Below are 57671 nucleotides of genomic sequence, written 5' to 3'. Positions count from 1 at the left end.
GGGTACTTCAATGGCCATGCCAGCTCAAGTAGGAATTAATACACCAACTCCTAAATCTACCCTTCATATAAATGGAGAGATGACACTCACCTCTGCTCTGAATGTAGGAGGAAATGCAACCACAGCAGGAAATCCTGGGAATAGCGGAATGATTTTACAATCTCAGGGAGCGGGATTACCACCCGTTTGGAATTCTGCTGCCACTATTTTTTCCCCTGCTACCTATTCCGTAACGCAAACTACCAATATGTATTTACCGCTAGGTCTTAATATGCCCTGGTTACAGGTTCCCAACTTATCCCAGGCGGTAACGATTCCTAAAGGGAAAAAAGGGCTTATCATTATCACCGGGCAGCAATGTTTTCAGCAAACCAAAAACGTACAATTTTTGACTGGGATATCGGTAGGCCTTTTTGATGGTGCTAATATGAATCCTATCATATCTTTTACCGGAGAGCTGGTATCAAAAATTCAAAGTGGATTAGTCAGCGAGTTTACACTGATTCCTGTATCCTATTCCGAATTTATTGATGCGACCACAGCAGATGTAACGAGAGTATACAACATAAAAGCAAGAGTAAATTATAGTCCAGGTAATGCAACTGATGATGTTCAGGTAACTAATAATCCTTTTTCTAGAGGAGATTATTCCCAAATGAGAATATCATTAATTATTTTCTGATGAATTTGTTAAAATTATAGAAAGGAGAATTACAATACTGTATTTTAACTGTAAATGTTTGAAATCATGAAGAATATTCTATCAATATGTATGTTAGTATCCATTTATATTGCCACTAAGGGGCAGATTGGAATTCATACACCAACACCTAAATCGTCCCTTCATATAAACGGTGATATGACACTCACTTCTACATTGAAGATAGGAGGGAATTCGGCAATGGCAGGAAACAGCGGAAACAGTGGAAATATACTGCAATCTCAAGGCGCAGGATTATCGCCTGTCTGGAAGGCTACAGAGGCTGTTATTACTCCAGTTACCTATTCGGTAACACAGACCGGTACCCAATTTTTGCCCTTGGGTTTTAATATGCCTTGGTTGGATATTCCGGGGTTGTCTCGGACGGTAACGATTCCTCAAGGAAAAAAAGCGCTTATCATTATCACCGGGCAGCAATGTTTTCGGCAAACTAAAAATATCCGAAAACTAACCGGAATATCTGTAGGACTTTTTAATGGGACTCCAAACCCTTTAGACCCCATTATATCATATACCGGACAACTTGTATCACAGATTGCTACCGGAACCCCACAAGAGTTTACTTTATTGCCCATTACATATTCTGAGATTATTGATGCTACTGCGGTAGAAGTAACAAGAGTGTACAATATAAAGGCCAGGGTAAATTATGCCTCCAGCGGAGCTGATGACACGCAGGATATTCAGGCAGTTAATGATCCTATGGGAGTGGGCGATTATTCCCAAATGAGAATATCACTAATGATTTTTTAACAGATTGTAAAAACCAATATCAGAAAAATATTAAAAATATTAAATTTTTTAAATCAGCGGTTTTCCAGACTACTTAAAGGTAAAGAAGGTAGCTGCTTTTTTAGTAACAGCCCTGAGCTTGGGCTAAGGAAGCTGAAACTATCTTCAGGAAACTACTTTTAGTATTGATATATCCACTGTAAAATTAAATTGCCCTAAAAAAGACAACCGCATATTATGAATGACCTATAACCTCCCTCTCTCTGCTTCAAACCCGCATCAGTCAGATATTCTTATTCTAAACTGAGATTAACAAAATACACAGGTTAATATCAATTCTATTACGATTGAATTACAGAAAAGATGGGTTTCCGGACGGCAGAGGTGTATAGTATGTTGCACTGAACGATGGTAAACCGATAAGTATATTTTAGTTGTATGTGAGTATGGGGTCTTACAATCCTTTACATCTCATAAAAATTTTGATTTTAATATAAATGAATTTTAAAGATATCCATATAGGACAAATGGTGAAAGCTCTGGTTGCAGAACGTGGGATAGATATGCCACGTATCTGCAACTTTTTTAAGTATTCCGAAGATAATATTGAGCAAATGTATAAAGAGAAAAGCATGGATTCTGAAGTATTGCTGAAATGGAGCAAGCTGCTGCAATATGATTTTTTCAGGATCTATTCCCAACATCTGATATTGTATGCACCACCTGCTCTTCTCGATAAAAAGGCAGATTCAAAAAAAACATCATTGCCACTATTTCGTAAAAATATATACACTAAGGAGATTATCAATTATATATTGAATCAGATATTGACGGGAAATATGTCCCGAAATGAAGTGATGAAACGTTACAGGATACCTAAAACCACATTATACAAATGGATAAGCAAGCAAGAAAACAACGGAAAGTAACACCTGATTATAAGAGTATCTATTCTGATATTCTAAAGAATGAATTCCCTGAAAAGATTGAAGAGTGTCAATCGCTATTGAATAAGAAACATCTAAGTGTATTGGATGTCCAAAAGCTTAATCAAAAAGTGTTTGGTGTTTCTGACCAGAATTCGAAAGCAGAAAACGGGAAATATCACTCATACAAGAAATCAGATATTCTACACATGCTGGATTATCAACGAAAACATAATCTTAATAACAGTCAATTGGCTAGACATTTTAAACTGAGTAATAATTCCGTTTCAAAATGGAAGAGAATGTTTTTGATATAAGTATATCATATCCAATTTATGTTTTAATGTAAGGATTTTAGTACAATATAAAAAAATAAAAGGTAGCCGTTATTGGCTACCTTTCTATTTGACTGAGTGTTGCTTATCTTGTTAACAATACTTTTTTTGAATAGGATCTTCCTTGCTTTGTCTTGAGGGTCAAGATATAAACTCCACCCGGCAGGGTTGCGGGCAGATCAAAAGTTTTGGAAGAGAATTTTGAATGGTATACTTCCTTACTGGAGGTATTGGTGATGGCAATATCAGCATCTAACAACAGAACGTTCCCGCCAAGGGTGATTTGCCCTGTGGTGGGGTTAGGGGAAATAATGAGTTGCTCATCTTCCGGAGTGATTTTTAATTTGGTGGCAGGGGCTAAACTAGATGATGGAGAACAGCCCTGAGATTTACTGTAAGAGCAGTATAATTCCAGGACTTGTTCTTCAGTAAGAGCATCTCTATATAGAAGGTATTCGTCAATTTGTGCGCCTTTAATTGAAATACTTCTATATAGAGTGAATGGAGGGTAATCTGAGTAATAAGTAGAAGAGCATGGGGAAACCTTATGCCCATTTTTATATAAACATGTAGTAATTTCTTTTGTACTGTTTGTAGCATTCCGGGTTATTACATAATGGTTTAATTGATTGGCTGAATTAGGGATAACAATAGAGGGAGGATTATTAGATTCAACGAATGGTCTAACTTTAATACTGTCTTTTGTCAGCCTAAATTCTATATAATTAGACATTAGATCGAAATATTGATCTGGACTATTATCATCACCTAGAACCCAGAATGCTATGGAATTTCTGTCTTGGAATATACTACCACTGGCATCTTTAACGGTTAAACCTTCGCCAACAGACGAATAAAAAGAATTACCACATGCCATGTTATTGCGATAGGTTATATTTGAAGGATTATTTGGTATAAAGTCATTCGCTTCACTTGTTGGTGTATTTTTTAAGCTTCCATTAAATGGAATATGAACTAAGGGACTGAATGGAGGAGGGCTGCAGGTTGTATAATCACTTGGAATATGGTAAGTGTAATAAATTCTAAACTCATCACCAACGTCAAGCAGACCATTGCTCAAATAAATACGAACACGGTCAAAAGGTTTTTTAGGGGTAAACTCAATGGTTCCCTTTTTGGGGTCTTGCCCAATCTTCAGCATGTCGCTGCCAATTTCTTGATAATCATTATTGGATACCGTACCAATAAATGTTTCAACATGCACTTTTTTTATCTTGTCAATAGATAGGTTGGCATTCGCTGTACCGATTCCAACGATGATTTTTGCAAAATAATTGTTAATAGGTGCAGGGAAGATTAATGTTTGTTTGATGGTTGCCAAAACGCCGATGGGAATTTTTAGAACAGCATAATCATTTTCGTTGTTTCCCACTGCATTTTGTGGATTTTGTATAGAACAGAGTAAGCATACGCCAGTAGTCTGATTCGTTTGGCTGCTTGCGTAGACCTTGTCCTGTGCATAAGGCAAGATGCCTGTAAGGAACAGTAATGTGAACAATAATGCCTTGTGCATTATACCTTGTTGTAAAAATGTTTTTTTCATAATGATGAATATTTTGGTTGGTGTTTTTGATGTGAAAAGAGCATGTCCTGTTGTAGGAACATGCTCAGTAGGGGCAGTTTATCTTGTCAACAATACTTTTTTTGAATAGGACTTTCCTTCCTTGGTCTTGAGGGTCAAGATATAAACACCTCCCGGCAGGGTTGCGGGCAGATCAAAAGTTTTGGAAGAGAATTTTGAATGGTATACTTCTTTCCCGGAGGTATTGGTGATGGTAATATCAGCATCTATCATCAGAACATTTCCGTCGAGGGTGATTTGCCCTGTAGTTGGGTTCGGAGAGATGATAAGTTGCTCATTTTCAGAAGTGATTTTTAATTCGACGGCAGGGGCTAAACCGGATGATGGAGAACAGCCCTGAGATTTACTGTAAGAGCAGTATAATTCCCATATCTGTGTTTCATTAAGAACTTTATCATACTCAATGTATTCGTCAATCCCTCCCCCTCTAATATCAAAAGATCTCTTAATAGGATATAAAGGTGAACTACTAACATTATTATAAGATAAAGAACAAGGTGATACTTTTTTTCCGTTTCTGTATAAACATGTTGTAATTTTTTTCTGCTGATCGGTCGCTTCAGTGGTTATGAGGTAATGATTTAATTGATTGGTTGAATTAGGGACAACGATATTAGTAGGGTCTTGTGCAAATGGTTGAATGTCAATGCTATATTTAGTCAGCTTACACATTGCAAAATCATTCGTTATATTAATACTTTGTTGTGGTATATTTTCATCACCGATAGCCCAAAATGCTACAGTATTGAAATCCGTATAATGACTATAAATAAGGGGAGTTGAGAGATTGGTTTGGGGGTTTGAGTAAAGGGAATTGCCACATGCCAAATTATTACGAAATACTATGTTGCCATTTTCTAATAGATCAGGCTGGCCTATTTTATTTTTAATGTTACCATTGAATGGGATGTAAATTACAGGGTTAAATGGAGGTGTGTCGCAGGTAGTATAATCGCTTGGAATATGGTAGGCATAGTAAACTCTTAGTCGGTCATCCAGATTAAGGGTGCCGTTGTTCTTTAAGCTGATTTTGATTCTGTCAAAGGCTTTTTTGGGAGTAAGCTCAACGGTTCCTCTTTTTGGATTGGAACTGATTTTCAGAATGTCACCTGTGATTCCCATTTTGTCATTGTTGGAAATATTTCCTAAAAATGTTTCAATGGAGACCCCTTTCAGTAATTCTGTGGATAGGTTATCCATGCCCGCCCCAATGCCTATAACAATTTTAGCATAATATTGAGAGACAGAAGCGGGAAAGATTAACGTTTGATTTACTGTTGTATTAAGGTCTAATCCAATTTTAAAAGCTGAGTAATTATCCTCATTGTTACCCACCGCATTTTGTGGGTTCTCTATAGCACATAATAGACATAGCCCACTGATTTGGTTGGTTTGGCTGCTTGAGTAGACCTTGTCCTGTGCATAAGACAAGATGCCTGTAAGGAACAGTAATGTGAACAATAATGCCTTGTGCATTATACCTTGTTGTAAAAATGTTTTTTTCATAATGATGAATATTTTGGTTGGTGTTTTTGAGGTGAAAAGAGCATGTCCTGTTGTAGGAACATGCTCATTAGGATCAGTTTATCTTGTCAACAATACTTTTTTTGAATAGGATCTTCCTTGCTTTGTCTTGAGGGTCAAGATATAGACTCCACCCGGCAGGGTTGCGGGCAGGTCAAAAGTTTTGGAAGAGTATTTTGAATGGTATACTTCTTTCCCGGAGGTATTGGTGATGGCAATATCAGCATCTATCATCAGAACGTTTCCGTCGAGGGTGATTTGCCCTGTAGTTGGGTTCGGAGAGATGATAAGTTGCTCATTTTCAGAAGTGATTTTTGATTCGGTGGCAGGGGCTAAACCGGATGATGGAGAACAGCCCTGAGATTTACTGTAAGAGCAGTATAATTCCAGGACTTGGTCTTCAGTAAGAGCCTCTTTATATAGAAGGTATTCGTCAATTTGTGTATCCAGCATTGAAATATTTCTTTCTGTATTGTATGGAGGAAATTCTGAAGTGTAAGTGGTAGAGCTTGAGGAAATTTTATGCCCGTTTTTATATAGACAAGTTGTAATTTCCTTTGTACTCCTTGTAACATTTCTTGTGATTACATAATGGCTTAATTGGTTTGCTGAATTAGGTACAATGGTGATGGGAGCAGTGTCAAATTTGCCAACGACTGGTCTAAATTTAATATTGTCTTTTGTAAGGGAAAAATATACAACAAAAGCAGATACATTAAGACGTGGGTCAGAAGAGTTCGCATCACTTTGAGCCCAGAATGCAATGGTAGTACTGTCTGGATCTGCAATGAGGCCACCGTTATTAAACTCTGTGATGCCAAACGAATAAAGAGAATTGCCACACGCCATATTATTGCGATAGGTTATAGGTAAATCAGGAATAGAGGGTAAGTCACTATAAACTCCATAGCCAAGTGATAATGGTGACATTTTTGTATTGCCATCGAATGGGATATAAATGAGAGGTTTGAAAGGAGGGGGATTGCAGGTAGTATAATCGCTTGGAATATGGTAGGCATAGTAAATTCTTAATCGGTCATCCAGATTAAGGGTGCCGTTGTTCTTTAAGCTGATTTTGATTCTGTCAAAGGCTTTTTTGGGAGTAAACTCAACGGTTCCTCTTTTGGGATTGGAACTGATTTTCAGAATGTCACCCGTGATTCCCATTTTGTCGTTGTTGGAAATATTTCCTAAAAATGTTTCAATGGAGACCCCTTTCAATAATTCCGTGGATAGGTTGTCCATGCCAGCTCCAATGCCTATAACAATTTTAGCATAATATTGAGTGACAGAAGCGGGAAAGATTAACGTTTGATTTACTGTTGCATTAGCGTCTAATCCAATTCTAAAAGCCGAATAGTTGTCCTCATTACTACCCACCGCATTTTCTGGGTTCTGTACACCACATATTAGACATAGTCCATTGACTTGGTTGGTTTGGCTGCTTGCGTAGACCTTGTCCTGTGCATAAGACAAGATGCCTGTAAGGAACAGTAATGTGAACAATAATGCCTTGTGCATTATACCTTGTTGTAAAAATGTTTTTTTCATAATGATGAATATTTTGGTTGGTGTTTTATTGATGTAAAGGTGTAAGGGTAAGAAATTGGTCATTATTTCAAACAGAAGTAAATGTTTAGATTGATTTTCATAGAGTGATATTTAGTTTTTATAAATTTACATATAAAATGATTGTGTTGTTAAAATTATTTGATAATAGTTTTATGTTGTAATTAATAATAATTTTATTAGATGAATTTTAAGTATTACTTAATGTGGGGGGTGGTGTAGGTTCCTTAATGGTTGCTATTGGTTTTTAAAAAAAAGAAACCAGTGACATAGGGCCATCGGTTTCTGTTAAGTGAAGATTTATTACCTCTTAAAATTAAATTCAAAAATTACGTTGCCACTGATTTCAAGTATCATAAACGTATTGAAACGATTATAAAACCGTGGAACTTCAGGAAATTTGGTTCAGGAAATGAATTGGATCTTGAAAAGCCAGATTTGGATGTAAGCTTTATCAAAAAGTTAAAGATTGGTCCGGTTAGTACTGGTTTTATATTAAACTTGTTTAAGCTTTTTGGCAAGACATTAAAAGTATAAAATAAGCCTGTTTAAACTCATTTTAAGCTTAGCCACAAAAGAAACAAAAGCTATTTGTAAAGATGTTGGATAAGATAAATGTTCACATAGACCTTTAAAAATCACTCCTAAAGTTTTTTTTAAATGTGACTTTTTGGGGGTAATGAAAAAGTTTAAACAGCTTTATTGATAACTTTTTAAAAAAAACATAAAGCAAAAAGGTTAAATTCTTTTACAATCTTTTTTGCTTTATGTTTTTAATGTAAGGAATTTTAATGATGTCCTTGTTTAAAGGGTGAAAGTTGAAGATTGACGGCACCCATTACCCAAGATAGTCGTTAGGATAGGTTGTTATGTCATACTTTTTATTAATCTCCTGTAAAAAAGCAATTCGTTCAGGGGTAATTTCGGGAATGGGAGGGAATTCACCATCCTTTACCGGGATGCCTACTTCCTTAAACATCTGTTCGAGACCTGCTGGTACCACAGTGCATAGAAGACGGGCAAACTTATCCGAAGTATTCTGAAAGCAATGGATTTCCCCACCCAAAGGGATGTTTACGAAACCTCCTTCCTGAAGCAGGACTTTCCCTTGCTCTGTTTTAAATTCCAGTGCTCCTTCCACAATGTAGAACATTTCCTGAGTGTCAGGATGAGCATGGGGAGCAGGTCCACCGCCTGGGGGAACAGACATTTCAATGACGGCATAGGCTCCGTTGGTTTCCTCTCCTGAAATAAGGATGCGGTAATTACCGCCAGCTATGCCCAGTAGTTGCCCTTGATGGTTATCAACTATTTTTATAGGGGATATTTTCATTACTAATCAATTATTATCGTTGAAACTCTGCTCTTTTGTTACCGCTGTACATGCCTCCGTCATAGTAGGATGAGTGGGTATCAGTGACAAACAATACAAGTTCGGCACTCTGTTGTGTGTAAAAGCTTATTTCTTCATTCTTTATGAACAGGCTTTCACCTTTTGTTAAGGAAATCTCTTCATTTACAATGAGGTCTCCCTGAAAGACATACAGCAGACAATGAATGTGCTCTTCAAACTTTCTGGGCAGGGTAAGGGTGTGGGATGGAGTGAGCTGCATATCATAGATCCAGGTATCACTGCTTAGTGTTAATTGGGTTTGTGCCCCGTCGGGAGAAGCAAGCAATCTCCATTCGTTGACACTGCTAACGGTGTCGAGTTCTTCGAAAATAACCTCCGGTTTTGAATCCTTTTCCTTTGGACGAATAAATATTTGCAGCCCTTCCAATTCTTCCAGCATTGCTTCTTCATGGTGAAAAAGCTTTCCTGCTTTCATCAGCATTAGTCTGTTGGGGGTAATGAATTCAGAAAATCCCTCTGAATCTGTATGCTTTACCTTTCCGCTTCTAAAATAAGAAAGAATATCATCATTGATATGGGGGTGCATTTTTATGACGGCACCGGGATGGATGTGTGCCTGATCAATTCGGCCTATTGAGTAATAGCCGGTATCTGAATCCGTCAGCTCAAGACCCGGATACAAGATGGAGATATGGCTGTTGCCTAGTTTTACTGAGTTATCTATTTTTTTTAACATGGTCTCTGTATTTTCTTTTAAACAAATTTACCAATTTTAGAAATAACTTCTTCAAATACAATACCGACAACTTTTTGCCCTTCATCACTCGCCCAGCTGTCAATCATATCTGCCACCAATTGGTTGATGGTTGTTGTTCTTACCCCTCCTTTTTCCCAGGTTTGCTGTGCTATATCGTCTGCGATTTGAGTTGGGGAGCCTCCGGCATCAATGACTACCTGAACATCAAAGCCTTCCTCAACCATCGATCTTGAAGGATACACGATGCATACATCATGGGTCAATCCTGCCATGATTACATTCTTGCGACCATTGGCTGCCTTCAGAACCGCATCTCTGAAATTTTCATCATTCCATGCATTCGTAATCCCGGCACGTTTTATCCTGCTTGAATATTCTTCAGGCAAAAGTTCTCTGATTTCAGGAATCAATAATCCTTGTGCGTATTCTTCCTGGCTGCTGGTAAGAACAACAGGAATATCAAGAACTTTGGCAATTTTTGCCAGAGCAACGGTACGGCTTATAATCATTTCCTTGGATCTATTGGCACACCAGTCCAAAGTACCGGTTTGATGGTCAATAAGTAATAATATACTATCTTCTTTTCTAAAATGTTTCATCTTAATGTTCAATTTAAATATAATTCTTTCCAATAGTTGGAAACTTGAAAGCTAAGATAGTTCATTACCAATCTCAATAGAAGGGCAAAAAAGCTGGATGTTTGGTCAGAAGGTAATATATTGTATTGCTATGATAATTGTTTCAGTTGTTCCCTATACTGATTAGGGCTCATTGTTGAATATCTTTTGAAATATTTTCCGAAGGTACTCTGGTCAGGGAAATTAAGCATCTCAGCAATTTGAGCCAGAGTAAGAGTTTCGTTTTGGAGTAAGAGCTTAGATTCCAATACTACCTGCTGGTGGATCCAAAAGCTGGCGGGACGTCCTGTTTCTGAACGTACCACATTGGTAAGATACTTGGGGTGTACCTTTAAATAAGATGCATAGAAATTTACTTCTCTTGTTTTGACGGCATTTTCTGTCACAGCCTTTCTGAATCTTAAACTTAGGGTACTGATAATATTAGCTGCCTTTCCCTGCTTCTCATACAGGTCGGCTAAAAGATTTAGAAAAGTATATACAACTCCCTGGATGATTTCCGTCTGAAAGGAAGATTGGGGTGGAGTATAATCATCAATGATTTTCAACAATTCCTTACAGTGACCGGATTCTTTCTTTGTGAGAGGGTTTACAAATGTTCCGCTTTCAGACAGATTGGAGAAGACAGAGGTAATCTGGCTTTCAATATATTTATGTTGAAGAAAGTCTTCAGAAATAAGAACACTTTTTGCTTTAAAATTCTCGCCGGGAGATCTCCAATTCTTTATGGCAGTAGGATCTGCAAAAAGAATGGCTGGAGCATTGATTTCATATTCCGTCAGGTTGCTTTGTAAAATAACAGTTCCACTTTCAATATAGCCCAGACAATAATAATTGGACCGGTAAGGTTCCATAAGATCAGGAGTAATAATGAAATCCGGAACAAAAATGTACCCCTTTTGGAGTTCAAGATTTTTGAAATCATTGTTCAAATACTGAAGAGTGAGTTCTTTTACGGTGTTCATCATGATTTGTAATACTTTTAATTCTTTTCTGTAGGCTTTCCTCACATAAAAATATGAAAATCTTTTATACCTATTTAAAAATAACCAAGGACTATTTTGTTTTTTAGAAGGAGTATATAAAGAACCTGTTTAAACTCTTTCTTTAAAAAAGTTTAAACAGCTTTAATATATAAATGGAATCCATCTTTTGGTTTTTTTTTGATATTGGATATATTCATCCCCAAAACAATTTACCAATCCCCTTTCTTCATTGCTTATCCTTTTATTAAAGGCCATAAAAAAAAGTATGGTTCCAAAACACAATGATATCCAGTTATTCAAAGTTAACCCTATTCCAGCAAGGCCAATAATAATTCCTGTATAAGATGGATGCCTGATAAATTTATAGACTCCTGTTGTTATCAACTGATGATCTTTCCTGATAGAAAGATCCATTGTGAAAAATTTTCCAAGATTTCTGATGGCTGAAACCCTGAGGATAAATCCACAAACAAACAAAAATAATCCCAAATATCGGAAGCTAATATTGCTACTGATTGGGCAATCGATTAATTCTGCAATTATGACAGAACCGATTAGTGAGATACAAAAAATCATCCAAAGGTTTGAAACACCTATTTTATCGCTCATTTTCTTATCTCCATCTGATGAAAGTCTGGTTCTGATATTATAATATTCCATTACAAACCAGAAAATTACTCCGAAATAAATGATAACGTCGAAAGTTTTCATAATTATTTTATTTTAAATGTTTTTTCCAAAAAAATTAATGATGTTATAGACTGGCAGATAAAGAGGATCAGGTTTAAAAACAACTGAGAGAATATTTTTATGATTAAGAAAGCCATCTGTAGCAGACCATAACTTTAGCATCTTACAATTTATACAGCAACGACTTATCTATTTCGTTGACAGAGGAGCATCCGCACATATGCATTATTGTAATCAGCTCTTTTTGCAGGGTTGACAGCACATCCAGCATTTCCTCTTTTCCGTTAACTGCGAGACCATAAATTGCTGCTCGTCCGATTAGAACACTTTTTGCACCAAGTGCTAAGGCTTTAAAAATATCGCCCCCTGTCCGAATACCTTCATCCATATAGACTTCAATAGTATTTTTCACTGATTCCGGAATCAGCGCTAATGCATCAAGCGAAGCTATTGCGTTATCTAACTGACGCCCTCCGTGATTGGATACAATAATACCTCTAACTCCTGTTTCTAGGGCTTTCTCTGCATCTGCAGGATGTAGAATACCTTTTAAGATAACTGGAAGTTTAGTAAAAGATATTATATCTCTTATATCCTCCCATCCGGAAGCAGAGCCCATGTATTGTGGATAATATTCATCTAAATTTTGATAAGGAAGTGCAGGATCAGTGGGTAATAAAGGCAGTTCAGCGGCTGGTGGAAACTCTGTAGAAGGGGCATCCGAATCTGATACTTTGCATATGGAACAGCCTAAAGGAGCATCGATGGTTATTACTATTGCAGAACATCCAGCTGATTCAGCTTTATTAATCCATTTCTTCATTAATTGTTTATCTCTGGACATTAATATTTGATACCAACAATTCGACAAATCACTGCTTATCTCTGAGAAGTCTAAGGTAGAAAATGATGAAATCACATATGATATGTTGAAAGCCTTAGCTGCCGCCACAGTATCACATTCTCCATTTTGGGAATATATTTTATGCCATGCGCTTGGAGCGATCATGATTGGTGAAGAAATAACACTTCCTAGAACTTCCACTGAGGTATCTACTTTTTGCACATTGTTTAATACCTTGGGCAACAAACTATACTTGTTAAATGCATTTAAATTTGCATTAAAAGTTTCGCCATTTCCGGCACTTTTTTGTATATAGTTAAATGTTCCGGCAGGCAAACTAGCCATAGCAGTTTCTTCAAAATCTGAGATTTTCGTTAATTTTTTCATGATTTAGTTGCGTTAAGGTTCATTATCTTGTAAGAATGACCCTGCGGGAATAGACTTTGTGATCCTTGGTTTGTAGGGTAAGGATATAAACACCTCCCGGCAGGGAAGCAGGCAGATCAAAAGTCTTGGAGGGGAATTTTGTACGGTATACTTCTTTTCCTGAAGTGTTGGAGACCGAAATATCAGCATCTAACAACAGGATGTTTCCGCCAAGGGTGATTTGTCCTGTGGTAGGGTTGGGGGAAATAATGAGTTGCTTGTTTTGCGGAGTGGTTCTGGCTCTGGTAATAGGGACCGAACCTGAGACTGATTGGCAATCTGGAGACTTACCATAAGAGCAATATAAATCAAGGACTTCATTTTCATTCAAGGCTTTATGAGGATATTCAAGGTATTCGTCAATTTGTGCACCCGTGATCCAGAACCCTCTCTTATGATGGAATGGGGGAGTAGGTGTTAAATAAGAATCGGAAGAGCAGGGAGAGATTTTATGTCCGTTTTTGTACAAACATGTTATGATTTTTTTTGAATCCTCAATGAGTTCTGTGGTCATTACATAATGATTTAACTGATTGATGGAGTTAGACGGAATGATATAGGTAGCAGTAGAATTATAAGGAGCTGTTTTAATAATAATTTGACCCTTCAATAGATGAAATTTTGAAAAATTAGGTCCTGCAATAATACTGGAGGATGGTTCGTCATTGATTCTGCCCCAGAATGCAATTGTACTGTAGTATTCCGGTATATCTGAATAATGGGTGAGTGTTAATTCTTCCGTGGATGAATACAGAGCATTGCCACATACCATATCACTCCGGTACGCTATTGCCGAAGATGGAGAAACGGTAGGAGTGCCTCCTCCCATTATATTTTCAATATTCCCATTGAATGGTGTGTAAAATGATGGGTAAAACGGAGGGATGCCACAGGTTGTATAATCGCTTGGAATATGGTAGGTGTAGTAAATTCTTAGCCGGTCATCCAGATTAAGGGTGCCGTTGTTCTTTAAGCTGATTTTGATTCTGTCAAATGGTTTTTGGGAAGTAAATTCAACGGTTCCTCTTTTGGGATTGGAACCGATTTTCAGGATATCACCTGTGATTCCCATTTTATCATTGTTGGAAAGATTACCTAAAAATGTTTCAATGGTGACCCCTTTCAATAATTCCGTGGATAGGTTGTTCATGCCCGCTCCAATGCCTATAACAATTTTAGCATAATATTGACTGACTGGAGCGGGAAAAATTAATGCTTGATTCACTGTTGCATTGACGTCCAATCCAATTCTAAAAGCCGAATAGTTGTCCTCATTGTTACCCACCGCATTTTCTGGGTTCTGTACACCGCATATTAAACATAGCCCACTGATTTGGTTGGTTTGGCTACTTACATAGGTTTTGTCTTGTCCCTTAAGTGGTAAAATGGCAAGAAACGGAAGCGTTATCAATAATATCTTTCTTATTGTTCTTCGGAGTGAAGGTGAGTTTTTCATGATGAGGGATATTTCGATTGATGATTTTGGGACTTGAAAGTGTAAAAGTACCTTGTAGAAAATAGTCTCTATGATTTTAAATAAGAACTGTCTCCAAGCAGGTATTATATATGGATGTTTTTTGCTTTTTCATTCATATGAATTTACAAATAAATATATTATGTTGTTGTTTTTATTTAATAATTGTGTAATTTTTTAATTTTGAATAAAGAATATTTGTAGTTTATGTTTAGTGTTGAAGATTATATTTCCCTTTTAAAGTTCTTGACATGAATCATTTTTATCAGCCTCTTTAGGCTTTCTAAATGTGGCTTTTCGGATTTTGCTTTGGAGCCTACGAATAATGATTACGCTTGCGTAGATACTCAATAGGAATTAATTAAGTAATTGAGAAAACTTATCTATCTATAATAAAGTCGTCTGTCTCGGATCATCCAGTTTTACTAATACTAACTTAACGGATACCCATCATGTTGAACAGATAAAAGTTCTTAATAGAGAATATAAAAAGCATGTTGCTGGGTTTTATTTATAAAGCTATTACAGATTTGGCAGGATTGATAACAGTGCTTTTTTAGACTGGGTAATATTAATTGCTTTGATGTAATCAATAGTTTCTTTTTTATGGGTGATAGGGGATCAGGTTTGATTTAGATTAAGTAGTCTATATTGATAATCCTTACAAAAGCATTTTGTATAGTGTGGTATAGTCCATCTAAGAGCAATTCTGGTTCTTGTAGGATGATTGTTATTCGTAAAATTGAGTATAAAATAGCTTTCAGATTGTTAAATTTTTATCATGAAGGGTTTTTGTAGTATGCTATATCTTTAATAAATGATATTGCTTGTGTTAATTTGTAACTAAAATAATTTTTATATCTTCGGATTTTGATGAAATGTATCTATCAATACTTCACTATTAATATTAATTAAAGAAATATTTAAATCCTTAACACTTATGAAAAAGAAAACAAAATTTATTATTCCCTTATTGCTGGCAATGAATGGGGTTACCTGGGGCCAGTCTCCAGGGGGAGTTTCAGCCAATTTGCAAATATGGGTAAAAGCTGATGCTGGTACTGGAACTACGACTAACAATGCACAAGTTGTTTTATGGAATAATCAAAAGGCAGGTGGTGTAAACGGAATAGCCAATCAGGGAATGGCAGGGTACTATGCCGATCCTGGAATTGGAGCAAGACCTATTTATAAAACAGCTTCTTCTATTCCAAGCTTCAATTTTAACCCTGCTATAGAAATTGTAAGTACAGATATGTATCGGTCTGGATATAAATTTCCTTTAGGTTTTCCAAATAATACTACTAACGCAATAACTTCTTATATTCATCTGTCAAGAACAGCGGCAACGAACTATAGAACTGTTTTTGTGATGAATGGAACTACAAAGAGTTCGAATACATCAACTACTGCGGGAATATGGCAGTCTCCTTTTTACGGAACCTATGGAAACAGACCCAGCTTCTATAACGAAAAAGAATCTGGAGATGTGTTTTTTGGCAGTAATACTATAAATACGGTAGGAACCAATATTCCCAGTATACAATCTTACTATAATAGCATTTCTGGTGGGAATATGAAATATTTCTTTGATAATAATGGGTTATCATATGGAGGGCCTTCAAATAATGTCTCTTCTACTGCAAACTATCCAGGAATGGTTCTCTTAATGGATAATGACGGAGGAAATGGAAGTACTTCTTTGGCTGGTGACAGAATAGGAGAGTTTATCCTTTATTCAGATACCCAAACACCTACCGAGAGACAAAGAGTGAGTTCTTATTTAGCGATTAAATATGGCATTTCGCTACAGCAACCTCAGAATTATTTAACTTCAGATGGCTCTATTTCCTGGAATTCTTCCACAAATACAACTTTTAATAACAATATCTTTGGCTTGGCATTAGATAATGCTTCTGCTCTGAATCAAAAAGTATCAGGCAGCATAAATCCCAATACAATTCTTACTGTTGCAAATGATAATGATTTTAGCTCTGCAAATGCAACAGGTACAAGAACTGCTTTTGCTCAAGACAAAACATTTTTGGTATTGGGTGACAACAATGTCACCGCCACGGGTTTGACGGCGATGACGAACCCTTCTACTTTCAATAGAATACAAAGAATCTGGCGTGTACAGCGAACCAATGATACAGGGAGAACATATCTTCAGGTAAATTTATCTTCTTATCCTGGTATTCCGGCAGGTACAGCATTGAACAGGATATATATGGTAGTGGCAGATGATGCTGCTCTTAACACAAAAGTCCAGTATATACCTGCAATAAGTTTTTCAGGAGGGGTAGCCGTTTTTGATTACAAATTTCCAAGCGATAAATATATTTCTTTTGGTACGGGGACTACATTTTGTACAAGGGAGCCTAATACAACTCCTGCTACTGCATTTACCAAAATTGGAATAACAGGATACAGTGCAAAACAAAATAACTGGCCTGAAAATATTCCAAATGGCTTCATTGTACTGGAATCTGGGTCTGAGGGAATGGTCATTACCAGAACGACTCCGGCAAATATTTCTACCCCTGTAGAAGGAATGATAATTTATGATACTTCTTCCAACTGTTATAGTTTGTATAACGGAAGCACGTGGAAATGTATGGTAAGAGCCTGTAATAATTAAGATAAAGATTAAAACAAAAATCCAATGAAAAATAAAGATATAAAAAACAGTATTGGTTTACTTGCTATTATTTGTTCAACTCTTCTAAATGCGCAAATAGGAATAGAAACGACTACAATAAGAGGCAGTGGCATCATGGATTTTCCAATAGGGTCAGATAAAGGTATTATAATACCTATTATTAATTCAAATAGAAATCCTAACCCTTCACCAGGAACAATTATGATGTATCAAAATATAATAGTAGGTTTTACTAATTCGGGAAGCGTAAATTTTACAGATGTGGGGAATACGAGTTCCGTATCATTTAATGCTTCCACACCCCCGCCGGTAGGAGTGAATGATGTCATCATAGGATCTGGTTCGTCACCTGCTTCAGGAGGTGCTTTGGTATTGGAATCTCCAAACAAAGCTTTAATCCTCCCTTCTGTTTCTAATGTCGTAAACATGCCTAATCCTTATCCTGGAACTATTTGTTACGATCAAAATAGTAAGAGTTTTGCTTTGTTTGATGGACAGGTTTGGAGTTTTTGGAAATAATAATAGCATATGGAAATATAGACTCATATTAATATTAACCATATTTAAGTATATTAAGACCTTAATTTTTAGGGTTGATATAAAAAGTAAGGTATCCCTAAAAAGGATGCCTTACTACTTTTAGAAACCAATTATGCTATCTTGTCAGGATAATTTTGCGGGAGTGTATTTTTTTATCCTTGGTCTGTAGATTGAGGATATAAATACCTGCAGGCAGCGTTGTTTGAAGATCAAAAGTTTTTGAAGTAGACTTTGAGCGGTATATTTCTTTGCCTGATGTGTTGGCAATGGTTATATTAGAATCGGTCAAAATGGTATTTCCATCAAGATGAATCTGTCCGTTACTAGGGTTGGGAGAGACGGTGACGGTTTCAGTTTCCGTAGGAACAATTTTAGCTGTAGGAGTAGTGCTCCCCTGGTTACAATCATCAAATTTCCCATAGGAGCAAGTTAATCTCTCAATTTCATCCTTGGAGAGGATCCTATCGCAAATGGGAAGTTCATCAATATTAGTATTATATGTTGAGAGATGTATTTTGCTATATTAATCATATAGTTTTTAGATTTACTGTAGCCTTAAAAATTTCCATTCTTATAGACACATACCTTATTGTAGCCATTTGTTTCTGCAATATAAGTTATTGAAAAATGATTTTGGGTATGACAAAATAGTGCAGGTATAGCTTCTGTATCGTTATATGTTATTCCAATTTGGAGTCTTTTTACTCGCATTTTAATGCTTGATCTAAAAGCATCTATTCCGAAAAATGGGTTTGTATCATAATTTGTACTATCCACACTAGTCAAACATGTGGACCATCGGTAAGGATAGTTTTGCTTATTGGATCGGTTGTAAAGTCTACAGCTTTTCCAGATACCCCATTGGGGATTGGATAGACATATTAGGACGAGTTTTTAAATCCCAGTCTGAAATTGCTTTTTTTATGTTCTCGTTAAACGAATAATAATAAAGAGGATCAAGAGATAGGTTACCATAATTGGGTATTTGTAGTACCTCTCATGAAAAGTTTGCAATTAATAAGATTTTCGAATTTTGGTTTGAAAACTACGGATAATGATCAATTCCTTGCAAATACTAAATAGGAATTAATTAAACAATTGGGAAAAACAATATATCGTATATTTAATTTTGTATCTCAATGATGCGAGATATATTTTCAAGAGAAAAACGCTGTGTGAGGGTTATTCACTTAAAAATTATAAACATCATGAAACAATTTTATAGAAACATTTTATTATCAATCGAAAAAGAGGAGAAAGAAGTGTCGCGGAGTAAAAAAAGTATCATAGATGAAGCCTACCATATGGTGTCATATCTGGATCGAACATTAATCGATTTAAAAGAAAAGATGGTATCAAATGGTTTTGAAAGCATTATGGAAGAGATCGGCTTCTTCAAGAATGTTAAACCCCATATTATGGGAAAACTTATCTATTATAATAAGGTTGTCCGTATAGAATCCTCCAGTCCCACAAATACAGACCTAACAGACGCTTATTATACAGAACAGATCAAAGTTCTTAGTAAGGAATATAAAAAACATGTTACCGGATCCGATTTTTACAGCTATTACAGATCAGGCCGGACTGATAAAGATGAATACTTTTTTAGACTGGGTAATATCAATTACTTTGATGCAATCGATAGTTTCTTTTTTGAGGTTGACCGGGACTTTTCTACTTTTTATGACTATAAGGTCGCACGGATTATATCGTATGAATTGCTCCAGTCGTATCTGTCTTCCAAATTCACAAAACCTAGTTTTTCTGAAAATACATTTGTTGATATTAATGAAGATGCGGAGTTTTCATGGGCAGATTCTAAAAATGCACTTATCGAACTCATTTATGCGCTGCACATTTCCCGCAGTGTTTCTAATGGTAAAATTGGATTAAGAAGAATAAGCGAGATGTTTGAAGATATTTTTGAAGTGAGCTTGGGAGATATTCATCATGCCTTTTATCAGATGAAGTTTCGGGGTGGGCAGAGGGCTAGATATCTGCACCATTTAAAAAGTTCATTAGAGCAATATATGGATAATGAACTGTGATAAACTGCAAATTTCCAATTGATAAGGGTGATCTACATGATTGCCCTTATTTTTTATCCATATCGTTGGTCAGCACTAGTCATATCTGACAGATTGGTATCCTGTAAATCATGTTAAATCTATAGAATTATCAGTAAAAAAATATTCATATGACTATGATATGGGTAGCTCCCCTGTGGGAATCTGCTGGAAAATCAGTGTCAATTTTGCTTCATAGACCAAAGAAAAATAGCTATGAATATAGACAGATCAGAATTCTTGGCCTGGATGGATCGTATCATGAAACGTTTAGACATCCTCGCCGGAGACTTAGAAAACAGGGAGAAGAAGCGACTGAGCATTGACGGAGAGGAACTGCTTGATAATCAGGATGTGTTGCAGATGTTAAAGATCACCTACCGTTGTCTGCAACGTTACCGTACCATCGGAAAGATCAAATACTTTACAATCAGCGGAAAGATCTTTTACAAGAGTTCTGATGTCCATCAATTTATCCGCGAATGCTATAACGGCGGAAAGCTTAGGCAATAAGAGGTCTGAATAGGAACCGGCGAAAGAACTGCCTTAGTTACATTTTACCTTCAAACCGAATTTAAAATTTTTATATGGATCAACAAATTGAAAAAACGAGAGGAGAGGGGACCGATAAACTGGAACCGCAATCCGACATTCTGCTTGTTCTGGATAAGAAAAAGAATAAAATAGAAGGAGTAAAAGGAGTTGATGAGGAAGGAAATCTACAGACTGTAGAGCCAAAAAAATCAAACCTGATGGACTTTATGCGTGTGGACAAAGGTGATGCGATCAGTAATTTTTTTTCAAATTTCTGGCGAAGGCTGAATGATCCTATGTCATTTAGGTTCTTCAAGGCACCAGAAATCAATATGAATGAAATTGCTAAGAAATTACAGGCTGCGATCGACAATCCTACACCTGAAGGAAATAAACTTCTGGATGCGCTGGAAGTGAAGTATGACAATAAACTAAAACAAGAGGAAAAAATGGAAGCAAAACAAGAAACAAACAATGGAGAAAATGCTGTTAAGCAGGAGTACAAGTACGATGTTAACAAGATTGACTGGAAAGTAGCACGTGAATTTGGTCTTAATCAGGAGTTACTGGAAAAAACAGGACAGCTGGATAAACTTCTCAAAGGCTATAAGACTGACCGTGTATTTACATTAGCAGCCAATATTGATGGAGCACCATTAAAAGGAGACGCCCGACTTGCCCTGAGACAGGTTGATGACAAGGTGCAGATCATGATGAATTTCGTAAGGTATAAACCTGATCTGGAATCGCCTTTCTTTGGGCACAAATTCACTGATGAAGATAAGCAAAATCTGCTCAAAACCGGCAATATGGGACGCGTAGTTGAAATAACTAATTATGAAGGTGGAGAACCAACCTCCGCTCTGCGGGACAGCAGATAGTCGGGGATCTTAGCAGGGGATTGATGCAGGGAGTTTCGGGATATTTTTCCAAGAAATTGCGGACAATGAAAGTAACGCTGAAAGCTGGTCATCAGGTTTTGCTGGTGGCGAAAAAGTAATTATAAAAAAACGACAAAATGAAATCAATCAAGAAAATACTTGTGATCGTCCTGTTTGCGGGACTATTCTTTAAGACATTTGGACAGCAGTCCTTAGAGACGGGAAGGGTGGAACCCTATCGTCTTGAAGTTACTTATAATAAAACAACGCATCTTATTTTTCCTATGGTTATCAGATATACAGATCTTGGCTCAGAATATCTCTCAGCTGATAAGGCAGAAGATGCTCAGAATGTGCTAAGGGTAAAGCCGCAGTAAGGGACTTCACGGAAGAAACCAACTTCAGCGTCATAACAGAAGATGGCAAATTTTATTCTTTCAATGTGCTTTACAATGCTGATCCGCTGACATTAAGTTACGATTTAAAAAAAATGCAGCAGGAAGGTGAACGAAATAGTGTGAATAATGTTCAATTTGAAGAGCTGGGATTTAATCCACCATCACTTACAGAGGCTGTAATCAAAACGGTCTACCACGAAAATAGGAGATATGTCCGGCACATTGCTTCTAAAGCTTATGGCATTCAGTATCTATTAAAAGGTCTTTATGTTCATAATGGCAAATTCTACTTCCATACTGAAGTAAAAAATAAATCAAATGTTCCTTTTGTCATAGATTTCTGCACGTTCAAGATTGTCGATATCGACAGAACGAGAGCAGGATAATTCGTGTCAGTAGAAGTATGCTGATGACCATGTCCCATATAGATACTATTCCCACTTATCACAAGTATTTTAAGCAGTTGCAGGATTTTGGGTATATAAAATATAAACCCTCGTATCATCCTGGTTATCGCAGTATTGTGGAACTACAGGATATCTATTTCAGATGATAACAAAAATAGAGTGTCAATATAACTTGTTGACACTCTATTTGTTTTAATAGTTTAGCTCATTGTTAGCTTTGCTTTATTTAACATTGCATCGAATGCCATACATCTAAGTAAAAATGAATCGTTATCTGATTCCTTTCCAAAATTCTTCAGTTGTTCAAGCTCCTGCTGTAGCTGGGTAAGAATCGATTTAGTATCAATATTTTCCAAACTGGAATTATTGCTTAATTTGCCCTTCAATATTTCCATTTCCCGACTAATAGTTGCCTGTTCAGTAATAGCATATTCTTCTGTCTGTTTAACAGAATAATGCCCTAGCATCTCTTTGACAACATGGATGGATACCCCATTGTTCAAGGTTACAGTACTGGCGAATGTACGACGGGCCTTATGTGTACTTAATGTATCATTGATTTCGCATAGCGTAGCAATTTCTTTTAGGTATTCGTTCATTTTTTGGTTGGAACGTGCCGGTAATACTGTGCCTTTTTGGATGCAGATAGGATCATTGGAGTATTTTGCTATGATTTCCATGGCTTTGGGTAGGAGCGGAATATCAGTGTTTGATTTGGATTTTTGTCGGTTTGACATTATCCACATACATCCATCGTCTCCTTCTTTAATATAATCCCATGTCAATTGGTAGGCGTCAATATATGAGAGTCCTGTATAACATTGAAAAACAAATATATCCCTGACAACTTCCAGCCGCTTTGATGTAAAGGTTTTACTTTCTAAACGTTTTAGCTCTGCCCTAGTAAGTGGTTTCTTTTTGATTTTTGTTTTTTTTCCTGTAAACAACTTAAATGGATCTTTGGGGATATACTCTTTAGCCACTGCACGCAAAACTATTTTCTTAAAATTGCTGATGTACTTAAGCGAGGTATTATTGGAACATTTTCTGACAGTTTTCAGAAATAGATCGTAATCTTTAACAAAAGAGTAATTTAGTGCGCCAAATGACAGATCACTTTTTTTGTATTTGTACTCGATAAACTGTTTAACATGTGCTCGGGCAGTAATATATCTATCATGTGTACCTTTGGAGTATTCTCCTGATTCAATCAGGCTCTCGATCTCATCATTGTGCTCCTGAAATTCTTCAAGCACCGTATTTCTTTTCTTGTAATTGCCACTGACAAAATTAATAAGGTCAACAGAGGATATAGGAGTATCACTGTTTAAAAGTTCGGTCTTAAAATTATTGATCTTATTGGTCAGTGTCTCCAGGAAAGAATTAAGTGCTCTGGCGTCCTCCTTAGTGCCAATTGCTTTTTCCGTCTTCTGGTTCCATCTGGTAGAATCCCATTGTCTTTTAGTAGAGGTTTCTTTAGGAATTCCATCTACGGTTATCCTAATATAAACGTAGCGGTCTGTCGTACTTTGGTTTTTCGAACTCTTTAAGAAGTAGGAGAGTCCATAACTTTGCTCTAACATAATTACACATTTTAAGAGTTATTAATGTCGAACTAAAGCTTAAAGTAATCAAGTTGTTAATCTAATTTACTTGTTGTAAATCAGATTTTTATGATTTTATTTGTGGCAATTTTGTGGCAATTTTTGATTTTTTGAAAATTGCCATGATTTTGCCACAAAAATTATGAGTGTTTTTAAAAAGTTTAGCGATTGCTACAAATAAAAAAAACCTGCAAATCATTGATTTTGCAGGTTTTAACCATTTTTTTATGCTTTTTGAAAACTTTCGTTTTCGCATCTTGCGGAGAGTGAGGGATTCGAACCCCCGGACCTGTTACAGTCAACAGTTTTCAAGACTGCCGCAATCGACCACTCTGCCAACTCTCCTTAAACTCCGATTATATCGTTGTTTTCAGTGGTGCAAATATAGAACGAATTTTAATTTCTGCAAAACTTTTTCAATATAAATTTTAACAAAACTTAATAATCGGTTAAAAATCAGATTGATTATTTTTATTAGTTTCTCTAAAATGGGTAAAAGTATTCTGCTTTTCTCCTGTTAATCCTGTTTTTAAAAGAAAATAAGCTGTGTTTTTCGAAAGAAATTGAAGTAAAAAAACAAATTACTCTCTGAATTCTTGATTTGGTGTATTTTTTGCAATCCTTGTCGGACTAAAAAAATTAATTATTTATGAAATTATCTTATCTGGGAGCAGGTATTTTAAGTATTGGATTAACATTCACTTTGGGATCTCATGTTGCTCTAGCGAATCAGCCTTTGGCAACAGCTGCAGAATATATACAAGACAATTCTGATTCCTTAAAAGTGGAGAATCTGGCTAAAGAGCTAAAGAAACTAAAACCAATCAGTTCTAATGACTTTAAAGCTAAATTTAAAAAAGAGATCAATGGTTTTAAGCTTACAGAAGTGACTGCTTTTGAAGATAAAGAAACAGGGTCGTATGCTACAGCAAACTATACTAAAGGAACTCAAAATGTTTATTTAATGGTAACAGATGGAGCCGGAGCCGGAGCTGAGTCGGTAAAAGGAAACCTTCTAAGCTATCTGGAATTAAAGGCAGTGGAAGAGCCGGAAGATAAAACCAATATCAAAAGCTATAAAGGATGGCTGGTTTATTTTGATCATAGTATGTACGAAAATGATAAAATGACAAGCATTCAGTATCTGGAAGGAAACAGGTATGGAGTAGTAGCTTCCGGAACCAACATCTCTCTTGAAGACTTAAAAAAGTTTTTAGATAACGTTAGTTTATAATATTATCATATCACAATATAGAGCTCTGATTTATGAAGATAAGTCAGAGCTTTTTTGTATTTACTTTGCGTGTCATTTATTCTCTAAATTCCTTGATTTTCCCTTGAATAAAGCATTCCTGTTATAATAGTTTTGAATGATAAGCCGGAGAAAAACTATAAAAAAACGCTTTGCCATTATCTTACATCAGGGGAGTTACTTTTTAAATACAGAAAATATCACATTTTTTTCGGCGGACGAGGACATTATCTTGGCCGTTGATATTTCAGGTAAGAAACATTTGTTTAATGAATTTACATGGAAGTTAGAAGTACTTCTTTGCCCCTTCAGATTTTTTTAGGATCAGCCCGAAGTGAACTTGTACAAAAGAAGCATGTGGAAAGAATAAAAGAGCTATAATAAAAATACACTGGCTCTTCAGTTGAAAGGATTTAAAAATCAATCGATTACAATCTAATGGAGTATTGCGGCTTTTTGTGTGTGGATTGAAGAGTAGCTGGGCGGAGAGATTCAATATTTAGTACTAATCATAATAATGTTGTCCGATAATTGAATGTCCCAATCCCTAAAAAATCATATTTGAAAATATTTTGAACAGAGTCTTTTTTTTACATGTATTCTAAAAAAATAGATTTACATTAATGAAAAACTGAGGTTTTATAGGCTTTTTGATATAAAATAGGATCTTATTTACCTTGTTTTATCATTTATTTTATATTATTATATAGACAAAAATTAAATTAACTTTGTAAATTGAATGATATTTTGACATTATTAAATTTTTATTAATAATATTATATTGTTTAAAACTAATAAAAGAGACTTAGAAAAATAGAGGGTTAATTTAGCTGGCAGTAGATATGAAATATAAATTCTTAAATTTCAAATTGAGAAAGGTTGTTCATTACTCATTGATTCTGTGTATCTTATTGATACAGGTTATTATAGGTGTATTCTTTTACAATGAGTTTGTAAATGAGAAAAAACTGCAGTTTATAAAGACTCAGCTGGAAGAGAGCAGAGCTTTGGGTGGTCTTACAGATAATTCAAGAAAGGATTTTCTGGATGCACAAGAGCATCTCCAAAGATACATGGTGAGCCAGGATAATAAAGATCTGCAGCTTTATTTCGAATCATTAAGAAAACTTAAAAAGAATTTTGATAAGATCGGGGAGTATGAAAATACAAGCCCAAGGCTGAAAAAAAGTCTGGCTCAGAAAAAAATGGATACCATGAAGGTCACTAAGCTGAAATCGCTTATTGATTCTGTATACGAAACCTCTTTGAAGCCTCCTACAAAAATAGAGGATAAGCAGTACGAGCCTGCAAAATATAAGAACGACTTTGAGAATTTAAGCGTACAGACGCACACCTATGCTGATACCATCAAGAAAAAAGGGTTTATGGGACGTTTAAAAGATGCCATAACAGGGAAGGTAAATGTTCAGAAGGAAAGTACAGTCATTACTTTAACGAATCATAAAACCATAGACATTTCTAACGTAAAGGATGAAATGGATAAGGCTTTAAAGTCGATGGATAAACATTATGCTGCCGAAGTAAAGAAAGCGCAACAGTTTGCTGTAAAAAATCAGCGTGAGAATATGCAGTTTTACAGTAATTTCAGTAAACTATTAGTGTATAGTAACGGACTGATTGATGTGTATGAAAATGCCATTAAAGATTTCAAAACCGAACTTGAAAAAGAATATACTAAACAAAGTTCTGATAACAATAAGATCAGAAGATATCTGGTACTTGGATTGATGATTTTAATGTTTATCGTATCCATTCTGATCATGTATTTTACAAGAGTTGCCTTCATTTATGAAAGAAAACTTGATGCAGCCAATAAAGAGATCAAAAACAACCTGAATTTCAAGAACCGAATATTGGGAATGTTGAGCCACGATTTAAGATCTCCATTGAAAATCGTTAATATTTTTATTGACAAGATTTACAGAACAACAGGAGATGAAACTATAAAAGATTATCTGAAATCAATTAAATTTACCAATAGTACTTTGCTTTTGCAGTCTAACCAGATTTTGGAATATACCAAGAACCAGGATGCCGAGAAAAAACTTATACAATCTGTTTTTAACCTTAAAGACGAGATCGGTTCTATTGTAAAAGTAATTTCTCCTTATCTGGAGACTAGAAATAATAAATTTGCAGTAACGGACAGAATTCCTGAAGGAGTAGAGGTGTTCTCTGATAATATCAGAATCAATCAGATCTTTATGAATATTCTTGGGAATGCAAATAAATATACCGAAAACGGGAAAGTGGATCTTGCGATGACAACAGAACCTCTAGGTACTGATAAGATTACATTGATCACAACAGTAGCAGACACCGGAGTAGGAATTTCCGAGTCTGATTTGAAAAAGATCTTTGATCCTTACTATCAGGGAACTGTTTCAGATGAAGTAGATAACCTTGGAGTAGGATTAGGACTGAATCTTGTTAAAGAAATTGTAGAGCTTTTTGATGGCGAAATATCAGTTTCCAGTAAGTTGCATAAAGGAACACAGGTGACATTCAGAATCAATTTAAATATCAATAATAAATAATGGAAATGCCAATTGAAAACAGGGAAATTGTATTCCTTTTAGCCGATGACCACAGTATTGTAAGACAAGGAATGGAGATTGTTATTAGTGATATTGCTCCCAATGCTAAAGTCTATCATTCTTCATCTTTACAACAAGCAGTAGAACTGATAGAAACAAGGGGAATTGAAATGGCCATTATTGATGCACATTTTCCCGAAGGAAACAGTCTGCATGTTTTACCACAAATGAAAACTGCAAATCCTGATATCAAGATCCTTATTTTCACGGGGCTTGAAGAAGATTTGTATGCACTAAAATTTATAAAAGCCGGAGCCAATGGGTATCTGAGCAAACTGAGTGAGGAGGAAGAAGTGAGAGAAGCTATTTTGAGCTTTATCCAAAAAGGAGAATATTTCTCTGATCTTACAAGAAATTTATTAGTACAGTTTATTTACAATCCAAATGTAATAAGCCCATTAAGCAGCTTAACCAAAAGAGAACTGCAGATTGCAGAAATGTATGCAGAAGGGTATGGAAATCTGGAAATTGCGAATAATTTAAATATAAAGCAAAATACAGTGAGTACGATTAAAAAAAATATCTTTGAGAAGCTAAAAATAGAAAATATTGTAGAGCTTATCGATCTTATTAAAACACATCATAAAATATAGGATTCAGTAGGTCTATTCTGAGTTTCTTCATTGTTTAATTCATTTTATCGATAAAAATCTATATCACGTCCGATATGTATCTACGGGGTTTATAGATGATATTATCCTGCGATGTCGTTACTTTGTAGTATAAAATTTACCAAATGAATTGCTAATGCTTTTTTTAGTTTTTTCACTTCATTAAAGCCGGTAAATTGAAATAATTATAAGAATAATAAACTATAATTATTTAAAACGCAAGTGATGAAAATGAATTAACAAGTGATGAGATTAATACAAAAGTGTATGAATGGCCTTACATGTGGATTTCTTGAAAAAAACAAATGAGAAAAAGAAAAAAAAACACAAATTAACATAAAGAAATTCAAGGTTCGGTTTTAGTACAAAAGAAAAGGGAGGCAGTAAAGCCTCCTTTTTTTTATGATGTTTTGTTTTCAGCAAAAAATGGAAAAGAAATAAAAATTGTTACTTCTGAGTTTCCACTTTATTAAACTTTTGAATAGCTTCAGGGCTTACGGGAGCGAAGAAATTAATCAGATTTCCATCCGGATCACAGAACAAGAGTGAACGATTTCCCCAAGGCATGGTCGTGGGCTCCTGTACAATATGATCTGTCAAGTTTTTAATCTTTTTATATTCAGCATCTACATCATCTACCAGAAATTCTATGATGGTACTTATTTGACCTTTGGATTCAGCAAGGTGCTCACCTCCAAACATTTTCATGGTACGAGTACTTCCTATAGCAATGGTAATAGAATGAGTAGCAAGTTCAGCAAAGTCTTCCGTATACCATTGGGCAGTTAATCCCATTGCTTTTTCATAAAACATAACGGACTGTTTGATGTCTTTTGTAATGATTCTTAATGACATTAATTTCATATAATCTTGTATTTAAAATAATTTGATACAAAATTAAGCGTGATATATGACAATAGGATGTCAGTAGGATTTTTGAAATGGAATTTATTTTTGTATAAAATGATTAGCTTACATAGAAACCGTAGATGGCTAATAAAAATTAGCAATATGAATTAACTGTTTAAAATCAAGGATTCGTAGTTTTCGTCCTTCCGATTTGATGAGCTTTTCCTGCTTAAAATCATTGAGAATTCGTGCCAGTGTTTCTCTGGCAGTTCCTACCATATTGGCAAGGTCTACACGAGAAAGGGAAATCAATACTTCATCTTCAGGAGTATCGTTGGATTTATATTTGTCGTGAAGAATCAATAAGCTTAAGGCAGCTCGCTCTCGAACAGTACGATGAGATAAAACTGCAATAAGGTTAGCCATTACACTAAATTCATGGCTCAAAGATTTTAATAAAAGTCTTGAAAATACAGAAGACTGGCTAAGAATTTCCAGAAAGCTGTCTTTTGAGATAAATGAGATGACAGAATTTTCAAGAGTAGAAGTGGTATCTCCATATGATTCCTGGCTCAAAATAGCTGAGTATCCGAAAAACTCTCCTGAACTGTAGATATAGATGATCTGTTCCCTGCCATCATTATCTACTTTGTATTTTTTTATTTTCCCCTCATTAAGATAGTAAATACCATTAGGCTTAGTACCATCCGTGAATATAGCCTCATTTTTACGATAATTTTTGGTTCTCATGGCTTTGAGGAGTAAATCCTGATCATATTCAGGAAGTTCATCAAAAAGATACTGATTGTTGAAAATAAATTTTGAGATCATAATTTTTATAGGAAGGCTAATGCATCAACGTTCAGTTTGTAACTTAAATCACATTTTAAACTGATCTAAATCACCGGATTTCTTGCCTGAACGAATTAATTTTACAAAAGTAATAAAATAGATTTTGAATTGGGAATTATAGAAGCTTATACAAGTGAAAGCCAGCTGTAAATCCCGATAAATAAAGGATAATGGTGTTTCAAAACAATTACTTTCCCGAATGATATTTTAAGAATATTAAGAGCACTGGATAAAAATTTAAGTTGACATGTTTTTCACAGCAGTTGCTGACATTTCTAAATTATTTTTTTTTACTTATTTATTTTATCCAGTTGTTTTTAAGGATTATTTTTTTGAAGTGGAATACTCCTTTGGCTGAACCTATAAAACAAAATATTTTAAGTATAGTTTTTGGAAGAGATTAAAGTATTGATATGTTCAGACATATAGGGAAAAACAGGACTTATTTTCATAATATAAAACTGGCATCAGCACTCTCTTTTGTCGCCGGAATAGTGAATATTGTAGGAGTCTTATCAAGTAAAATTCTTACTACAAATATAACAGGACATTTTGCCTTCTTTTCGGAAGAGGTCTTTCTTAGAAATTACAGCAATGCCTTTGTTTATCTCATTTTAATTATCTGTTTTCTGACAGGTGCATTCTGTTCAAGCTTTATTGTTGAACTCTCTTCCCGTCACAAAAGATTAAGACCTCACCTAATTCCCTTATTGATTGAGATTTTAATATTAGGATTTGTAGGTTTATCAGACATTAAAATATTGAAGATCTCAATATCAGCGTTCATGATTGCAGGGCTTTTACTGGTTGCAATGGGAACTCAGAATTCTTTGGTTACGAGAGTCTCTCAGTCTGTAGTAAGAACTACCCATCTCACGGGGATTTTTACAGATTTAGGAATAGAGTTGTCAAAATTATTTTTTAAGCAAAGAGAAAGTGAGTACAGACAGCTTAAAAAGAATATAGCTCTTAAACTACTTGTTATAGCTTGTTTTTTTTCCGGATGTATCATCGGAGGTTTCCTTTATAAGATGATAAACCTGAAGACATTATTGCTGGCAGCAGGATTGCTTTTTGGGATCATCCGATACGATAATTTTTTATACAGATATTATGCACTAAAACGAAAATTGAGATAATATACCCGTATAAAAAAACGGTTACACCAGCATATTGGAATAACCGTTTTTATTGTAATGATAGAAAGTTTATTGAATCTGTGTAACAAGAGATCTTACCGTATGTGCGGAGAAATATCCTAAAGCACCGTTACTGATATTACTTGGCGGATTAGCCGGAGTAACACTGCCTCCATAACCTTCCGATATTTTAAGCAATGCACTGTAATACGTAAATATATTGGTATCGATAGACTGCATTTCAACGCGAATGACATCTCCAGCAACCACTTCATGATCTCTGCCTTTATTGTCATCATTAGGAAGCCCTAAAGTCCATTGATTGGGTAATCCGTTATTTAAATTATCAGAAAGTACACTGATATATTTTTTAGTTAAATTATTGATGGTAAAACTGAAAAGATAGCGATTGCCCAATTCTGAAGGATCTGTAAATACAGGGAGAAGCGTATAGGTTTTCTTACTCCCGAACATAAAGGTATCCTGTACAAGACCTTCCAGTTCCACAGCCTGAGGCATTGTACTTTGAGCAGTATATTGTTTTCCTTCTGCCGATACTTTAAGCGTATAGGTTCTTCCCGGAACTCCCGTAAATGTACTCGTTTTATATTCCCCTCCGCCAGCATATTCCAACGTTTCTGTCTGCCCAGTGTTATCACTTAAAATAACCTGAGCTCCTGTAACAGCCGGATATTGGTTGGGTTGTGCAAAGCCAACAGACTTTGTGATCTTTACGGTATATGACCCCTTAGTATCAGTGACATTTCCTTCAATGACAATGTTTCCGCTCTGATCAGTCAGATCCAGATCAATTTCTTTTTCACAAGAAGTGAATGCCAATGCAGATAATATGATAAAGAATGTTTTTTTCATGATTTAAAATTTGAAATTGTAAGTGATGTTAGGTACCCATCGGAATAGGGATGTCTGCATAGCACGGGTTGTTCCTGGATTATTTGGATTGTCTTCAAAAGTAATAGTGTAGGCATTTTCACGACCATACAGGTTATAAATTCCGAATGTCCATGATCCGCGGAAACGCTTATTCGATTCCGGTTCATAAGTAGCACTAAGATCCATTCTGTGATAAGCAGGCATTCTGTCAGCATTTCTGCTGTTATATTGGAAGATGGTCTGCCCGTTAAGTTCATATTTCCCAACAGGGAAAGTTACTGCATTTCCTGTACTGTAAAGGAACAATCCGGAAAGAGTCCATCTTGGATTAAGCTGATAAGTAGCTACAATAGACAGATCATGGGTTTTGTCCATTCTGGCATTATACCATTGGTTATCATTGATTCCGTCGATCTTTCTTTCCGTTTTAGATAGAGTATAGGAGATCCAGCCCGTTAGCTTTCCACTTTTCTTTTTGGCAATAAGCTCAAGTCCATAAGCTCTTCCTTTTCCAAATAGTAATTCACTTTCTACATCTGCTGCAGTACTGAAACCAATCTGAGCGCCATTTTTGAAGTCGATCTGATTTTGCATGGATTTATAATAGATCTCTGCATTCACTTCATAATTGTTATTATTGAAATTTCTGCTGTATCCTACACTGATCTGATCCGCAATTTCAGGTTTTACCGAATAGCTGCTTCCAATCCACTGATCGGTAGGATTTCCACTGCTGCTGTTGCTTAAAAGGTGAAGGTTTTGGGTGTTTCTGGAGTATCCTCCTTTCACACTGCTCACATCATTGATTCGATAATTGGCTGTAATACGCGGTTCAAGATTGGTATAGGTTTTACCGAATTTTCCTTTTTCTAAATACTGACTTCCTGTAAGCGCTCCGTTCTCATAGGTATTGAAAGTATCTCCACCCAATACACTGAATAATGAAAGCCTCATCCCATAATTGATGGTAAGTTTTTCTGTTGCTTTAAAATCATCATTAATATATAAAGCATTCTCCCAAGAATATCTCGGATTTCTTGAATAAGAATTGACAATCGTTCCGGAGGCGCTGCTTGGCGTTAAAGTATGGTAAATAGATTGCAGACCGAAACGTACGGAATGTTTATTTCCTGCAAACCAGGTAAAGTCTTGCTTAAGATTCCAGTCCTGTATCTTTGAATTTAAATTGAACTCACTTTCATTATTTTTCAGGCTGATCTTGTAATCATAATTACTGTAAATGAAAGAGGTGTTGGAAAACAATTTGCTGTTGATAATACTGTTCCATCGTAATGTTGCCGTAGTATTTCCCCAATCGGTATTGAATGTATCTCCCAATCCTAAGACATCTCTTCCGAAATATCCTGAAAGATAGATACGGTTATTTTCATTGATCTGATAATTGGCTTTCAGATTAAGGTCATAAAAATATAATTTGTTGTCTTTATAATCTTTAGAAGATTTAAGGAATAAATCCGCATAGGTTCTTCTCCCTGATACAATAAATGAGGACTTTTCTTTCTGAAGTGGGCCTTCTACACTCAGCCTGCTGCTAATGAGGCCGATTCCACCGTTTACATTGTAGTTTTTGTTGTTTCCGTCCTTCATTTTCACATCCATTACCGAAGAAAGACGACCTCCATATTGTGCCGGGCTGTTTCCTTTGATAATGCTGGCATCCTTCAAAGCATCACTGTTAAATGTGCTAAAGAAACCAAGTAAGTGTGAAGCATTATACACAGGAGCTTCATCCAGCAAAATCAGGTTCTGGTCTGTAGCACCGCCTCGCACACTGAATCCACTGCTTCCTTCACCATTACTTTTGATACCCGGAAGAAGCTGTATGGTCTTCATAACGTCCTTTTCTCCAAACAATACAGGAAGTTTCTCTATATTTTTGATATTTAAGGTCTCCGTTCCCATTTGGGCGCTTGAAAGATTCTTATCCTTTTTTACCCCCGAAACCACCACTTCATCGATGGCATTGGATTTCTGCTCTTCCTGATTGAGGAAAAGATCCAGCTTGATGTTTTGATCAACTTTGATCTGCTGTTCAAAATCTTTGTAACCCGGATAGGAAATAATTATGGTGTGATCACCTTCCGGAAGAGAGAGGGAATAGAACCCATATTCATTGGCTACAACGTTAATCGAAGGATCATCGCTTACTTTTACCGTTACACCAATCAGCAATTCGCCGTTTTTTTTATCCTTCACTGTTCCGCTTACAGAGCGGGTTTGCTGTTGGGCCATCACCAGAGTACTGAAACAGAGTGCAGCAGTGGCGGCTGTAATTTTGAAAAAAGATGTTTGCATTAGTTTTTATTAAAAAAGTAGTAGATCTCTTCTATATTGTAGTGGAGTTTATTGTTGCCTGTTGATTAGTTGAAAGAATAGGGAATTAGTTACAGACAAAGAGCTGTTATTGAATAAATTAATTTCCAGTTTCATTGTTTTGATCCTCATTCAGATAATTTCAGAACAAATATAATATAACTTATGTGAAGCATAGTAGTGAATTAGAGTAATTGTTCTATTTTTTTCTTTTAATTTGCGAAAATAGAGACGATGGTTCGTATTCTATGGCTACAAAAACTATAAAAATTCTATTTTTGCTGAGTATGTTGATCAGATTAAAAGTATGGAAAATGTAAAAAAATGGATAAAGGCTCATGGATCTACAACCATTATGATGGTTGTACTGATCATCGTATTGGTAAATCCTGATGCCAAAGCTTGGCTGATGAGGCAAGTAGCCTCTACCGGAATTCTCAATTCGAGTATTTCTAAATCTGTAGATAAATCGGAAAATGCAGTAGCTTACACAGGTTTGATGGTAAAGAATGAAAATGGAACTCTTATTGATCCTTCTCAATGGAAAGGTAAAGTGGTCTTTATCAACTTTTGGGCATCTTGGTGCCCTCCATGCCGTGCGGAGTTTCCTTCTGTTCAGAAATTTTATGATCAATATAAATCTCATCCGGATATGGTATTTCTTACAATAAATCTGGATGATAATGTTGCGTTGGGAAAAAATTATTTAAAGAGAAAAGGATTTACCATTCCTTTCATAACCCCTGCAGCCAGTATTCCGGAAGCACTTTATAACGGTTCACTTCCTACAACTGTGGTACTGGATAAAAAAGGAGCAATTCGGCTTCATCATACCGGAGTAGCAGATTACAGCAAAGCTTCTTTTTACGAACAAATAGATTCATTACTGAAATAGATCACAGCCATAAAATAAACATTCTGAACAGCCAGGTGATTGTTTATGTGATTGATAACCAATAGTAAAATATGAAATTATATACTTTGTTTTCCTTTCACCCTAAAGAAGATTACTATTTCTCAGTGATTGATAAAAAAGGAAATATTTTTGATAAATTTAAACTTCCTGAATGTCGGGATATTCCGATCGCTAATAATTGTATTCCCATTAAAGAAGAATTTACAGATCAGTATCAGCTGAATCTGGATGATTTTTTGAAAGAATATGATATTTACACCTGTTATACCGGAGGTGTTGGTGATTTATTTTCTGAGAAGGCCGTTGCAGCTTTAAAAACCGAACTTCAGGATGAGGTTGAGTTTATTCCATGTCTGCTGAAAGGGCAATTGATCCCAGTATATGCTGCTTTATTTCTGAAATCAGCTCCTATTGTAAAAGACTTTGAAGGAATGGGGTTTACATTTGAAGGCCCGCTTTTATTGGATGCAAAATATGCTGTTCAGGATGAAAATAAAGGGATTAAATTGGTTACTCAGGCCTTTGTAGATCTGGTGAAAAGCAACCATTTGAATATTGAATTTAAGTTACAAACTTCAGACAAAGCCTAGCCATGATTTTATTTAAAATAGTGCCCATTGAAGAAATAAAACTTGAGATTCTCAAAGAGGAAGGAAATGTACAAAACTTTCCCAAAACAGTTGATTTTCCCTTTCCTGAATGCTATAAGAAACTGGTTACTTTGATAAAAACAACGGAAATTTCTACGGAAACTATTTTATACAGCGCCGTGGAAGCATTCAATAATAATAAAGAATTTGTATCAACAGATCATTGGTGTTTTGCAGGAAACGGGCAAGGAGATCATTGGTTGATGGATAAAGAGCATGCCATATTTTTTTATGATCATGATTACGATGAAAAGTTACAACCTATGAACATTCATTTTGAGCAATGGCTGCAGATGGCGTACGTTATTCAGCAGTTGGATGCGTATTTTAGTGAACATGAAGATATTTCAGAGTCAGTGAGAGAAGGGTTTTATGATGCGTTGAATGCTATTCATCCTAAGCTGGCTGAAAATTATCCTTTTATAACTTAACTTCAGCTGAAATAAGAGCTTTTAGGCTGTATAGCTCAATAAAATATCTACTTTTGAATCGAAAGAAAATTATTTAATACCATTTTCACTACTTATGAATATAGATCAACTGAAGGAAAAGGCTCAGCCACTAATCCGTAAAGCCAAATTATTCGTTTTGGCTAATGATCAGGATGGAAAAACAGCTTACATTAATGAAGATAAACCACTTCGTTTTCTGGTAAAATACTCGGATCAATGGATGGGGTTAATAGAAGAACAGGATGAGTTTAATTTCGTACCGATTAATATAGAGTCTATTGACCTGAACAGTTATACCGCTTTAACAGACAAAGAAACAGTAATTTATCCGCCATTTGAGACATTAATGCACTATGGAGATGAAGAGGTTCAGCAATGGATCACTGAAAATGATGGTGATAAGAATGATCTTTTCAGCCTGCTGGCTTTTGCTTTAGATGAATATACTGATATCTGGATGGATTCTCACCCTATTTATTCCAATGATGGGATTTTTGCCTATCAGGGCGGTTGGGCAATGACCTGGCCGGAAGATGATACACCCATGCAATGGAATGAAGATTTGGAATTCCTGTTCCAGATCGGATTACAGGATGAACCTTTTATAGAAGTATTCTACGATAAAAAGAACTCTTCCTATGTCTGTATGGAACGTAATACATAAATCGTATGTTAGGAGAATATCAAAAAATTAAATAGAAGTAATTGATATAATGATGAAAGCCTGTAGATCAAAATTGCAGGCTTTTTTATTGATGATCATAATGAGTTATTTCAAAGATGTAATAAGTTGGTTTAAATATAAAGGAGTCCAACGGTCTTTATCAGGCTGAGTCAATAGAATAGGGTATTTGTTAATCAGTATGTTAAAATATTGACCAGTATCCATTACAATGTATTTACCACTAATATACAGATGTTGGTTGTGATCTCCTTCATGAAAAAACAGTACTTTTATACTTCTAAGAAATAGAATATGCCGGATCGGTTAAGAACTCATATCGAAAAGATTCTTCCTCTCAGTGATGAAGAGTTCGAGGATATATCTTCCTGTTTTACCTATAGAAAGTATAAGAAACATCAATTCTTACTGCAAGAAGGAGAATTAGTACCCTACAATTATTTTGTGTTGAAAGGGCTTTTAAAGTTGGTTTACACTGATGAATCCGGAAAAGAGCATATCGTAGGGTTTGCGATGGAAGATTGGTGGGAAACCGATTTTGCAGCTTTTTATCAGAACCAAAAGGCAACCATGTCATTAGAATGTGAAGAAGATACTGAAGTATTATGCCTGACTCTTGAAGACTACAGGAAAATTTGCAGTACTCATCCTAAAATGGAACACTTCTTTCTGGAAAAAGCCTATATGGGATTTATTTCAGCACAACAACGGATTCTTTCCACAATGACAACAGGAATAAAAGAACGCTACGAACAATTATTAGAAAAATATCCGTCTCTGGTACAGCGTGTTCCAAAATCATTACTTGCTGCTTATCTAGGAGTTTCCCGAGAAACACTAAGTCGTTTGCCGTTATAAACTGTGATATCCGTCACTTTATAATCGTGATCGTAATCACGGAGCTCTGAGGTCTTTATTCTGCAATTTTGCCAAGTAACAGATACATAAAATTCTGCAAAAACAATGGAAAAAAGAATCATCAACCCGTGGACATGGCAACATGAGAGAAGCTATTCACAAGCCGTAGAGGTAAAGAATGTAGAAAGTACTTTATATTGCTCAGGACAGGCAGCTATTGATCCTGACGGAACCTCAAGTAATAAAGATATGAAAAGCCAACTGGAACAGGCAATAGCAAATCTTGAAGAAGTCATCACAACAGCAGGTTATGCGTGTAATGGAATCGTAAGATTAAATATTTATACCACTTCAACTCAGGAGCTATGGCCTCATTTTCCTATTCTCCAAGAGTGGATTGCTTTGCATTCTATAGAACAGGCGGTTACCATGCTGGAGGTCAATGGCCTATTTGAAACCTTAAAAGTGGAACTGGAAGCTACAGTCGTTAGATAATCTTCAGAACAGTTTTTAAAACCTAACCTCCAATTGTTTTGGAGGTTTTTTCTTACCTTTATATAAGCTAATTTGTAATGATATAAAGGATATGAATATTCAACTTTCTTCAAAAAATGCACTCGTAGGAGGAGCTACACAGGGAATAGGAGCCGGAATCGCTGTTGAGCTGGCCAAATGTGGTGCCAATGTTACGATCATGGCTCGCAACGAAACAAAACTTCAAGACTTCGTAGCAAGATTACCAAAAGTAAACTCAGATCAGAAACATGAATATCTTGTGGCTGATTTTTCAGATTTTGAAAGCTACCAACAAATCATTACAAAATATTTTAGTACACATTCCACCGATATTTTGGTGAACAATACCAATGGCCCGGAACCTGGGCTTGCCGTTGATAAAACTGTATCGGATTATCAGAAAGCTTTTGATCTTTTGTTTAAAACAGTCTGCGAAACCACTTTACTGGCTTTACCTTATATGATTGAACAAAAAAATGGTCGTATCATTAATGTTTCTTCACTTTCTGTAAAAGAACCTATTGGGAATCTTGCCCTTTCAAATTCCATACGGTCAGCAGTAGTGGCATGGGCAAAGACTTTATCCAACGAAGTGGCGCAGCATCATATTACAGTCAATAATGTTTTAACAGGATATTTTGATACCGAACGTATTAAAAAGCTCGTGAACCATGAATCTCAGCAGTCAGGTATTTCTGAGGAAGACATCAGAAAAAACCGAGAAAATAAAATTCCGATGAAAAGATTTGGAAAACCGGAAGAGTATGGTCATCTGGTAGCTTTTCTTGCTTCAGAATATTCCTCTTATCTTACCGGAGCGAGTATTCCTTTGGATGGAGGATTGAATAATACGTATTAAAAAGGAGAAGTTGATATAATTGGAGGCTGGAAGCTACTATTTGGCTTACTACTTAATAGAAGTCATTTAAATAATTGAACTATAGTTTGTATTTCAATAATTTCAATTTCTTTGCTTGCATTTTCCAGCACTATTTCCAAATTTGAAAAAAATCACAGAGTGATGTAATATCTCTTTCCTCCCAGTTGTCATATTAATATTGAAAAATATAATATGAGAAACTGGTCTTTTAAAAAATGGAACACCGTACTGGGATGGTTCCTTTTCACTATTGCATTGATTACTTATTTCTCCACGATGGAGCATTTTCTGAGTTTCTGGGATTGCGGAGAATATATTGCTTCTGCTACTAAGCTTGAAGTTACCCATGCTCCGGGAGCCGCTTTATTTCAGATTGTAGGAGCTGTAGCCGGAATTTTTGCATTGGGAAATACTGCGAATTATTCAATAGTGATTAATGCCATGTCAGCACTTTTCAGTGCATTGACTATTTTGTTCCTGTTCTGGACGATTACTCATTTCTTAAGAAGACTTCTCAATAAAAATTTCGAAGAAATTACAAGGCATCAGGAGATTTCAATTCTGTTTGCAGGAGCTATTGGAGCCCTGTGTTTTACATTTTCAGATACATTCTGGTTTTCAGCGGTAGAAGGAGAAGTATATTCAATGGCTTCGCTGTTTATTGCGTTGCTGATCTGGCTGATTACCAAATGGGAAAACGAATATAAAGCTGCAGACAATGAAAGATGGATTATTCTTATTTTCTTTATTCTAGGACTTTCCGTAGGAGTACACATGATGTGTATGCTGGCTATTCCGGCAGTATGTCTGATATATTATGCGAGAAAATATACGTTTACATGGAAGAGTTTTATTGTTGCCAATCTTATCACATTGGGTGTTCTGGCATTTGTCTTTAAAATTATTTTCCCATTGATTATGACGATGTTTGGGCAACTGGAGATTTTCTTTGTGAATGGGTTGGGACTTCCTTTTCATTCCGGAACTGTTGTCGCTTTTATTGTAATGACAGCGATCTCTTATTTCATGATTAAATATGCCAGAAAAGCAAAAAGAAACATCTACCAGACCATTGTTTTATCTGTTGTATATATGATAATAGGTTTTTCATGCTGGATGGTCATTCCGATCAGAGCGAATGCTAATCCGCCTATGAATCTTAACAATCCTGATACAGCCATCGGAATGAAGGATTATTATAACAGAGAACAATACGGAGACTGGCCAACGACCTACGGACAAAATTATACGGCAGCTCTTGATAGAAAAGGACTGGAAAAAAATGAAGACGGAAGTTATAAAAGAAAAGTTACCGGGGATATTTATGAAAAGGATGAGAAGACCCAGACCTACAGAAAAACAGGAGAAAGGTTTAACTATGTTTATAATAAAGCCCATATAAGCTTTATGCCGAGAATGTTCAGTGAAGATAAAGATGTGATGGCGAATTATATTTCACTGTATGGCGCTCCGGACTTTACATTCAATAATGAGAATGAAGATGTAGCAGATAATCCGCAGGCTAAGCAGATCTTTGATGAATTGAGAGCTAAATATGAAGATGATTCTATTACGGTAGACGATTATATGAAGGTGAAACCTTATGATCTTATCAATGTACAAAGACCTTCTTTTGCTCAGAATATGGATTATTTTATCACCTTTCAGAATGGGTATTATTTTGTAAGATACCTGATGTGGAACTTTGTGGGAAGACAGAATGATTTAGAGGGACATCTCGAAAATACCCATGGAAACTGGATCTCCGGGTTCTCTTTTATAGACAGTGCTTTATTGGGTAAGCAGGATAATATGCCAGCTAAGTTTAACAATGAAAGTACCGTGAAATTCTTTTTTCTACCGCTTATCTTAGGTCTAATCGGTTTCTTTTTCCAGCTGAACAGAGACTTTGGAAGATTCTATGCCATTCTTTCACTGTTTGTTATTACCAGTATTGGAATTGTTTTCTATACAGGTGTAAAACCTTTTGAACCAAGAGAAAGAGATTATGCAATGGTAGGGTCGTTTTATGCTTTTGCCATTTGGATCGGGTTGGGAGCCGGAAGTATTTTATGGTTTATTCAATCCAAAATAAAATCTGATACGGTCAATATTGTACTTGGTGTAGTCCTGCTGGGAATTCCTTTCATGATGGGCTTTCAGAATTATGTTCCACATGACCGCAGCAAGAAATCCGCTGCTCATGATTCAGCCTATTCTCTCCTGGCATCATTGCCTAAAAATGGTATTGTTTTTACCTATGCCGATAATGATACGTATCCGGTTTGGGGTCTTCAGGAAACAGAAAGATTCAGGGATGATGTAAAAACAGTGAATTTCACAATGTTGGCCACTCCATGGAATATTGATCAGGTAAAAAGAAGAACTTACAATGCAATGGGAATTCCAGGTGAATTAAAACATGAAGATTACCGGGATGGAGTAAATGATCAGGTATATCTGATGAAAAAAGAAGATTGGGAAGGATTTTTTGCGATGTTAAAAGATCAGGGAGCTCCTGAAACAGAATTTCAGGAATTCAGAAAGTTCCTGACTCAGGATTCAATGACTGTAAAAGATGCTATTAGGTTTCTGAAATATAAATCTCCTGCAAAAGACGAACTCCTGAAAATGTATTTCGGTGAGAAAGAATATGAAAAATATAATATTATCCCGGTAAATAAATTCATTCTTCCGGTGAATAAGGAGAATGCTGTAAAGTCTGGTATCATTAGTCAGGCTGATCTTCCGAATGCTGTGGATCACATTATGATCAGCTATGGAGCGAATACCCTTTATAAAAGTCATCTTATAATGCTGGATATACTTGCTAATTTCGACTGGAAACGTACGATCAACTTTTCTTCAGGAGGAATGTATGACAGCGAAAATATCTTTTACCTTGATGATTATCTTCAGTTTGATGGTTTTAGCTACAAATTGGTTCCTATTCGTACTCTTCAAAGTCCGGATGGAGATAAAGGCAGAGTAGATGCGAATTCTCTTTATAACGTAGTAAAAAATTACAAATGGGGCAACTTCAAAGATCTTAGTGTCTATTATGATGAGACCGTTATATCCGATATTATGAACTACAGGATGTCTGTGAGCAGAGCGGTTTCTGCATTGATGGCGAATGGAGAGAAAGCAAAAGCTTCAGAATTGCTGAACATTGTAACGAAGGAAATTCCAGCTGAAAAATACAATGATCCCCGTTCATTGAGCTCGATTGTTACTGCTTATATTATTGCAGGCCAGGAACAAAAAGGGCTTCAGTTGGCTGGAAACCTGAAGAAAGATATATTTTCTGAATATGACTATTATCTGAGTCTATCTCCTAAATTCCAGGCAGCAGCCAAAAGACAGATGAGATCTAAACCTATGGAATATGCGCTTGTGGTTTCAGCAGTGGCAGATGCCTATAGAAAATTGGGACAGAATGAAAAAGCTCAGGCTTATCTTCTGAAATCAGTGGAACCAATAGATCAAAAGTTCAATGCTTTTATCAGTAGGCTTCAGCAAATGGATAAAGAAAAAGCAACAAAGGAATCTGAAAAAGTTCAGCAGATAGCTCCTTTTTATCAGTACTTATTCAATGCTATGGAACCTTTTGATTCTACTTATGCAAAGAAGAAGGAAGAGCAGATCACTACAGCGATTATTAAAGCTACACAATAATACTCATTAAGATCAGGCAGGCCTTTCAGAAAAAGGATTTTGTTTTTATAGTTTCGTTTTAAAATCTTTTGATTTTGCCTTGTACAATTCTGAATCCTGTCTGCTTAATGTTTTTAAAAGCCTTTGAACAGAATGTTTAAGGGCTTTTTATATAAGTAAACTGAAGGTAAGCCAGCCATTTAATAAGATTATAGTTGGAAGACTGTATATTTTTCTCTAAATGAATACCCAATCAACATTGTTATAGAATGATTTTCGGATATCCTCATAAGTACATTAAAAAGCCTTACTGCTTTTCCTAAGATCCGAAGGCCGCGATTGCGTAAACTCATGAAACGTATCACTAAAAGCGCTGATTGAACTATAGCCAACATCATTCGCGATCTCATTAATAGGCTTATCCGTATTTAAAAGAAGTTCTATGGCTTTGATAATCCTTAACGTTTTCAGATACTGAAGAAAAGAAATATCCATATCTGCTTTAAAGAGACGTGATATAGAGCGCTCACTCAACCCAAATCTGTCACTTACATTGGTAAGAGTTAATTTTTCTCCCATATTCCATTCCAGGTAAGAAACTATTTTCATCATCTGCTTATTATGAGTGGCAGGTAGAATAATAGGCAAGGGTTGTTTATGCGTTTTAGGTAGAATTTTTTTTAAAGCAATCAGGAACTCAAAGTTTTCATCCTTATCAGTCACATGTTTTTCATCCCAAATCTCTGTATATTTGATCATCTGGATTAAAAGTTCTGACGCAGGATAGATGCCCAGCCTGCTGTAAAAAGGATCCGAAACATCGTCATGCGCATAAAAATAAAGGGAACGCAGAACAGTAGCGGTATGGCCGATCTCTAAAATATGCTCCATTCCCTGAGGAATCCAGAAGAAGTGTCGGGCAGGTACCACATAGGTTCTGTTTTCGATAGTAATATAAGCAATACCGCCTTCTACATAACTCAATTGTCCTTTGGTGTGTTTATGGAAAGGAATCAGTTTCTCTGATTTTTCATGCATAACGAATACACTTTTGTCGTGTTTATCGATGTCCGGAAGCGCTGCGATTAATCCCATATTAAAACTAAAATACTGTTGAAAATGCAAATATAATAATTTGGCCGGAATCATGTAAAACTTGACTATTTTAGATAAAAATAATATCAGGATTGCCAATAAATTTGCAGTGCAATAATTCGAAAAATTCAAATGAAAATTTATGTCACCGGACTGCTGATGCTAGGAGCTTCCTACACAATATCGGCTCAGACAGGCAGTCCACGAAATGATACCATGCGGATCTCCCTAAAAGACGCATGGCAAAGAGCTGAAGAAAACAGCCGTCATATTAAAATCAATACCATCAATGTAGACATTGCCGAAACGGAAGTAAAAGACACCAAAAGAGAGCGACTTCCAGAAATACAATTTAAAGGATCCGTAGAAAAAGCCTCGAATATCCCAATTTATGAAAACGGAATATTTTCCAAACCTACCCAACACGAGGTTATCCACACCCTTTACAGAGTAGGAGCCGATTTTTATCTGAACATTTATAACGGAAATAAACTCAATTTAAAGATCAAGGAAAACGAAACCTTACAAAAGGTAAAAGAAATTCAGAAAGAACAGGCCGTTTCCGATATCCATTACAAAACAGCAGCTCTTTATCTGGAACTTCAGAAAACATATATTTTCAGAGATCTTATTCAGCAAGATATTAAAGATCAGGAAGTACAGCTTAAAGAAATCAAATCTTTATATAAAAACGGAGTAGTACTAAAAAGTGATGTTTTGAGAATCGAGCTTGAACTTTCAAAACGTAAGATGACCTTGGTGACCATTCAAAATGATATTCTGATCGCGATGCAGAAACTGAACATTCTTTTGGGAGTTCCTGATGAGCAGATTGTGATCCCAGAAGCTCCTTCTGTACAATGGGATGCCAATACAACTTATGCAGAATATCTGAAACTGGCGATGGAGCATTCATTTGACTATCATGTTTCTGAGCAGGGAACAGAGTTAAGTAAACTGAAATTGAAGCAGGTAAAAGCCAATATACTCCCTAAAGTTGGGATGTATGGCGAATTTTATTATGCTAATCCGCAGATTTTCCTTTACCCTTATAATCCTAATTGGTATTCATTGGGAATCGTGGGACTTAAAGCCTCGTTTTCTATTTCCGAATTGTATCACAATACCAATAAAGTAAAAGCCGCTAAACTGGAATTTGAAAAAGAAGAGGAGGTGCATAAAGATACTGAAGATAAGGTAAGACAACAGGTAAAAGAAGCTTATTTAAGATATCAGGAAGCTCTTGAACAGATTAAAGTTGCAGAAACCAATGTTGCCCAGGCCAAGGAAAATGCACGTATTATCAAAAATACTTACTTCAATCAAACCTCCCTTATTACAGAACTTTTGGATGCGGATATCCAGTTGCTTCAGACAAAATTTGAATTGGAAGCAGCGAAAATCATGGCACAGAACAATTATTATTTACTACAAAATATTACAGGCGTTTTATAATACAATGAAAAAAAAATATACCCCTACCGACAGATTGATCACAAAGATCACAGGATGGATTTCAGTTTTAATCGTTGCCGCACTTGCTGTCTGGGGCGGTTTTACTCTTAAAAATTATTACAGATATGAGCAAACCAATGATGCCCAGGTTCAGGAATATGTAAACCCGGTTATTTCAAGAGCAGGCGGGTTTATTGTGGCTGTAAAATTTGAGGAAAACCAGGAAGTAAAAAAAGGAGATACCCTTTTATTGATTGATAATCGTGAATATGTTCTTCAGCAAAAACAAACGCAGGCTGCTCTTCAGAAAGCCCGTGCACAACTAAAAGTGCTGCAAAGTACCACCGGAACTACAGAGAAAGAAGCCGCTGCTGCGCAAGCTCAGGTAGATGCTAATAAGGCAAAGGTCTGGAAACAACAACTTGATTACAATCGTTATAAAAAACTTTATGATGAAGAATCTGCTACCAAACAGAGACTGGAAGATGTAAAAGCAACACTGGACGTGAACGAAAGTGACTATAAAACGTCACAGGACAATTATGCTGCTTCCGTATCAAAAATCGGTGATATTCAGGCTGAAAAAACCGTTGTGCAAGCTGAAATTGCAAGATTGGAAGCTTTATTGGATCGTCATAAGCTAGATGTAAGTTATACCGCTGTAGTGGCTTCGTATGATGGAAGAATGGGAAGAAGAACCGTTGAGGTTGGACAAATGATTGATGCTGGAGAAACATTAGCTTTCATCGTGAATAATGAAACGGATAAATGGGTGGTGGCTAATTATAAAGAAACCCAGATCAAGGATATGAAAATTGGAGATCAGGTGAAAATTGTTGCAGATTCTTACCCTGATAAAGAATTTAAAGGAACCATTATTTCATTGTCACCAGCAACAGGTTCCAGTTTTTCTTTACTGCCTCCTGATAACTCTACCGGAAACTATGTGAAAATTGTTCAACGTATTCCTGTAAGAATTAAAGTAGAAGGAAAAAGAAGAGAAATCGATATTCTCAAAATGGGAATGAACGTAAATGTATATGCTAATAAAAAGCATTCCTAATGGCTAAAAGACAAATGCCCTTTTTTAAAAAATGGGCACCGGAATGGCTGGTGAAAATTATTCTTTTTTCCATGACTTTACCGGGAATTATCATTTTTTTTCTCCCACTGACCAATATTAATGCAGCAGCAGGGTATTATGGGAGTGAACCTGCAGATATACAGTTTTCAGTAGCATTATTCTATGCAGGATATGTTGGGTTTTATTGCCTTGAAAGGAGGTTTTTTAGTTTTCTGGCAGCTAAGGAGTATTTTCTTTTATTTACCACCTTACAGATTCTAGCCTGTCTTATATGTTATTTCACCCGTGAAGTGTATGTTCTTTTTCCCATACGTTTTATACAGGGAATGTTGTTTGCCGGGAATGTCAACCTTTCATTGACGTTGATTTTTACACGACTGAGTAGTGAAAGGGGAAGAGAGATCAGTTTTTCCGTGTTTTTTGGAATCCTGATTTGTGCATTACCTTTTAATAACCTGATTACAGCTAATCTTATAGATTCCTATAATTTTAATATCGTGTATAAAACGGCGATCTTTTCATATTTGCCGGGGCTTATTTTTCTGACATTATCCATGACGAATTACAGACCCAATGTGCGGTTTCATTTGTATAAATTAGACTGGCAAAGTTTTGCGGTTTTCAGTACGATTTTGGTGCTGGTGGGTTATATAACCATTTTCGGACAGGAATATTATTGGCTGGAAGATAACCGGATTTTGGGAAGTGTAATGGCTATCATTGCATTGATTGGGATATCGGTTTTCCGTCAGAATTCAATTAAAAGACCTTATATAGACCTTAGGATTTTCAAATACAGAAATTTTAAAATAGGGTTATTGATTCTTTTCGTTATGTATATTTGTCGCTTTGCCTCAGGAATTACAAACAGTTTTTTTGCGACAGAACTGCATCTGGATCCATTTTATATCTCTTACATCAATATATTTAATCTTTCCGGATTAATTATTGGGGTTATCATAGCCTGTTGTATGGTTTTACAGAAAAAGAAAATACAATATATCTGGGTGCCGGGTTTTCTGATGTTGCTTTTATTTCATGCTTTGATGTATTATTCCTTTGATGTACAAGCAGATGAATTCAATTATTATATTCCTTTATTTCTTCAGGGATTGGGGGTAGGGCTGATTATGGTTCCGACAATTATTTATATCATATCATCAGTTCCTGCTTCTATTGGGCCATCAGCAGCGGCAACTGCTTTAGCTATCCGTTATTTTGGGTTTTGTGCCAGTATTGCATTGATTAATTTTTTTGAACTCTTTGAAAAAAGTCGTCACTACAATGCTTTTCAGGATCATGTTACAGCGGTAGATCCTTTTGTAAAGGACTTTCTACATAAACAAACTGCTAAACTTACCGCTAAGGGAATGCTTGAAGATCATGCGGTAAAGGCCTCCAATAAATTGTTGGTAGGAAGGCTTAATGTTCAGGATCATGTCCGTTTTGCGATGGATTATTACGAAATGATGGTATGGCTTTTAGCCGGAGCATTACTACTAATCATCTTATTTCCCTATCTGAATCGTACTGCCCTTTATTTAAAATCACGCAGATTATCGCCTGCATAATTTTTTAATTTAAAAGTATAGCTTATTAGCTAATTTTATAGTGAGAGTGCTGAGACTGTCTTTTAAGGCAGTCTCTTTTTTAGGTGATGAAATTAAAAATAAAGATGGCTGAAACTGTTCCTTTTTTGTCATTGCAGCCATCTGGCATTCTCTGTACCTTTGTATCATACAAATTGAGACATGGAAAATGCAGGAAAACAATCAGGAATAAAACATATAGCACTTTTGGTCTTACCACAGGTTCAATTGTTGGATGTTGCGGGTCCGTGTGATGTATTTACAGGAGCCAATCTCTTTTTGCCGGATGATAAAGCCGGTTTGAAATATCAGATTCACTTGATATCCGGTACCGCCAATAAAATAATATATTCAAGTTCGGGAATTCCCTTGCCATGTACACATACTATTTACGATGCAGATTTTCCGATAGATACCCTGTTGGTAGCAGGTACAGACCTTGAAACCTTACATGAGATCAATGCAGACCTTTATTCCTATCTGCAAAATATGACGGGAAAGGTAAGGCGCATAGGATCAGTTTGTGTGGGGGCTTTCGTTTTAGCTAAAGCCGGATTGCTAAAGGGAAAACAAGTTACAACCCATTGGAAATATGCCAATATACTGCAACGGACTTATCCTGATCTGGAGGTAAATGTTAATCCATTTTTTATTCATGATCAAGGAATTTATACTTCAGGAGGAGTGTCTTCGGGAATAGATCTGGCTTTGGCGTTATTGGAAGAGGATTTCGGAAAACCCATGGCTTCGGAAGTGGCTAAACATCTCGTATTACACTTGAAAAGACCAGGAGTACAATCTCAGTTCGGAAATGCTATTTCTGATTATGAAATGCTATCGCCATTCACAAAGGAAATCAGAGATTTGCTTAAAGACAAATTAGGACAGGCTATCAGTATAGAATTTATGGCCGAATCTGTACACATGAGTGTTCGTAATTTCTCCAGAGTATTTTTGAAGGAATCAGGAATGACTCCAGGTCGGTTTCTTGAAAAAATGAGACTGGATCAGGCTAAAAATATGTTGGAATACACAGAGATGAGCATCGAAATGATTGCTGGAAAATGTGGCTTTGGAAATGCAGTTTCTCTTCGTCGGTTATTTTTAAAATATCTTTCAATTTCTCCGGTACAATACCGTAAAAACTGTACGGGAACCGAATAACTCTTTTTACTTTTTGATCCGTTAAAGCTGATAATCAATTGTCGGCAAGGAAAACTATATCCCTATTTAAACTATTAATTTTTAGAATATCATTATGAATCAACAACAAAATAACAAGACAATGAATGTAGCATTTTTAATTTATGATCAGGTAGAAGCTCTTGATCTGAATGGCCCACTGGATGTTTTTATCAAAGCGAATCTTATCTCTGCAGGAAGCTATCATTGTTATACTGTCGGGAAAATGAAAGATGCTGTATGCATGGAAGCTAATACCATGGCCATTATTCCTACCTATGATATACAAACAGCTCCAAGACCGGATATGATTGTCATTCCGGGAGCCAATCCTGATTATGTGATGGAATACTTACAGGATCAGGATTTCCAGAATACAGTAATGCAATGGATTAAAGATCTGTATCAAAACGGAACGATTGTTTTTACAGTTTGTACAGGAAGCATGCATTTATCTAAAACAGGAATTTTGAATCATAAGGAAATTACCACCCATTCTATGTTGCTGGATGCCCTGGAACAACATAACCCGGAAAGTATTGTGAGAAGAGATGTTCGGTTTGTAGATCAGGGACAATTGATTACTACAGCAGGAATAACAGCAGGAATAGATGCCGCGCTTTACCTTGTGGGAAAACACCACGGACAAAACCTGGTAGATACGATTGCGGAACTTTTTGAATATCAACAGTCTTCTAAAAACTAAGAGATATACAAATAATGTAAACTACAAGTATTTATAAAATGATGGATCTGTATGATATGTGAAACAATATAAATATTCATTGTACAGATGTATTATTTGTAGGATTCGGCGGGCCAAAGGCCCGCCGAACCTTTTTTTAATATAATACTTTACAGAACTCCGCTTTCCAGAATGGAAAACGTTTTATGTATACAGTTGATTTCTGCCAACTTTCCATAAGGAAGGGTGAAAGTAGGGCAGGTATGACCAAAATCCATTTGGGTAATAACCGGCATATCGTATAGGCCTTCTTCATCCAGAACCTTTAGTATTTCTGTTTCATATTCTTCAGCATAAAGATTATCATAAGGTCTTCCGAAAATAATTCCTTTCGCGTTTTTCAGAATTCCTGTTGCTGCATAATTCCGAAGCCAATATCTGACATAATCAGGATGTGGTTTGCCTTCAGAGGTTTCAAAAAACAGAATGCTGTCTTTCCATATTTCCGGATCCGGCCAATAGTCGGTTCCTTTGAGCATTTCTAAAACTTCCATACAACCACCGATCAAAGATCCTTGAACAATAGAATTTCCTCTGATAAATCGCCATCCAGATGGCGGCGTTAATTTTCTTTTAACATCCTGTAGAGAAATATCAAACCAATCCAGAAATTCAGTAGTCCAGCCTTCCGGGTTTGGATGAATCTGACCAATCACAGAAGGAGAGAACAAGGTTCGTTTGATATCGTTGATCTGGTACTCATGCATGGCTCCATTTTCTGCAAAACCAACCAGCAGTGAAGTTCCATAGAATGAACTTAAACCTGCTTTGAGGCAGATAAAATGAGTAATAGTACTATCTGAAAACCCTAGAAATATTTTAGGATTATTTTTAATGATATCTAAATCAATATACTTCAACATCCGGATGCTATCATCACCACCAATATTTGAAATAATGGCTTTGATAGATGGGTCAGAAAAGGCTTCCATAAGATCATTGGCCCTGGCTTCAGGGTTATTATAGATCCATTCTGCTGATTGTAAGGCGTGCCTGGTTTCTGTAACTTCTAGATTAAAGATCTGATTCAGTCGTTCTTTGCCTTTTAAATATCGGTAGGGTAGATCACCGGCTGCACCCCATGACATAGAAATGCTTGCTACTTTATCACCATCGACTAATCTTTTGGGAGTAATTAATTTCATAAATATTGAGCTGTAAAACAGAATGATTTGATTAATAATGATTTAATCGCTGAAGAAATAAATCAAATGATGGCTTTTTAAAACCACTTTTTTCAAAAATAAAACATCTTTGCCAAAAATCCAATGGTAAACATTGAAAAACACGCAAAATAACTCTCATCAGAGCCTTTACAATGGCAGAGGATCAAAATATTTTCTGAGGACTCAGCTAAATTGAAATTTTTTGTAAAAAAAATAATTAGCATAATTGATTTATAAACAGATGTTTGCTGATTATTCATGAAATTTTATGATAAAAAAGTCTAAAAAAACTTGGCTTTAAAGGAGATTTTCCTATCTTTGCAGTCCCTTAAACAAAGGGATTTACTTAAAAAAGTAAGTGGCCGACTCGGTAGCTCAGCTGGTAGAGCAATACACTTTTAATGTATGGGTCCTGGGTTCGAATCCCAGCCGGGTCACAATCAAAAAAAACTGCTGTTTCAGTAGTTTTCATTTAAAAAATATTTACTTGAAAAAGTAAGTGGCCGACTCGGTAGCTCAGCTGGTAGAGCAATACACTTTTAATGTATGGGTCCTGGGTTCGAATCCCAGCCGGGTCACAATCAAAAACTGCTGTTTCAGTAGTTTTCACTTAAAAAATATTTACTTGGAAAAGTAAGTGGCCGACTCGGTAGCTCAGCTGGTAGAGCAATACACTTTTAATGTATGGGTCCTGGGTTCGAATCCCAGCCGGGTCACAATCAAAAAGAACTACTGTCTCAGTGGTTCTTTTTTCGTTTGTATTATTTTATAATGTGATCATTTTAAGTTGATTTTTGCTGTGTTTTGTCTATAGAAAATGGAATCAGCCTTTCTTACGGGAAACCATCAAAAGTAGATAAAGAATGGTTGTATATTTAAAAAAAATAGAAGCAACTAAAACTTATTATGAACATCACAATATTTGATGATAAGACAAGAACACTGGAAGGTCCAATGCAACATAACGGCGACCTTTATACTTATTACAATGACAGTGCCCGGCCGGAAATTGGGAATATGCGTGTACTTCTTGAACAGTGGTTTGCCCGGTATCCGAAAGAAGAAAAACAGGATTTGAAATCACGTTTTCAAGCTGCTTTTAATCCGGCTTTTTATGAACTTTATATTTACATTCTTTTCCAGCAAATGGGTTATACATTAAGTATCCATCCTGAATTGCCCGATGTTAAAAAATGTCCGGATTATCTGGCTACAAAGGGTGAAGAAAAAATTTACATTGAGGTAAAGTATATTATGATGCTTACACAAAATGAGCAATCTTTACAAAGAAGAGAAAATGCTGTGCTGGATGCTATAAATAAAGTAAATGCGTCTAATTTTCTTTTAAAATTAAACAGCATTGTTTTTAAGGAGAGTAGTCAGCCAAGTGGAAATAGGATGATTAATTTTTTTAATAAAGCTCTTGCCGAGATTGATCCAGATAAGTACAACGGAGATTTAATGAAGAATGGATATGGAGCTATGCCTACGATAATTTATGACGATGACAAGATTACGATAGAAGTACAGTTACTTCCCAAATCCCCTTTGCAAAGAGGGACGGATTCTCGGGCTGTTGCTATATTTCCATCTGTAAAACAAATCGGCAACGATAGTGAGAATATTATCAGTGCTTTAGAAACCAAAGCCAGTAAATATGGACATTTAAACGCACCTTATATTATTTGTGTTAACAAGCAAAGCGTATCTTTTGATGTAATAGAAGTACAGGAGGCATTGTACGGATCGTGGGAGAGTTCATGGAGTGAAGATCCAAACAACCGTGATGAAAAATCAAGATTTTCGGGAAACGGATTTTTTGGTTCAAAGCACAATCCAAGAGCAACAAGGGTTTCAGGTGTTTATGTTACCAATGCAAATACGGCTAATTTAACGACTACAGCTAACCATGTTTTCAGGCATAATCAATTTGCAAAATTTCCAATAGATTTGGAAATAACGAATTCTATTGCAGTGCTATTGAATGTTCCGGATGGTTATCCTTTTAATAATGTATCAGTTTAAATATGTTCAAGTTCAGCAAGTTTTTCCCAGTTCTTCTATAAAAGTGTTCGAAAAGCGCTCCATTGGGGTCACAATCAAAAAGAACTACTGTCTCAGTGGTTCTTTTTTTATTGTATTCCCATCTAATAGTCACGTATATTTGTAGGACACTACAATTGAGTCAGGAATATGAAATTCATTCACCAGATCGATCCATCAAAGTTTATTTTTTTTGACCTCCAACATTGCCGGGATAGTTATATGCAGAATCCTCAGCGATCTGGTTTTTTTGAAATTATTTGGTTCAAAAATGATCCGGAAATTAATGATGGAGACTCTATGTATTTAATTCCGTTATACCGTTCAGAAAAAATAAGTTTTGAAAAAAAGAAAGGTTGTGTCATAGCCTTTAAAAGGGAATATCTGGAAGAGGATGATAAGGAATTTGCGCTTGATGTTTTTAATCTGTTCAATATACACGGACAATATACCAGTCTTCATTTGGAGGATGACGTTGTAGAAACACTTCAATACCTTAGAATATTGATTGAGAAAGAGTATCAAAATCCAATGGGGAGTTATTTGCTTTTAAAATCACTATTGAAAGCCTTTCTGCTAAATCTGATTCGTACCTGCCAACATTATTTTTTAAACCAGGATCTCCATCAAAAAAGAGTATATCAGTTTATTATGCTGATGGATGATTATTATAAAACTGAACGCAAAGCAGAATTCTATGCTTCAAAAATGGGAATCAGTGAAAAGAGAATCAATCAGATTCTGAAGGAAAAAATGAATAAAACACTTACTCAGCTCCTGCATGAAAGAGTTGTTGTGGAAGCAGAAAGAATGCTGATTTCCGGAGAATTAACGATCAAAGAGATTGCATTTGACCTTAGCTTTGATGATCCTGCCTATTTTTCCCGATTCTATAAAAAACAAACCGGGAATACTCCGGAGGATTTCAAGAAAAAGAATGCTTGTTTATAAATACAATAGTGTGCTTCTTTTTTAAATACATTTTTACGTTTTACAACCAAGATGCCTAATGTTGGTGATCTGTTGACCTTTGATTTCCAAATTGTACTGTTGGATTAGAAAATAATACAATAATCAGCGAGTTCAGCTGATCTACATTTGTATAACAATCTGCAAGATCATACAAAGGCAGTGAAAGAAGGTAAACTATACTTTAGCCTAGGCAGGTTGCAGGTTGTAAGATCAAATAATGTAATTAAAATATCACGTATGAAACCTACAAAGGAAACAGAAGAACAAATGTTCAGGGATATTAATGCGCTTTTATCTCCTAAACCCATTGCGCTAGAAGCAGGAATCAGAAGATTAGAGAACGGAATGCTTCATATTTCTATGAGGAACGTTTTGCATCATTGTAAAGGAAAAATGTTGGATTGGTGGTTTAAGTATTTTGAAACAACCGAAGACCTTAAACTCTGGCATCCTCATGATCATGTAGAACATGGGGGCTGGGATAGTCAATGGATTAAAAATGAGAATTATATTGGGGCAACTATCCGGGCTACAGAGTCGTTGGGTGATATACCTCCTGTATCAGCTATCATAAAATTCCACGATCCTGCAGAGATCTTTGATGTTGATATTTTAAAGCAAGCCTATGCTGATGGATCTGTAAGTGCTGTGGTGTATGCAAGAATTGGTTTTGGAAAAGATACTCCAATGGATGCTAATGGAGATCCTATTGACGGTTATATGTTCCATGTAGTAAGAGATACGGTACAAGGCTGTACATTGAGGAGTCATTTTTATCTTGGTGCTGTAGTAGCAGATAGTGAAAATAAGCTGTCAGATGAAGTGGGACTTGGATTGATGGAGCATTGTTATAGTGAATTTACTTATCTCTCTAATGTGCTTCCTTCCCTTTACTATGCTAAAAACAAACAAGGGGATAAAGCACCATTTCTTTGGTAGAAAAGCTTGCATGAAGGTAAAGAATGAATTTTTTTGATAGGATTATTAAAATGCGGTATGAAGATTTTTCATATCGTGTTTTTTGTAAATAATTATAGGTCAGGTTTTTGTGCGGTATTGTTTGTTTGTCTTAAGAAATGAGATGAATTGTTTGCATAAAAGAGAGACTATTTTTTTAGATAAAAAGCCTAATAAAACTTGTATTTAAAGGATATTTTCATATCTTTGCAACCTCTTAAACAAAGAGATTTACTTGAAAAAGTAAGTGGCCGACTCGGTAGCTCAGCTGGTAGAGCAATACACTTTTAATGTATGGGTCCTGGGTTCGAATCCCAGCCGGGTCACAATCAAAAAGAACTACTGTTTTAGTAGTTCTTTTTTTGTTTTTTTATACTATTTATCAATAATATAGATTGTAGTACAGAATTTATCTTCGGTATTTGAAAAGCCGTTTCGTTGAATTTCAGTTTTCGAGAAAAACCAGGTAATAAGATTATTTATGAGGTTTTTGCATTTCTATATTTTTCTGTGCTTCTTTGTCCAATCTCTTTTTATCCTGCCAGAACATTAGTAAAAATAATAAACCAACCGCAATACATACATAAGCAATCAGCTTACCGATCCTTTCAAGAAACCTTGTGGCAGTAGCTCGTTCATAATTGGAGAAACCCTCCAAACCGGAAGAATTACGTCGATTGAATTTTCTTCTATTAATCCAGTAGCGTAGGGCAATACCAATAATAAAGAAGAAAAGTCCCATAATAAGTGCTGTATAATCCATAGTTGTGTTTTTTTTGTGTTGTATAAATTTAAAAAAAATAATAATGATGTGATGATATATTTAAATGTGCCAAGACAAATTCTGAGTGAACAGTTTGTTGGTAAATAGTTTGAAACATACTAATACATTAAACCGAAAATTCTTTAAATTCATATTGGAAATTTTATTATGAATATAGATAATTTAACACCTATAGAATTAGAAGAAAAGTTTCAAAAATTTCTTTTAAATATCGATGGCTACATTGAAAATTTGCGATCAAAAGCTGAGAATGAAAATTTAAAGCTTGATATGAGTTTAAATAGTTTAAATGATTTGGAAACATATAGTAGTAAAACCAATATTGCTGTTGATATCGATCATTATACTGATGTTGCTGCTTATCTGGGAGAACTAGTAAGAAAAGAATTTGGAGGCAAATGGATTTGCTGTTTAGATAAAGAAAATAATCCTGCATATTATGGATTTCCAGTCATCGAAGGGCATGCGCCGGAGGGCGTGTTATTTGCCCCTTTTTTTGTTGTTGAAGCATTTTTACTGCGAGAGAAGAAAAGTCTTTTTTTAAATGCAATTAAAATTCAGGTTGGCGCTAATAGAATCGATTGGAGTAAATTCTAAAGCCGGAGTAAATATCCCGGTCATTTTTAACACATAATCCTATTCAGATTTCTTCTTAGATATAAACTCAAAACTCATTGAACTTTCGTTGCCAAAATAGCCAAAGAAAGATTGCTGTTCTTCTGAAAGCGAAGTATAATCGAAACACGTTTAATGGGCACAAATACAAAGAACTACTGTTTTAGTAGTTCTTTTTTGTTTTTTTACAGTGTATATTTCATAACAAGGATCTCTGAAGTTTCATTGCTCTCACAATTCGTTTCTTCAAATCCATTCTTTTTATATAGAGAATAGGCAGAATGATTTTTAGAAGCAACTTCCAAAGAGACTTCTGCAATATTGAATTTTTCTTTGCCTTCTTGGATGGCGCTTTGTATTAATTCTGAGCCAATATTTTTCCCCTGAAAGTCTTTCTTTACATACATCTGATAAATATTTCCCATATTATTGTCATCAATAACAAAAGCACAAAGACCGACCAGTTTTTGATCAGCAAAAGCACCCCAAACTGATTTTTTAGGATTTTGATTTTCAATATCAATTTCCATTCTGAGTTTCTCTGTGTTCACAGCTTCTTCATAATTGGTTTCAAAAGAGTCTGGAAATTGTAGAAGACTTTCCAAACGAATTTCCCGATACATTTTGCTTTCATAAGGAACCAATTTTCGATATTCAATATTCAAGATTATTTTTTTTGTGATCATAAATTTATAATTAATTCTTCGAAACATAGAAAGACAGAAGGTTTGTTTTTATTGAAAAGAAAAAAGAATCAAATTAAGGAACTTAAATAGAAGTACAAAATGTAACAAATGTGATTTCAGAGAGTCTTATTGTAAAGAAGAAAATACTTATTTTAATCTTACAACCTTGGGGAAGGTCTGATTTTTAATCAAAAAATAAAATCAAAATTTGAAATATTGAGTCGTCCTAAAATAGGTTGACATAAATTAAACAATATTTAATCCGGAGAGATATTTTATTTCTTCGGATTTTTTATGCACTTTATCTGGCGTTTCCATATTAAGACTTAAATGTGGTCTTTTAGTATTATAAAGATAAATACTTTCTTTTACTAATAAGTTTAGATCTTGAATATTCTTTGTTTTAGAAAAAAGGAATTCTTGTTTCAATATTCCATTAACCCTTTCTGCTAGCGCATTTTGAT

At 35.6% G+C, this 57671-nt stretch carries 51 protein-coding genes, 5 tRNA genes and 2 pseudogenes (1 of these 58 running past the window's edge); 36 read left to right on the top strand and 22 right to left on the bottom strand.

Features of this window, described 5'->3' with window-relative positions; all coding sequences use genetic code 11:
* From GTR01_RS15575 to GTR01_RS15560, 4 genes are all read left to right on the top strand, one after another.
* Positions 1 to 682 carry the 3' portion of a hypothetical protein gene (locus GTR01_RS15575; protein WP_160138721.1) on the top strand. The gene continues 32 nt to the left of window position 1, outside the view, so 682 of the gene's 714 nt are visible here — the last part of the coding sequence; its start codon lies beyond the left edge, outside the window; the stop codon is at positions 680 to 682.
* A 66-nt stretch (positions 683 to 748) separates the two neighbouring features.
* The gene (locus GTR01_RS15570) at positions 749 to 1474 is read left to right on the top strand and encodes a hypothetical protein (protein ID WP_160138720.1); all 726 of its coding nucleotides are present in this window, start codon (positions 749 to 751) and stop codon (positions 1472 to 1474) included.
* A 476-nt stretch (positions 1475 to 1950) separates the two neighbouring features.
* Positions 1951 to 2382 carry a helix-turn-helix domain-containing protein gene (locus GTR01_RS15565; protein ID WP_160138719.1) on the top strand — a complete coding sequence of 144 codons (432 nt, stop codon included), beginning with the start codon at positions 1951 to 1953 and terminating at the stop codon, positions 2380 to 2382.
* Positions 2349 to 2696, top strand: coding sequence for a helix-turn-helix domain-containing protein (locus GTR01_RS15560; RefSeq protein WP_160138718.1), 348 nt, complete (start codon positions 2349 to 2351; stop codon positions 2694 to 2696). Before GTR01_RS15565 ends, GTR01_RS15560 begins: the two co-directional genes overlap by 34 nt.
* A 103-nt stretch (positions 2697 to 2799) precedes the next feature.
* Here GTR01_RS15560 and GTR01_RS15555 read toward each other — a convergent pair whose 3' ends face one another.
* The 10 genes from GTR01_RS15555 to GTR01_RS15510 form a co-directional block, all read right to left on the bottom strand.
* Positions 2800 to 4278 (bottom strand): T9SS type A sorting domain-containing protein, encoded by a 1479-nt coding sequence (locus GTR01_RS15555; RefSeq protein ID WP_160138717.1) that lies wholly within the window; start codon positions 4276 to 4278, stop codon positions 2800 to 2802.
* 78 nt (positions 4279 to 4356) lie between these two features.
* Entirely contained in the window at positions 4357 to 5823 is a 1467-nt protein-coding gene (locus tag GTR01_RS15550) for a T9SS type A sorting domain-containing protein (RefSeq protein ID WP_160138716.1), read from the bottom strand.
* Positions 5824 to 5901: 78 nt separating this feature from the next.
* Positions 5902 to 7392: a T9SS type A sorting domain-containing protein gene (locus GTR01_RS15545; RefSeq protein WP_160138715.1), complete on the bottom strand. Its 1491-nt coding sequence runs from the start codon at positions 7390 to 7392 to the stop codon at positions 5902 to 5904.
* Between the two features lie 856 nt (positions 7393 to 8248).
* Positions 8249 to 8743, bottom strand: coding sequence for a cupin domain-containing protein (locus GTR01_RS15540; protein ID WP_160138714.1), 495 nt, complete (start codon positions 8741 to 8743; stop codon positions 8249 to 8251).
* Between the two features lie 13 nt (positions 8744 to 8756).
* Positions 8757 to 9500, bottom strand: coding sequence for a pirin family protein (locus tag GTR01_RS15535; RefSeq protein ID WP_160138713.1), 744 nt, complete (start codon positions 9498 to 9500; stop codon positions 8757 to 8759).
* Between the two features lie 17 nt (positions 9501 to 9517).
* On the bottom strand, positions 9518 to 10120 hold the full coding sequence (locus tag GTR01_RS15530; RefSeq protein ID WP_160138712.1) for an isochorismatase family protein: 603 nt from the start codon (positions 10118 to 10120) through the stop codon (positions 9518 to 9520).
* 128 nt (positions 10121 to 10248) lie between these two features.
* On the bottom strand, positions 10249 to 11127 hold the full coding sequence (locus GTR01_RS15525) for a helix-turn-helix domain-containing protein (RefSeq protein ID WP_160138711.1): 879 nt from the start codon (positions 11125 to 11127) through the stop codon (positions 10249 to 10251).
* 159 nt (positions 11128 to 11286) lie between these two features.
* The gene (locus GTR01_RS15520; RefSeq protein ID WP_160138710.1) at positions 11287 to 11856 is read right to left on the bottom strand and encodes a methyltransferase family protein; all 570 of its coding nucleotides are present in this window, start codon (positions 11854 to 11856) and stop codon (positions 11287 to 11289) included.
* Positions 11857 to 11998: 142 nt separating this feature from the next.
* Positions 11999 to 13066, bottom strand: coding sequence for an alpha-hydroxy-acid oxidizing protein (locus GTR01_RS15515; protein ID WP_160138709.1), 1068 nt, complete (start codon positions 13064 to 13066; stop codon positions 11999 to 12001).
* A 22-nt stretch (positions 13067 to 13088) separates the two neighbouring features.
* Positions 13089 to 14561 carry a T9SS type A sorting domain-containing protein gene (locus GTR01_RS15510; RefSeq protein WP_160138708.1) on the bottom strand — a complete coding sequence of 491 codons (1473 nt, stop codon included), beginning with the start codon at positions 14559 to 14561 and terminating at the stop codon, positions 13089 to 13091.
* Between the two features lie 958 nt (positions 14562 to 15519).
* Between GTR01_RS15510 and GTR01_RS15505 the strand changes: the two genes are divergently transcribed.
* Together GTR01_RS15505 and GTR01_RS15500 are read left to right on the top strand one after the other, a co-directional pair.
* Positions 15520 to 17220 (top strand): hypothetical protein, encoded by a 1701-nt coding sequence (locus GTR01_RS15505; protein ID WP_160138707.1) that lies wholly within the window; start codon positions 15520 to 15522, stop codon positions 17218 to 17220.
* A 24-nt stretch (positions 17221 to 17244) separates the two neighbouring features.
* Positions 17245 to 17760, top strand: coding sequence for a hypothetical protein (locus tag GTR01_RS15500; RefSeq protein WP_160138706.1), 516 nt, complete (start codon positions 17245 to 17247; stop codon positions 17758 to 17760).
* Positions 17761 to 17896: 136 nt separating this feature from the next.
* Here GTR01_RS15500 and GTR01_RS24895 read toward each other — a convergent pair whose 3' ends face one another.
* Complete coding sequence (locus tag GTR01_RS24895; protein WP_410492603.1) at positions 17897 to 18151, bottom strand: T9SS type A sorting domain-containing protein; 255 nt, start codon at positions 18149 to 18151, stop codon at positions 17897 to 17899.
* An 838-nt stretch (positions 18152 to 18989) separates the two neighbouring features.
* On the opposite strand from GTR01_RS24895, the gene GTR01_RS15490 reads away from it, so the two are divergent.
* From GTR01_RS15490 to traN, 5 genes and pseudogenes are all read left to right on the top strand, one after another.
* The gene (locus GTR01_RS15490) at positions 18990 to 19832 is read left to right on the top strand and encodes an RteC domain-containing protein (RefSeq protein ID WP_160138705.1); all 843 of its coding nucleotides are present in this window, start codon (positions 18990 to 18992) and stop codon (positions 19830 to 19832) included.
* 234 nt (positions 19833 to 20066) lie between these two features.
* Positions 20067 to 20363, top strand: coding sequence for a helix-turn-helix domain-containing protein (locus tag GTR01_RS15485; RefSeq protein WP_160138704.1), 297 nt, complete (start codon positions 20067 to 20069; stop codon positions 20361 to 20363).
* Between the two features lie 74 nt (positions 20364 to 20437).
* Positions 20438 to 21265, top strand: a complete 828-nt coding sequence (locus tag GTR01_RS24850) for a DUF4099 domain-containing protein (RefSeq protein WP_160138703.1) — start codon at positions 20438 to 20440, stop codon at positions 21263 to 21265.
* Positions 21244 to 21384: pseudogene (gene traM, locus GTR01_RS15475) on the top strand (conjugative transposon protein TraM); the annotation flags it as partial. The gene GTR01_RS24850 and the pseudogene traM, both read left to right, overlap by 22 nt.
* An 18-nt stretch (positions 21385 to 21402) precedes the next feature.
* A pseudogene (gene traN, locus GTR01_RS24890) lies at positions 21403 to 22025 on the top strand (conjugative transposon protein TraN); the annotation flags it as partial.
* Positions 22026 to 22270: 245 nt separating this feature from the next.
* Here traN and GTR01_RS15465 read toward each other — a convergent pair.
* Together GTR01_RS15465 and GTR01_RS15460 are read right to left on the bottom strand one after the other, a co-directional pair.
* Positions 22271 to 23653 (bottom strand): site-specific integrase, encoded by a 1383-nt coding sequence (locus GTR01_RS15465; RefSeq protein ID WP_160138702.1) that lies wholly within the window; start codon positions 23651 to 23653, stop codon positions 22271 to 22273.
* A 281-nt stretch (positions 23654 to 23934) separates the two neighbouring features.
* Positions 23935 to 24019 (bottom strand) — tRNA-Ser (locus GTR01_RS15460).
* Between the two features lie 304 nt (positions 24020 to 24323).
* Between GTR01_RS15460 and GTR01_RS15455 the strand changes: the two genes are divergently transcribed.
* The 3 genes from GTR01_RS15455 (at position 24324) to GTR01_RS15445 (ending at position 28137) form a co-directional block, all read left to right on the top strand.
* Entirely contained in the window at positions 24324 to 24908 is a 585-nt protein-coding gene (locus tag GTR01_RS15455) for a hypothetical protein (protein WP_160138701.1), read from the top strand.
* 887 nt (positions 24909 to 25795) lie between these two features.
* Positions 25796 to 27484, top strand: a complete 1689-nt coding sequence (locus GTR01_RS15450) for a sensor histidine kinase (RefSeq protein ID WP_228452254.1) — start codon at positions 25796 to 25798, stop codon at positions 27482 to 27484.
* Positions 27484 to 28137, top strand: coding sequence for a response regulator transcription factor (locus GTR01_RS15445; RefSeq protein WP_185155136.1), 654 nt, complete (start codon positions 27484 to 27486; stop codon positions 28135 to 28137). The genes GTR01_RS15450 and GTR01_RS15445 overlap by 1 nt, the downstream gene beginning before the upstream one ends.
* A gap of 465 nt (positions 28138 to 28602) precedes the next feature.
* Here GTR01_RS15445 and GTR01_RS15440 read toward each other — a convergent pair whose 3' ends face one another.
* Together GTR01_RS15440 and GTR01_RS15435 are read right to left on the bottom strand one after the other, a co-directional pair.
* Positions 28603 to 29019, bottom strand: coding sequence for a VOC family protein (locus GTR01_RS15440; RefSeq protein ID WP_160138699.1), 417 nt, complete (start codon positions 29017 to 29019; stop codon positions 28603 to 28605).
* A gap of 129 nt (positions 29020 to 29148) precedes the next feature.
* On the bottom strand, positions 29149 to 29835 hold the full coding sequence (locus GTR01_RS15435; protein WP_160138698.1) for a Crp/Fnr family transcriptional regulator: 687 nt from the start codon (positions 29833 to 29835) through the stop codon (positions 29149 to 29151).
* Positions 29836 to 30269: 434 nt separating this feature from the next.
* Here GTR01_RS15435 and GTR01_RS15430 point away from each other — a divergent pair, with 434 nt between their 5' ends.
* A complete protein-coding gene (locus GTR01_RS15430) occupies positions 30270 to 30995 on the top strand; it encodes a YoaK family protein (protein ID WP_160138697.1) in 726 nt (241 codons plus the stop codon).
* 69 nt (positions 30996 to 31064) lie between these two features.
* Here the strand turns inward: GTR01_RS15430 and GTR01_RS15425 are convergent, their stop codons facing one another.
* Together GTR01_RS15425 and GTR01_RS15420 are read right to left on the bottom strand one after the other, a co-directional pair.
* Positions 31065 to 31868, bottom strand: coding sequence for a DUF4249 domain-containing protein (locus GTR01_RS15425; protein ID WP_160138696.1), 804 nt, complete (start codon positions 31866 to 31868; stop codon positions 31065 to 31067).
* Positions 31869 to 31871: 3 nt separating this feature from the next.
* Positions 31872 to 34205, bottom strand: a complete 2334-nt coding sequence (locus GTR01_RS15420; RefSeq protein WP_160138695.1) for a TonB-dependent receptor — start codon at positions 34203 to 34205, stop codon at positions 31872 to 31874.
* A 325-nt stretch (positions 34206 to 34530) separates the two neighbouring features.
* On the opposite strand from GTR01_RS15420, the gene GTR01_RS15415 reads away from it, so the two are divergent.
* The 8 genes from GTR01_RS15415 (at position 34531) to GTR01_RS15380 (ending at position 42855) form a co-directional block, all read left to right on the top strand.
* A complete protein-coding gene (locus tag GTR01_RS15415) occupies positions 34531 to 35118 on the top strand; it encodes a TlpA family protein disulfide reductase (protein ID WP_160138694.1) in 588 nt (195 codons plus the stop codon).
* A 71-nt stretch (positions 35119 to 35189) separates the two neighbouring features.
* Complete coding sequence (locus GTR01_RS15410; protein WP_160138693.1) at positions 35190 to 35729, top strand: hypothetical protein; 540 nt, start codon at positions 35190 to 35192, stop codon at positions 35727 to 35729.
* A 2-nt stretch (positions 35730 to 35731) separates the two neighbouring features.
* Positions 35732 to 36220: an SMI1/KNR4 family protein gene (locus tag GTR01_RS15405; RefSeq protein ID WP_160138692.1), complete on the top strand. Its 489-nt coding sequence runs from the start codon at positions 35732 to 35734 to the stop codon at positions 36218 to 36220.
* 94 nt (positions 36221 to 36314) lie between these two features.
* Positions 36315 to 36905 carry a hypothetical protein gene (locus GTR01_RS15400; RefSeq protein ID WP_160138691.1) on the top strand — a complete coding sequence of 197 codons (591 nt, stop codon included), beginning with the start codon at positions 36315 to 36317 and terminating at the stop codon, positions 36903 to 36905.
* A gap of 312 nt (positions 36906 to 37217) precedes the next feature.
* The gene (locus GTR01_RS15395) at positions 37218 to 37781 is read left to right on the top strand and encodes a Crp/Fnr family transcriptional regulator (RefSeq protein ID WP_160138690.1); all 564 of its coding nucleotides are present in this window, start codon (positions 37218 to 37220) and stop codon (positions 37779 to 37781) included.
* 105 nt (positions 37782 to 37886) lie between these two features.
* Positions 37887 to 38276, top strand: a complete 390-nt coding sequence (locus GTR01_RS15390) for a RidA family protein (RefSeq protein ID WP_160138689.1) — start codon at positions 37887 to 37889, stop codon at positions 38274 to 38276.
* A gap of 91 nt (positions 38277 to 38367) precedes the next feature.
* On the top strand, positions 38368 to 39156 hold the full coding sequence (locus GTR01_RS15385) for an SDR family oxidoreductase (RefSeq protein ID WP_160138688.1): 789 nt from the start codon (positions 38368 to 38370) through the stop codon (positions 39154 to 39156).
* Between the two features lie 213 nt (positions 39157 to 39369).
* Complete coding sequence (locus GTR01_RS15380) at positions 39370 to 42855, top strand: DUF2723 domain-containing protein (RefSeq protein ID WP_160138687.1); 3486 nt, start codon at positions 39370 to 39372, stop codon at positions 42853 to 42855.
* A gap of 276 nt (positions 42856 to 43131) precedes the next feature.
* On the opposite strand, the gene GTR01_RS15375 is transcribed toward GTR01_RS15380, so the two are convergent.
* Entirely contained in the window at positions 43132 to 43929 is a 798-nt protein-coding gene (locus GTR01_RS15375; protein ID WP_160138686.1) for a helix-turn-helix transcriptional regulator, read from the bottom strand.
* A 132-nt stretch (positions 43930 to 44061) separates the two neighbouring features.
* Between GTR01_RS15375 and GTR01_RS15370 the strand changes: the two genes are divergently transcribed.
* From GTR01_RS15370 to GTR01_RS15350, 5 genes are all read left to right on the top strand, one after another.
* Entirely contained in the window at positions 44062 to 45384 is a 1323-nt protein-coding gene (locus GTR01_RS15370; protein WP_160138685.1) for a TolC family protein, read from the top strand.
* A 4-nt stretch (positions 45385 to 45388) separates the two neighbouring features.
* A complete protein-coding gene (locus GTR01_RS15365; RefSeq protein WP_160138684.1) occupies positions 45389 to 46447 on the top strand; it encodes an HlyD family secretion protein in 1059 nt (352 codons plus the stop codon).
* The gene (locus tag GTR01_RS15360) at positions 46447 to 48039 is read left to right on the top strand and encodes a beta-carotene 15,15'-monooxygenase (protein WP_160138683.1); all 1593 of its coding nucleotides are present in this window, start codon (positions 46447 to 46449) and stop codon (positions 48037 to 48039) included. Before GTR01_RS15365 ends, GTR01_RS15360 begins: the two co-directional genes overlap by 1 nt.
* Positions 48040 to 48219: 180 nt before the next feature.
* Positions 48220 to 49221 (top strand): GlxA family transcriptional regulator, encoded by a 1002-nt coding sequence (locus tag GTR01_RS15355; RefSeq protein ID WP_160138682.1) that lies wholly within the window; start codon positions 48220 to 48222, stop codon positions 49219 to 49221.
* A gap of 94 nt (positions 49222 to 49315) precedes the next feature.
* A complete protein-coding gene (locus GTR01_RS15350; RefSeq protein ID WP_160138681.1) occupies positions 49316 to 49945 on the top strand; it encodes a DJ-1/PfpI family protein in 630 nt (209 codons plus the stop codon).
* 149 nt (positions 49946 to 50094) lie between these two features.
* On the opposite strand, the gene GTR01_RS15345 is transcribed toward GTR01_RS15350, so the two are convergent.
* Positions 50095 to 51129 (bottom strand): S66 peptidase family protein, encoded by a 1035-nt coding sequence (locus GTR01_RS15345; RefSeq protein ID WP_160138680.1) that lies wholly within the window; start codon positions 51127 to 51129, stop codon positions 50095 to 50097.
* A 385-nt stretch (positions 51130 to 51514) separates the two neighbouring features.
* Here GTR01_RS15345 and GTR01_RS15340 point away from each other — a divergent pair.
* The 7 genes from GTR01_RS15340 (at position 51515) to GTR01_RS15310 (ending at position 55448) form a co-directional block, all read left to right on the top strand.
* Positions 51515 to 51587 (top strand) — tRNA-Lys (locus GTR01_RS15340).
* 68 nt (positions 51588 to 51655) lie between these two features.
* Positions 51656 to 51728: transfer RNA gene (locus GTR01_RS15335), tRNA-Lys, on the top strand.
* Positions 51729 to 51793: 65 nt separating this feature from the next.
* Positions 51794 to 51866: transfer RNA gene (locus tag GTR01_RS15330), tRNA-Lys, on the top strand.
* A gap of 190 nt (positions 51867 to 52056) precedes the next feature.
* Positions 52057 to 53175, top strand: a complete 1119-nt coding sequence (locus GTR01_RS15325) for a hypothetical protein (RefSeq protein ID WP_160138679.1) — start codon at positions 52057 to 52059, stop codon at positions 53173 to 53175.
* A gap of 168 nt (positions 53176 to 53343) precedes the next feature.
* Positions 53344 to 54144, top strand: a complete 801-nt coding sequence (locus GTR01_RS15320; RefSeq protein WP_160138678.1) for a helix-turn-helix domain-containing protein — start codon at positions 53344 to 53346, stop codon at positions 54142 to 54144.
* 258 nt (positions 54145 to 54402) lie between these two features.
* The gene (locus GTR01_RS15315) at positions 54403 to 55104 is read left to right on the top strand and encodes a DAPG hydrolase family protein (RefSeq protein WP_228452253.1); all 702 of its coding nucleotides are present in this window, start codon (positions 54403 to 54405) and stop codon (positions 55102 to 55104) included.
* A 271-nt stretch (positions 55105 to 55375) separates the two neighbouring features.
* Positions 55376 to 55448 (top strand) — tRNA-Lys (locus GTR01_RS15310).
* Between the two features lie 149 nt (positions 55449 to 55597).
* On the opposite strand, the gene GTR01_RS15305 is transcribed toward GTR01_RS15310, so the two are convergent.
* Positions 55598 to 55885 carry a molybdenum ABC transporter permease gene (locus GTR01_RS15305; protein WP_160138677.1) on the bottom strand — a complete coding sequence of 96 codons (288 nt, stop codon included), beginning with the start codon at positions 55883 to 55885 and terminating at the stop codon, positions 55598 to 55600.
* A gap of 168 nt (positions 55886 to 56053) precedes the next feature.
* Here GTR01_RS15305 and GTR01_RS15300 point away from each other — a divergent pair, with 168 nt between their 5' ends.
* Complete coding sequence (locus GTR01_RS15300; RefSeq protein WP_160138676.1) at positions 56054 to 56503, top strand: hypothetical protein; 450 nt, start codon at positions 56054 to 56056, stop codon at positions 56501 to 56503.
* A 203-nt stretch (positions 56504 to 56706) separates the two neighbouring features.
* Here GTR01_RS15300 and GTR01_RS15295 read toward each other — a convergent pair whose 3' ends face one another.
* A complete protein-coding gene (locus GTR01_RS15295; protein WP_160138675.1) occupies positions 56707 to 57186 on the bottom strand; it encodes a GNAT family N-acetyltransferase in 480 nt (159 codons plus the stop codon).
* A gap of 267 nt (positions 57187 to 57453) precedes the next feature.
* Positions 57454 to 57671: integrase core domain-containing protein (locus GTR01_RS15290; RefSeq protein WP_160136654.1), on the bottom strand; the 218-nt coding region annotated here is incomplete at its 5' end.

It is taken from the genome of Chryseobacterium sp. c4a (genome assembly GCF_009900745.1).
GTDB lineage: Bacteria > Bacteroidota > Bacteroidia > Flavobacteriales > Weeksellaceae > Chryseobacterium.
This window is presented reverse-complemented; position numbering and strand designations above follow the sequence as displayed.

Coding starts and splice junctions, on each gene's coding strand:
- GTR01_RS15570 (WP_160138720.1), top strand. CDS start 749: ATGAAGAATATTCTATCAATATGTATGTTAGTATCCATTTATATTGCC.
- GTR01_RS15565 (WP_160138719.1), top strand. CDS start 1,951: ATGAATTTTAAAGATATCCATATAGGACAAATGGTGAAAGCTCTGGTT.
- GTR01_RS15560 (WP_160138718.1), top strand. CDS start 2,349: ATGGATAAGCAAGCAAGAAAACAACGGAAAGTAACACCTGATTATAAG.
- GTR01_RS15555 (WP_160138717.1), bottom strand. CDS start 4,278: ATGAAAAAAACATTTTTACAACAAGGTATAATGCACAAGGCATTATTG.
- GTR01_RS15550 (WP_160138716.1), bottom strand. CDS start 5,823: ATGAAAAAAACATTTTTACAACAAGGTATAATGCACAAGGCATTATTG.
- GTR01_RS15545 (WP_160138715.1), bottom strand. CDS start 7,392: ATGAAAAAAACATTTTTACAACAAGGTATAATGCACAAGGCATTATTG.
- GTR01_RS15540 (WP_160138714.1), bottom strand. CDS start 8,743: ATGAAAATATCCCCTATAAAAATAGTTGATAACCATCAAGGGCAACTA.
- GTR01_RS15535 (WP_160138713.1), bottom strand. CDS start 9,500: ATGTTAAAAAAAATAGATAACTCAGTAAAACTAGGCAACAGCCATATC.
- GTR01_RS15530 (WP_160138712.1), bottom strand. CDS start 10,120: ATGAAACATTTTAGAAAAGAAGATAGTATATTATTACTTATTGACCAT.
- GTR01_RS15525 (WP_160138711.1), bottom strand. CDS start 11,127: ATGATGAACACCGTAAAAGAACTCACTCTTCAGTATTTGAACAATGAT.
- GTR01_RS15520 (WP_160138710.1), bottom strand. CDS start 11,856: ATGAAAACTTTCGACGTTATCATTTATTTCGGAGTAATTTTCTGGTTT.
- GTR01_RS15515 (WP_160138709.1), bottom strand. CDS start 13,066: ATGAAAAAATTAACGAAAATCTCAGATTTTGAAGAAACTGCTATGGCT.
- GTR01_RS15510 (WP_160138708.1), bottom strand. CDS start 14,561: ATGAAAAACTCACCTTCACTCCGAAGAACAATAAGAAAGATATTATTG.
- GTR01_RS15505 (WP_160138707.1), top strand. CDS start 15,520: ATGAAAAAGAAAACAAAATTTATTATTCCCTTATTGCTGGCAATGAAT.
- GTR01_RS15500 (WP_160138706.1), top strand. CDS start 17,245: ATGAAAAATAAAGATATAAAAAACAGTATTGGTTTACTTGCTATTATT.
- GTR01_RS15490 (WP_160138705.1), top strand. CDS start 18,990: ATGAAACAATTTTATAGAAACATTTTATTATCAATCGAAAAAGAGGAG.
- GTR01_RS15485 (WP_160138704.1), top strand. CDS start 20,067: ATGAATATAGACAGATCAGAATTCTTGGCCTGGATGGATCGTATCATG.
- GTR01_RS24850 (WP_160138703.1), top strand. CDS start 20,438: ATGGATCAACAAATTGAAAAAACGAGAGGAGAGGGGACCGATAAACTG.
- GTR01_RS15465 (WP_160138702.1), bottom strand. CDS start 23,653: ATGTTAGAGCAAAGTTATGGACTCTCCTACTTCTTAAAGAGTTCGAAA.
- GTR01_RS15455 (WP_160138701.1), top strand. CDS start 24,324: ATGAAATTATCTTATCTGGGAGCAGGTATTTTAAGTATTGGATTAACA.
- GTR01_RS15445 (WP_185155136.1), top strand. CDS start 27,484: ATGGAAATGCCAATTGAAAACAGGGAAATTGTATTCCTTTTAGCCGAT.
- GTR01_RS15440 (WP_160138699.1), bottom strand. CDS start 29,019: ATGAAATTAATGTCATTAAGAATCATTACAAAAGACATCAAACAGTCC.
- GTR01_RS15435 (WP_160138698.1), bottom strand. CDS start 29,835: ATGATCTCAAAATTTATTTTCAACAATCAGTATCTTTTTGATGAACTT.
- GTR01_RS15430 (WP_160138697.1), top strand. CDS start 30,270: ATGTTCAGACATATAGGGAAAAACAGGACTTATTTTCATAATATAAAA.
- GTR01_RS15425 (WP_160138696.1), bottom strand. CDS start 31,868: ATGAAAAAAACATTCTTTATCATATTATCTGCATTGGCATTCACTTCT.
- GTR01_RS15420 (WP_160138695.1), bottom strand. CDS start 34,205: ATGCAAACATCTTTTTTCAAAATTACAGCCGCCACTGCTGCACTCTGT.
- GTR01_RS15415 (WP_160138694.1), top strand. CDS start 34,531: ATGGAAAATGTAAAAAAATGGATAAAGGCTCATGGATCTACAACCATT.
- GTR01_RS15410 (WP_160138693.1), top strand. CDS start 35,190: ATGAAATTATATACTTTGTTTTCCTTTCACCCTAAAGAAGATTACTAT.
- GTR01_RS15405 (WP_160138692.1), top strand. CDS start 35,732: ATGATTTTATTTAAAATAGTGCCCATTGAAGAAATAAAACTTGAGATT.
- GTR01_RS15400 (WP_160138691.1), top strand. CDS start 36,315: ATGAATATAGATCAACTGAAGGAAAAGGCTCAGCCACTAATCCGTAAA.
- GTR01_RS15395 (WP_160138690.1), top strand. CDS start 37,218: ATGCCGGATCGGTTAAGAACTCATATCGAAAAGATTCTTCCTCTCAGT.
- GTR01_RS15390 (WP_160138689.1), top strand. CDS start 37,887: ATGGAAAAAAGAATCATCAACCCGTGGACATGGCAACATGAGAGAAGC.
- GTR01_RS15385 (WP_160138688.1), top strand. CDS start 38,368: ATGAATATTCAACTTTCTTCAAAAAATGCACTCGTAGGAGGAGCTACA.
- GTR01_RS15380 (WP_160138687.1), top strand. CDS start 39,370: ATGAGAAACTGGTCTTTTAAAAAATGGAACACCGTACTGGGATGGTTC.
- GTR01_RS15375 (WP_160138686.1), bottom strand. CDS start 43,929: ATGGGATTAATCGCAGCGCTTCCGGACATCGATAAACACGACAAAAGT.
- GTR01_RS15370 (WP_160138685.1), top strand. CDS start 44,062: ATGAAAATTTATGTCACCGGACTGCTGATGCTAGGAGCTTCCTACACA.
- GTR01_RS15365 (WP_160138684.1), top strand. CDS start 45,389: ATGAAAAAAAAATATACCCCTACCGACAGATTGATCACAAAGATCACA.
- GTR01_RS15360 (WP_160138683.1), top strand. CDS start 46,447: ATGGCTAAAAGACAAATGCCCTTTTTTAAAAAATGGGCACCGGAATGG.
- GTR01_RS15355 (WP_160138682.1), top strand. CDS start 48,220: ATGGAAAATGCAGGAAAACAATCAGGAATAAAACATATAGCACTTTTG.
- GTR01_RS15350 (WP_160138681.1), top strand. CDS start 49,316: ATGAATCAACAACAAAATAACAAGACAATGAATGTAGCATTTTTAATT.
- GTR01_RS15345 (WP_160138680.1), bottom strand. CDS start 51,129: ATGAAATTAATTACTCCCAAAAGATTAGTCGATGGTGATAAAGTAGCA.
- GTR01_RS15325 (WP_160138679.1), top strand. CDS start 52,057: ATGAACATCACAATATTTGATGATAAGACAAGAACACTGGAAGGTCCA.
- GTR01_RS15320 (WP_160138678.1), top strand. CDS start 53,344: ATGAAATTCATTCACCAGATCGATCCATCAAAGTTTATTTTTTTTGAC.
- GTR01_RS15315 (WP_228452253.1), top strand. CDS start 54,403: ATGAAACCTACAAAGGAAACAGAAGAACAAATGTTCAGGGATATTAAT.
- GTR01_RS15305 (WP_160138677.1), bottom strand. CDS start 55,885: ATGGATTATACAGCACTTATTATGGGACTTTTCTTCTTTATTATTGGT.
- GTR01_RS15300 (WP_160138676.1), top strand. CDS start 56,054: ATGAATATAGATAATTTAACACCTATAGAATTAGAAGAAAAGTTTCAA.